Origin of the sequence: Mesorhizobium sp. WSM4983 (assembly GCF_029625765.1) — a bacterium.
Classification (GTDB): domain Bacteria; phylum Pseudomonadota; class Alphaproteobacteria; order Rhizobiales; family Rhizobiaceae; genus Mesorhizobium.
On the sequence record NZ_JARTVM010000003.1, the window covers coordinates 342,203 to 398,092 of the forward strand.

Consider the following 55,890-nt stretch of genomic DNA (forward strand, 5'->3'; position numbering starts at 1 on the left):
GGCCGGCATGCGCCGACATCGACAGCACGTTGACGATCGAGCCCGGCGCCCTGCGCTCCAGGAGATGCGCGACGAGGCCTTGCATCAGGAAAAAGGGGCCGCGCACATTAGTGTCGAAGATCTGGTCGAAAAGCTCTTCCGATGTCTCGACCAACGAGCCGCGGGCCGAAGTGGCGGCGGCGTTGACCAGCGCGTTCAAAGTGCCGAAATGCGCGAGCGCCGTTGCGACGGCGCGCTTGCAGTCGGCGACCTTGGCGACATCGGCGCTGATGAAGATGGCATCGACACCGTTCTTCTTGAGCGCTGCGACCGCCTTGTCACCTTTGTCCTGCGAGCGGCCGACCAGCGCCAGCGCGCGGCAACCCTCGTCGGCCAAGGCTTCCGCCACGGCGAAGCCGATGCCCTGCGCGCCGCCGGTGACGATGGCGCGCGTTTCTGAATTGCGACCGGCTAGACCGTTCATCGCTCTGGCTCCTGTAATCGAGTTTCAAACCTTCAGGCGACGCGGACGGTCTTGCCTGTCTTGGCAGACTCCAAGGCGGCATCAGCCAGCTTCAAGGCGACCAGCCCGTCCTTGCCGCTCGGCGCCGCCTTCTTGCCGGCAGTCGCGGCGGCGATGAAGGAAGCGATCTCGTTGGCGTAGGCGTCGATGTAGCGGGTCATGAAGAAATCGTGCAGCGGCGGGCGCGTGTAGCCCTTGTCGTTGGCGAGTTCGATCGACACCGGCCGCTGATTCTCGGCCGCAACCATGCCCTTCGAGCCGTGCGCCTCGATGCGCTGGTCGTAGCCATAGGTGGCGCGGCGCGAGTTGGAGATGACGGCCTGCTTGCCGGACGCGGTTTCCAGAATGACGCTGACGGAGTCGAAATCGCCCGCTTCGCCGATCTTCTTGTCGACCAGCACCGAGGCGTGCGCGCTGACGGCAACCGGCTCTTCGCCGAGCAGGAAGCGCGCCATGTCGAAATCATGGATGGTCATGTCGCGAAAAATGCCGCCGGATCGCGCGATGTAGTCGAGCGGCGGCGCGCCCGGATCGCGCGAGGTGATGGTGACCATCTCGACATCGCCGATGGCGCCGTCGTCGATCGCCTTGCGGACGGCGGCGAAATGCGGGTCGAAGCGGCGGTTGAAGCCGACCATCAGCGTAGCGCCGGCCTTGTCGACCACGGCCAGGCACTGCTCGACGCGCTTGACGTCGAGGTCGATCGGCTTCTCGCAGAAGATCGCCTTGCCGGCCCTGGCGAAGCGCTCGATGAGGTCGGCGTGAGTGTCGGTCGGCGTGCAGATGATGACGGCGTCGATGTCCTTGGCCTGCTCGATGGCGTCGATGCTGCGCACCTCGGCCCCATAGGCGGAGGCAAGCTCCGTCGCCGCTTTCTCCAAGGCGTCCGCCACGGCCACCAGCTTGGCCTGCGGGTTTGAGGCTACGGCGCGGGCATGCACCTTGCCGATACGGCCGGCGCCGAGAAGAGCGAAGCGGAGAGTCATGGAATGTCCTTTGAGGGTGGCTCTAAAACGTGTCCGCGCCGGCCGGCGCGGACGATTTGGTCTGGTCCCGTCGTGGCGCCTGGTCAGGCGGCCTGAAGCTCCGCCTGCCCGGTCTTGGCGCCGGTGATGTAAGCGACGATGTCGTTGCCGTCGGTGTCCTGCTTGCGCAAATTGGCGACGATGCGGCCGCGCCGGAAGACGACGATGCGGTCGACCAGGTCGAAGACCTGGCGCATGTTGTGGCTGATCAGGATCAGCGGCTCGCCGTTCTCCTTCAGCGTGCGGATGATGTTTTCGACCTGCGCCGTTTCCTGCACGCCAAGCGCTGCGGTCGGCTCGTCCATGATGATCAGCTTGGAGGCGAAGGTTGCGGTCCTGGCGATCGCCACGCATTGGCGCTGGCCGCCCGACATGTGGCGGATGGTGCTGGAAAGGTTCGGGATCTTCACCGCGGTGCGGATCAGCGCCGCCTCCGTCGCCCTGCGCATCGCCTTGCGGTCGAGAATCGAGAAGGGGCCGAGGTTGAAAAGCACCTTCTCCCGGCCGAGGAAGAGGTTCGACGGCACGTCGAGGTCGTCGGCCAGAGCCAGGTTCTGGAACACGGTCTCGATGCCGGCCTCGCGCGCCTCGATCGGGCCGGCGAAGTTCACTTCCTTGCCGTCGAACCAGATCTTGCCGTCGGTGCGCTGCTCGACGCCGGTGATCTGGCGCACGAAGGTCGACTTGCCGGCGCCGTTGTCGCCCATGATGGCGACATGCTCGCCCTTGCGCAGCTCGAAATTCGCCTCCTGCAGCGCGTGAACGCCGCCATAATGCTTGGTGAGGTTTTCGGTCTTCAGAACGATATCGGACATGGTCAAGCTCCTATCGCCCGGCGGCGCTGGCGCCATTGATCAAGAACGACTGCGCCGACAATGATCACGCCCTTGACCATCTCCTGGTAGTAGGCGTCGAGGCGCAGGAAGGTGAAGCCGGAAATGATAACGCCGAAGATCAGCGAGCCGATCACCGTGCCTATGATAGACCCGCGGCCGCCCGAGAGCGAGACGCCGCCGATGACCGCCATGGCGATGGCGTCGAGCTCGTACATCACGCCCATGCCGGCCTGGGCGGTGAGGTTCTTGGAGGAAAGCACCACCGCGGCGATCGAGGCGAGGATGCCGGCAATCACATAGACCAGCACCTTGTGGTTGGCGATCTTGATGCCGGACATGCGCGCGGCGTCCTCGTTGGAGCCAATGGCGTAACAATGCTTGCCGTATCGGGTGTAGCTCAGGACGAGCTGGAACAGGATCGCCAGTGAAATGAAGATGATGACCGGCATCAGCCCCTTGCCGATGGCCGCGAAGCTATCGGTCGGGAACGAGATCGGCTGGCCCTTCGACCACCATTTGGCGATGCCGCGCGCCGTGACCATCATGCCGAGCGTGGCGATGAACGGCGGAATGCGCGTGTAGGCGATTAGGGCGCCGTTGATCAGGCCGGCAATCAGCCCGCAGCCGATCGCGACCAGAAGCGGCACGATGACCGGCAGGTCGGTCCATCCGTAGTCAATGAACATCGCCTTCGGGTTGGGATTGCCGTTGACGGTCGCAACCTGCGCGAAACTCATGGCGATCATGGCGGTGGCGCCTACGATCGAGCCCGAGGACAGGTCGATGCCGCCGCAGATGATCACCTGCGTGACGCCGATGGCGATGATGCCGACGATCGACACCTGCAGGATGATGATCTGCAGCCGCTGCTCGTTGAAAATAGCATCGACGTTATCGCGGGTGTTGAAGAGGAAGCTGTCGCCGAGGAAGACGCGGCCGATCAGCTCGAATGCGCCGACCAGGATGACCAGCGCCAGAAACACGTTGAACTCGGCAGGCCAGGGGCGCTTCTTGGCGTCATAGCTCAGCCCGCCAATGCCATGCGATGTCTGTGACACGTCTTCTTCCTCCGAATGACCGCGCCCGCTCTCCCGCCCGGTCGGGCGGGAGAAGGAAGGGAGCGACGCTGCTCTGTCTGCAGCCGATTTCAGCCAACTCGATGCGTCGGAGCGCCGCTCCAGGGTTTGTCCTCACGCAAGTCCGTACGGAAAACTTCCTGGAATTGCGTTGGCGCGGCGTCAGTTCTTCTTCAGGAACTTGTCGATGTTCGCCGGCGTCACGAGCTGGAAGGGGATGTAGACCTTGCGCTCCACCTTCTCGCCCTTGGCGAGCTTCAGCGCCGCATCGAGCGCGCCCGCGCCTTGGCCAGCCGCATCCTGGAAGACCGTGACGTCGAGATCGCCCGCCTGCATCGCGGCCAGCGCGTCCTGGGTTGCGTCGACGCCGCCGACCACGACCGACTTCATGTCGATATTGGCGGCCTTCATCGCCTGGATGGCGCCGATGGCGCTTTCGTCATTGTTGGCGATGACGCCGTCGAACGGCTTGCCGGACGACAGCCAGTTGGTCATCAGGTTCTGCGCTTCGTCACGCTTCCAGTTCGAGGTCTGCTTGTCGATGATCTTGATGAAGTTGCAGTCGGGCGTGGCAATCACTTCATCGATATCCTTCGTGCGCTGCACCGCCGCCTGATTGGATAGCTCGCCCATGATCACATAGACATTGGCTTCCTTCTTGCCGGCTTCCTTGAACAGGCGGCAGATTTCCTTGGTCTCGAGCGTGCCGGACTCGGCCTCATTGGACGCGACGAAAGCCTGGTTGTCGGGCAGCTTGTCGACATTGACCGGCTCGCGGTTGACATAGACCAGCGGGATCTTGGCCGCGGCCGCCGCATCCGACATCGCCTGGGTGGCCGAAGTGTCGACCGGGTTGACGATGATCGCGTCGACGCCCGAAGCGGCGAAGTTCTTGATCTGGTCGAGCTGCTTGGCCACGTCGTTCTGCGCGTCCTCGACCTGCAGTTCGACGCCGTCCATGCCCTTGGCCTGGGCGATCATGCCGTTGCGCAGCACGGTCAGGAAATTGTCGTCGAAAAGAGCCATCGAGACGCCGATCTTGGCGGCGAAGGCGGACGAACACATCAGCGCCGAAAGCGCGACGCCCAAAAGCAGTTTCTTCATTTTAGTTTCTCCTCCACTTGGTGTCCGGCTGCACCGATTGAACCGGAATCCCCGATGTTACCGGGGAATCTCTCCCATGGCCCTTCCGGCGGCGTTTTCCTCGCATGATGAAACGCCTGGTCCTCTGTTTGAAACAGACGTTCCGGAACGAAAGAACCAAAATACCCAGTTGGTGAAATATTTATTCCATTTCGCTTACAGCCGTCAAGGGTGATTCGAAATGGACGTGCCGGTTTTTCGATGGAGGCAAGCGTGCAGCGCCCTCGCGGCCGGGCATGCAAACGTTCTGCGGCGGAATCCCCGGGCGATTTCACGTCGCGAAAGAATTCCATCAGCCTGATGGATCACATCATTCCGACGGGAGACGGCTTAGATGTTTTCCGGCAGATAGATGTCGAAGGGGAGAAAGGTCTGGCCGGGCGCATTGGCGGCGCCGGTCTCGATGGCATGCGCCATCAGGCCGACAAGCTCGCGGCAGAGCGCCGCCAGCGGGGTCGAGATCACCATGGTCAGGATGTTGTCGGCAAGTGCTGCGCGCGACTCCGCATTGATCTCGTTGCAGACGACCACCGGCATATGCGCCGGTCTCGCCGCCCTCAACGCCGCGACCGCGCCCTCCATGCCGCCGCCGGCGACGTAGCAGCCGGCAAGGTCGGGATGCCGAGCCAGAAGCTCGAGCATCGCATCATGCGTCACCTGGTTGGCCTCCAGGTTGACCAGCGTCTCCATCACCGTGAAATCCGGCGCATGCTCGCGAAAATAGGAGCGGAAGCCGATCTCGCGCAGCTCGTGACCATGAAAACGGTGGCTGCCGACGAAAAGGGCGACCTTGCCTGGCTTGCTGGCGGCCTTGGCGATCATCCAGGCCGCGGTGCGTCCGACCTTGCGGTTGTCGAGCCCGACATAGCCTTCACGGATGCCGGCGGCGAAGTCGGAGAGCAGCGAAAAGACCGGCTGCCCTCGCGCCTTCAGCGCCTCCACCGCCGCCGTCAGCGTCGGATGATCCGGACCGACCACGGCGATGGCCCTGGATTTCGCCGCCAGCTTGCGCATCTGGGCGGCGATCTCATCGGGCGCCAGCGAAGCGGCGAAGTCGATCGTCGCAGTGCCCCGGAAACGTTGCGATTGCGAGACCGCAAGCTCCAGCTCGCGCGCGAAATCGCCGTAGAAAACGTCATTGCCGCGCAGCAGCAGGAAGCCGAGACGATATTCGGGCAACTCCTGGCGCATGCGCTGCCTGATCAGGCCAGCGGCGTGATAGCCGATGTCGGTCGCCGCCTCGTAGACGCGACGCGCCGTCTCCTCGCGCACCGGCAGGCGATTGTTCAACACCCGGTCGACCGTGGCGACGCTGAAGCCTGAAACGCGCGCGAGATCGGTGATTGTCGGCCGCTTTGCCATGAGTGCTCCATCGCTTGCCCGACTCAGATTAGCCCAATCTGATAGAAAATGATAGAATCTATCTTTGTGACATTGAGGCTATCATGACTTGGCGCTATGGTGAAGTCGAAGCCAGCCATGGGCGAGGCGCGGCATTGCCGAGGGCCATTCGCCAGGTGCTGATGGAGGACCCCGCAATGACGGCAATCACGTCTCCGGCGCCGTCCGGACGCGACTACAGCCTGACCGGCCGCGACGCCAAGCGCGCGGTCGAGAACGGTCTTTCGGCGGCCCAGTGGTACCACACCGAGATCCCGCGCAAGCAGATGAAGGAGCTGATGCAGCGCTCCGACCAGCCCGCTATCCGAGACACCATCATCTGGCTCGGTGCGCTGTTCCTCAGTGGCGCGGGCGGCGCTTGGTTCTGGGGCAGCTGGTGGTGCGTGCCGTTCTTCTTTGTCTATGGCACGCTCTACGGTTCCTCGACCGACTCCCGCTGGCACGAATGCGGTCACGGCACGGCCTTCCGCACCCAATGGATGAACGATGCGGTCTACCAGCTCGCCTGCTTCATGATCATGCGCAATCCGGTGACCTGGCGCTGGAGCCATACACGCCACCACACCGACACCATCATCGTCGGCCGCGACCCGGAGATCGCCGTCATGCGACCGCCGGACCTTTTGCGCGTTGTGCTGAATTTTTTCGGCGTGCTCGATGCCTGGCATGCGATGACCGGCATGGTGCGCAATGCCGCCGGCGTCATCAGCGCCGCAGAACAGACCTTCATCCCGGAACAGGAGCAGCCCAAGGCCATCCGCATCGCCCGTATTTGGCTCGCCATCTATGTCGCGACCATCGCGCTGGCGCTCTATCTGCATTCATGGCTGCCGCTGATGCTCGTCGGCCTGCCCCGCCTCTACGGCGCCTGGCATCACGTCATGACCGGGCTGCTGCAGCATGGCGGGCTGGCCGACAATGTCATCGACCATCGGCTGAACAGCCGCACCGTCTACATGAACCCGATCAGCCGGTTCATCTATTGGAACATGAACTACCATGTGGAGCACCACATGTTCCCGATGGTGCCCTACCACGCGCTGCCCAAGCTGCATGAGCTGATCAAGCACGATTTGCCGGCGCCGACGCCGTCGATCCTGGCCGGCTACCGCGAGATGATCCCGGCCTTCCTGCGCCAGCTGCGCAACGAGGACTACTTCCTCAAGCGCGAGCTGCCGCCGACGGCAAAGCCCTACCGGGAAGAGCTGCACAACGACAATCCGGTAGCGGCCGCGGCCGAGTGACCGGATCCGACACAACCGACAACGAAGAATTTCGCCGGAGGACGACATGAGCGACTGGGTCGAGGCCTGCGCGGCCGGAGACATCGACGAGGAGGACGTAATGCGGTTCGATCATGCCGGCCGCACCTACGCCATCTATCGCAGCCCGGAGGACGAGTATTACGCGACCGACGGCCTGTGCTCGCATGAGAAAGTGCATCTGGCCGATGGGCTGGTGATGGACGACATCATCGAGTGTCCAAAACACAATGGCCGCTTCAACTACAAGACCGGCGACGCGCGCGGGGCGCCGGTCTGCGTCAATCTCAAGACCTATCCGGTCAAGGTCGACGCCGGCAAAGTCCTCATTCAGCTTGGGTGACGGCATGGCGGGAGGAATGGTCATCATCGGCGCCGGCGAGTGCGGCGGTCGTGCCGCGCTTACCCTGCGCGACCTTGGTCATGAAGGGCCGGTGACGCTGGTCGGCGACGAGCCGCATCTGCCCTATGAACGGCCGCCGCTGTCGAAGGAGGCGATGACCAGCGAGGCGCCCCTCATCAAGGCGATCGCCAGCGACGAGCTTTTGGCCGAACACTCGATCCGCCACATCCATTCCGTTCGGGCCGTCGCTATCGACCGCGCCGCGCATCTCGTGCGCCTCTCCGACGGCTCTTCGCTTGGCTATGGCAAGCTGCTGCTCGCGACCGGGTCCGTGCCGCGCAAGCTGCCGATGCCTGGTCTGGGCGGCCGCTGCGTTTATCTCAGGACCTTCAACGACGCGCTCGCGATCCGCGCCCATCTCAAGCCGGAGAACCGCGTCGCCATCATCGGCGGCGGTTTCATTGGCCTCGAGCTTGCCGCTTCGGCGCGCAAGCTAGGCGCAACGGTCACAGTGCTCGAGGCGCAGCCGCGCATCCTGATGCGCGGCGTGCCGGCCGAGATCGCGGAAATCATTCATAAGGCGCATCAGGCCGAAGGCGTGAAGGTGCTTACCGGCCAAGGCATCACGGCGATTGCCGATGACGGCACGCAAGTTCGCATCACGCTTGCCGACAGGCAGGACATCGTCGCCGATCTTGCCGTGATCGGCATCGGCGCGGTGCCGGTGACGGCGCTCGCTGCCGAAGCAGGACTTGCGATCGACAATGGTATCGCCGTCGATGAGAACCTTTGCACCGCGGATCCGGATGTTTTTGCCGCCGGCGACTGCTGCTCGTTCCCGCTCGCCGTCTATGGCGGCCGGCGCGTGCGGCTGGAAGCCTGGCGCAACGCGCAGGAGCAGGGCGCGCTCGCCGCGAAGAACATGCTGGGCGCCAACGAGGCGCATGCCGCGGTGCCGTGGTTCTGGTCGGATCAATATGGGCTCACGCTGCAGATCGCCGGGCTTTCGGACGAAGGCCGCTCGACCGTACGGCGCGACCTCTACGACGGCGCCTTCATTCTGTTCCACCTGGCCGAGGACGGCAGGCTGGTCGCCGCCAGCGGCATCGGGCCCGGCAATGCGGTGGCGCGCGACATACGGTTGGCCGAGATGCTGATCGCGAAGCGGGCGACGCCCGCGCCTGAGGCGCTCGGCTCGCAATCGGTCAAGCTGAAGTCGCTGCTGGCGGCATAGGCCCGAGTAATCGCTGGAAACGAGGGGATCCACGGACATGGCACGCAACAGACCGACCGTCGCCGATTTGCAATTGCTGAAGGGCAAGCGCCAGCTTTCGAAGCTGCGCGTTTTCTCGCTGGAGGAGGCCGAGGCCGCCGAGCGTGCCGGCATCGACATCATCTCGGTCCCCTATGATCTTATCTTCGATCCGCGTTTTCGCGACGCCGCACCCACTTGCTTTGCCATTCCCGGCGACGAACGCATCAAGCTGGGCGCAACCACCGACGAGATCCTGCGCATGGCGGTGAAGCTGCGCGCGGCCAGCGCCGACGCCATGTATTGCGCGGCCAGCCTGCAGACCATCCGCCGGCTGCGCGACGAGCATATTCCGGTCTGCGGTCACGTCGGGCTGATCCCGGCGCATGCGACCTGGACGGGCGGCTTCAAGGCGGTCGGCAAGACGGCCGAAAGTGCTGCCTTCGTCTGGAAGCAGGTCAAGGACCTTGAAGCCGCCGGCGCCTTCGCCGCCGAGATCGAAGTTGTGCCGGCCCCGGTTGCAAGCGCGATCTCGCGGCGTACATCGCTGATCATGATCTCGATGGGCGCCGGCGCCGGCTGCGATGCGCAATATCTGTTCTCCGAAGACGTGCTCGGCAGCAATCGCGGCCATTATCCGCGCCATGCCAAGCGCTACCGCGACTTCGCGGCGGAGTTCGACCGCCTGCAGAGCGAGCGCATCGCGGCCTTCCGCGAATATGCAGACGATATCCAGGCGGGCGCCTATCCAGAGCCGCGGCACATGGTCGAGGCGGATGCCGACGAAATGCGCAAGTTCGAGGCGTTTCTCGCCTCGGAAGGCTACTGAACCACCCGGCTCAGCCGGCTAGAACAGCGTCTTCAGCTCGTCCAGCTTGTCGTTGACCAGCCAGCCGTAATAATTCTCCTCGGGCAGCTTTTCCGGTTCCCCGGCGGCGCGACGCTTCTCGTTCTCCTCCTCCAACGCATAGGCGCGCTGCTCGGGGTTGCCGACATTGTAGAGCGTGGCGGTCAGGCCCGGATTGTGCGAGATGTCGAAGCCGGCGATGCTGTTGTAGGCGTCGATCGACTTCCTGATGGTCGCAGCGACGTAAGGCAGCGTGAGGTCGGGATCCATGATGGTCTTGTAGACCGTGTTCGGATCATTGACGTCGAGCTCGGGCAGGCCGGAGACCTTGTGCACGAGATCGCTCATCTGCAGCGCCGTCAGCGGGTTGAGCTGGCCGAGTCCGAAAGTCTGGCCGGCATAGTAGGGTTGGAAGAAAGTGGCTCCGAAGCGGTCGTTGGGGAAGCTGGTCCCGCCGACGGTCTTGCCGCGGAAGGAATGGTTCCACACCTGCTCGCGGCATTCCCAGAGATCGTAGCTGTCGGTTATGCCGGCGCATTTCTGGAATTGCGGCCGCTCAACGAAATCGCTGACGTCCTCCCCTTCATAAGCAAAGGTGAGCTTGCTCGACAGGTAGGACATTGCCTTGACGTAATAGGTCTGCAGCCGATCATAGGCGTCGACATTGTAGGTGTGCTCGCCGACGATGGCGCCGACGATGTGCATCGGATCGATGTCGTAGGCGGCCGCCACTTTCCTGATCTTGGCGCGCAGCTCGGCATCGTTCTGCAAGAGCGCGTAGACCTTGCGATACTTGGCCTGGAAGCTGGTGTTGGTGGCCTGAGTGCGCCGGCTGGAAGCGCCCGGAATATCCGGCTGCACGCTGTTGCGATTGCCCGGCGGCACCATGGTCGCCGCGTTCGCCGTTGCCATCGCCGCGGCCAATGCCAGCCCAACAAAAAGAAGTATGCGTTTCTTCATCCACCGCCGCCTTCAAGTCGGCGGCAAACTAGGTAAAGCGCGTGGGAGAGTCGAGACGAGGCAAGCTTCCGACGGGACGAAAGGTGGCCAGATGGTACCATCTGGCCACACATCGCCGGGCTTCGCCCGTTAGAGGATGAACCGTGACAGGTCGGTGTTGCGCGAGAGATCGCCGACATGCTTCTGCACGTAGTCGGCATCGATGGTGACCGCCGTGCCGTGGCGGTCCGGCGCGTCGTAGGAAATCTCGTCCAGCACCCGTTCCATCACCGTCTGCAGGCGTCTGGCGCCGATGTTCTCGACATTGGCGTTGAGGTCGACGGCAATGCCGGCGAGCGAATCGATGGCGTCGTCGGTGAAGGCCAACTCGACGCCTTCGGTCTTCATCAGCGCAATATACTGCTTGATGAGGCTGGCCTCTGTTTCGGTGAGGATGCGGACGAAATCCTGCTTCTCCAGGGCACGCAATTCGACCCGGATCGGCAAGCGGCCCTGCAGCTCCGGAAGCAGGTCCGAAGGCTTGGAGACGTGGAACGCGCCCGAGGCGATGAAAAGAATATGGTCCGTCTTGATCGGCCCGTATTTCGTCGCAACGGTGGTGCCTTCAACCAGCGGCAGCAGATCGCGCTGAACGCCTTCACGTGAGGGACCGCCCGAAATGTCGCTCCTGGCCGCGATCTTGTCGATCTCGTCGAGGAACACGATGCCGTCATTCTCCGTCGATTCCAGCGCCTGGCGAACCACCTCGTCCTGGTCGAGCAGCTTGTCGGACTCGTCATTGATCAGTAGCGCGTAGGATTCCTTCACCGTCGTCTTGCGGGTCTTGGTCTTCCTGCCGCCCATCGCCTTCGACAGCATGTCGTTGATGTTGAGCACGCCGATATTGGCGCCCGGCATGCCGGGGATCTCGAAGCCCGGCATACCGCCGGTGCCGGTGTCCGCCACCTCGATCTCGATCTCCTTGTCGTCGAGCTCACCGTCGCGCAGCCGCTTGCGGAAGCTGTCGCGCGTGGCCGGGCTCGCGGTCTTGCCGACCAAAGCTTCGAGCACGCGCTCTTCGGCATTGATGTGAGCGCGCGCCTTGACGTCCTCACGCATCTTCTCGCGCGTCAGCCCGATGGCGACCTCGACGAGATCGCGCACGATCTGCTCGACGTCGCGGCCGACATAGCCGACCTCGGTGAACTTGGTGGCCTCGACCTTGACGAAAGGCGCGCCGGCCAGCCGCGCCAGCCGGCGCGAGATCTCGGTCTTGCCGACGCCGGTCGGGCCGATCATCAGGATGTTCTTGGGCATCACCTCTTCGCGCATCTGGCCCTCCAGCTGCTGGCGGCGCCAGCGGTTGCGCAAGGCGATCGCCACGGCGCGCTTGGCGTCTTTCTGGCCGATGATGAAGCGGTCGAGTTCCGAAACGATTTCGCGGGGAGAAAAGGTGCTCATATTACTCAAATTCCACTTTGCCACTGCCTGATGGACTCGAACGGATGCAGCAGCATGATCACGTTGAGCGTCAGATTGTCCCGGATGATGTAGCCCGTGCCGAATTCGAAAATGAGCGCCAGAGCCACGATCACCCATATAGGGAGCTTTCGCGCCATCACAAATCCGAGCGCCATGAACAGCGTGTCGGACACCGAATTGATGATGCTGTCGCCGTAGTAGTTGAGGGAGATGGTGCCGGCGCGGTAGCGGTCGATGATGAAGGGGCTGTTCTCCAGGAGTTCCCAGCCGCCTTCGATGAGGACGGCGAAAGCCAGCCTCAGCCCGACGGGCGAGCGCGGGAACAGAGCCCAGGCCAGCGCATAGAACAGGAAGCCGTGGATGATGTGCGAGAAGGTGTACCAGTCGGCGATGTGCTGGGAATTCTCCGAGCTGTTCACCACACCGTGCCAGAGCTTGACGTAGCCGCAGGTGCAGATCGGCGGATGGCCCATGCCGTAGAGAATGCCGGCCTGGAAAACGACGAGAGCCAGCACCAGCAGCAGCCCCATGCGCCAGCTGTCTTCATAGGCCGACAGCGTCTTGTCTCCCCCGGATGCGGTCATTGTGATCAGTCCCCCTCTTGTTGGTCGAATTCGGCCGCATCGACGGCCATCAGCACGACGTCCCCATATTCCGAATGCCTGCGGCCGATCGGCCTGAAGCCGGCCTTTTCATAGGCGCGGATGGCGCGGCCATTGCCGGGATGCGGATCGATGACGACGCGCGGCGCGCCTTCCTCGAACAGTTCCGCGACGAACTGGCGGACGATGGCCGAGCCGTGGCCGATGCCGACCAGGTCCGGCGGCCCGATCGACAGATCGATACCCAGCGTGCCGAATGGCTGGTCGGCGTAAGGATGGTTGTCCTCGAGATGCGGATCGTAGCTCTGCAGATAGGCGATCGGCTTGCCGCCCAATTCGACGATCAGCGGCTCCACCGAAACCGACCCGATATGCTCGCGTATCTCGGCGATCTCCTTTTCCGGATCGCCCCACCATTCGGCGATATGCGGCTCGGCAAGCCAGCGGGCGATCATCGGCAGATCCTTTTGGGTGACCGGCCGAAAATCGTAGCTGTCTTCCTGTTCGACCATGATCTGTTCCAGAAGCCGATTCCCATTTTTCGGGATCATGGCCGGCCGCCTAGGCGGCATCGAGCGTTTCGACGACGAAGCTGCTGTTGGTGTAGACGCAGATATCGGCGGCGATCTGCATCGCCCTGCGGGCGATCTCCTCGGCGTCCTTGTCGGTGTCCATCAGCGCGCGGGCGGCGGCGAGCGCGTAGTTGCCGCCGGAGCCGATGGCCATGACGCCATGTTCTGGCTCGAGCACGTCACCGGTGCCGGTCAGCGCCAGCGAGACCGACTTGTCGGCGACCAGCATCATCGCTTCCAGGCGGCGCAGATAGCGGTCGGTGCGCCAGTCCTTGGCGAGCTCGACGCAGGCGCGGGTCAGTTGGTCAGGATATTGTTCGAGCTTGGCTTCGAGGCGTTCGAGGAGGGTGAAGGCGTCGGCGGTGGCGCCGGCAAAACCGGCAATGACACTGCCGCCCTTGCCGATGCGGCGCACCTTGCGGGCGTTGCCCTTCATGATGGTCTGGCCAAGACTGACCTGGCCGTCGCCGGCGATGACAACCTTGCTGCCCTTGCGCACGGTGACGATGGTCGTGGCGTGCATGGTCAGTTCATTCGACATTTCCTGCTCCGAGTCGCGCTATCCCTCAAAGGCGATTGGCGCGGTACGAGTGACTTTGATCGGCCATATGTATGCATAGGGCGAGTGATTGCAAACCGTCCGCGGCAAGGCCGATACAGTCCGGAATGGCAACTGGCAATCGCCGGATCATGCTGATAGAAGGCTCTCGTTTTCAAGCCCGCGCCTCTGAACAGGACAGACTGATGCCGCCCCGTTCCGCAGAAATCAGCCGCAAGACCAAGGAAACCGAGATTTCCGTATCGGTCCATGTCGACGGCACGGGTAAATCCGACATTTCGACGGGTGTCGGCTTCTTCGACCACATGCTCGATCAGCTGTCGCGCCATTCGCTGATCGACATGACGATCGAGGCCAAAGGCGATCTTCACATCGACGACCATCACACGGTCGAGGATACCGGCATTGCCATCGGCCAGGCGCTGAGCAAGGCTTTGGGGGAGCGGCGCGGCATCATGCGCTATGCCTCGATCGAGCTGGCTATGGACGAGACGCTGACCCGGGCGGCGATCGACGTTTCCGGCAGGCCGTTCCTGGTCTGGAACGTTTCCTTCTCGTCGCCGAAGATCGGCACATTCGACACCGAGCTGGTGCGCGAATTCTTCCAGGCGCTGGCGCAGAATGCCGGCATAACGCTGCATGTGACCAATCACTACGGCGCCAATAACCATCATATTGCGGAAACCTGCTTCAAGGCCGTGGCCAGGGCGCTGCGCGTGGCGCTGGAGCCTGACCCGCGCCAGCCCGATGCGGTGCCGTCCACCAAGGGATCCCTGAAAGGATAACCCTATGGCCATCTATGTCGTGATGGAGCCGCCTGCGGGGGGCAACGAGGAGGACGCCGCCCTGGTGCGCGACAGCTTCACCTGGCTCGGCTTCCTGTTCTCGCCGATCTGGCTCGCCTGGCACCGCCTCTGGATCGAGGCCCTGCTCACCTTCGCGGCCATGGCCGCGTTGTCCATGCTCGGCGAGAAACTAAGGCTTGAATGGGCTGGATCGGCGCTCTCGCTGCTGGTGTCGCTCTATATCGGCTTCGAAGGCCAAGCCCTGCGGATCGCGGCGCTCCGCCGCCGCGGCTGGCGGGAATGGGGCGTCGTCGAGGCCGGCAGGCTCGGCGATGCCGAGGTCCGTCACGCGCTCGAAGCCAGCGAGCGCACGCAGGAACAGGCGCCGATGCCGCACATCGTGCCCGACACCAACCTGGCGCGGCCGGCGCAGACGGGCATGGCGCTGGGGCTGACCCATACGCCGGGAAGGCCCTGACATGCGGGTAGCGATCATCGACTATGGGTCGGGCAATCTGCGCTCGGCCACCAAGGCCTTCGAGCGCGCCGCGCATGAGGCGGGCATCGCCGCGACCATCGATCTCACGGCCGACGCCGAGCGGGTGCGCAGCGCCGACCGCATCGTCCTGCCGGGCGTCGGCGCCTATGCAGACTGCGCGGCCGGCCTGCATGCCGTCACCGGCATGTGGGAAGCGGTGGAAGAGGCGGCGCTTCGCAAAGGGCGGCCGTTCCTCGGCATCTGCGTCGGCATGCAATTGATGTCGGAACGCGGGCTGGAAAAGACCGTCACTAAGGGTTTTGGCTGGATTGCCGGCAACGTCAAGGAAATCACGCCGAAGGATCCGGCACTGAAGATCCCGCAGATCGGCTGGAACACGATCGAGCTCGCGCGCAACCATCCGCTGTTTTCGGGCATCGAGACCGGTCCGAAAGGGCTGCACGCCTATTTCGTCCATTCCTACCACCTGGAGGCGAGGAACCCGGCCGAGGTGCTGGCGACGGCCGACTATGGCGGGCCGGTGACGGCGGCCGTTGCCCGCGACAACTTTGCCGGCACGCAGTTCCATCCCGAGAAAAGCCAGGCGCTCGGCCTGGCGCTGATCACCAATTTCCTGAATTGGAGGCCCTGAATGACCAAGAAGGGCTACTGGATCGCCATGATCGATGTCCGCGACCCGGACACCTACAAGAAATACATCGAGGCCAACGCGAAGGCCTTCGCCAAATTTGGCGCGAAGTTTGCTGTTCGGGCCGGCCGCCATACCGACCCGGAGGGGGCAACGGGAAACCGCCATGTCGTGGTGGAGTTCGATTCTTACGACAGGGCGCTCGCCTGCTATCAGTCGCCCGAGTACCAGGAAGCCTTGAAATTCCGGCTGGCGGCATCGACCGGCCACTTCGCCATCGTCGAGGGCGCCTGATCGTGATCCTGTTTCCGGCAATAGACCTCAAGGACGGCAAATGCGTGCGCCTGAAGCACGGCGACATGGCGACCGCCACCATCTACAACGATGACCCGGCGGCCCAGGCACGAGCCTTCGAAGAGCAAGGCTTCGAATGGCTGCACGTCGTCGACCTCAACGGCGCCTTCAAGGGCCAGAGCGTCAATTCCGCCGCGGTCGGCGCCATCCTCGAGGCGACGAAGAACCCGGTGCAGCTCGGCGGGGGCATCCGCACGCTGGCGCAGATCGAGGACTGGCTGGACCGCGGGCTGGCGCGAGTCATCCTCGGGACCGTGGCGGTGCGGGAGCCCGAACTGGTGAAGGAGGCATGCAGGACCTTTCCCGGCAAGGTAGCAGTCGGCATCGACGCCAAGGGCGGCAAGGTGGCCGTCGAGGGCTGGGCCGAAGCCTCGGAACTCGGCGTCATCGAATTGGCGAGGAAGTTCGAAGGTGCGGGCGTGGCCGCCATCATTTACACCGACATCGACCGCGACGGCGTGCTCTCCGGCATCAACTGGGATGCCACCATCGACCTTGCCGAGACGGTATCGATCCCGGTGATCGCTTCCGGCGGATTGGCCTCTATCGCCGACATCGTGCGCATGACCATGCCCGATGCGAAGCGCCTGGAGGGCGCGATCTCCGGCCGCGCGCTCTATGACGGGCGCATCGACCCGGCGGAGGCGCTCGCCATCCTGCGCGGCAATCACGCGGAGGCACGAGCGTGAACATCTCGATCATCCTGGCATCTTATGACAGCGGCCACTTTCACGGCCGCTGTGGCCAAGGCCCCGATGCGCTGATCTCCGGCGGGCTGGCCGAGGCGCTGAAGCTTGCCGGTCACGACGTCGAGGTGCGCGACATCGGCAAGGTCGTCGAGGACGAGCAGGAGCGCGAGATCGGCACGGGATTTGCCGTCTGCAACGTCGTTTCGGGCGAGGTCCGCATCGCGCTGGACAACGGCCGCTTCCCCATCGTTCTGGCCGGCAACTGCCTGACCAGCGCGGGCGCGGTGGCCGGCGAAGGCGCGGACGCCATCATCTGGGCCGACCAGCATGGCGACCTCAACACGCCGGAAACCTCCACCTCCGGCTTTCTCGACGGCATGGCGCTGGCAACGGCGCTCGGATTGTGCTGGCGGCGCATGGCGGCGCAGATTCCCGGCTTCAAGCCGATCGAGCCGGCCCGCTGTGTCCTGGTCAACGCACGCGACCTCGATACGGCCGAGAAAGGGCTTTTGGAGAAGCTGCCGATCATTCGCACCGAGTGTCCGGACTGGGCAGCCGCCGCGGCGAAGCTGAAGGCCACGGGTGCCGAGCGCATTCACATGCATGTCGACCTCGACGTGCATGATCCGGAAAAGCTGCAGGCCAATCGTTACGCAACGCCTGGCGGCCCGGCGCCGGAGCAGGTCCGCACCGCGATGTGCGGCCTTGCCGGCCCGCTCAGCATCGCCGGGCTTACCATTTCCGCCTACGATCCGGCGTTCGACCCGAAGGGCGAGGTGCCGCCGCAGGTCGGCGAGCTGGTGGTCGACCTTTTGTCGACCATGGAGGGGCGCTGATGCTGAAAGCCCGCGTCATTCCCTGTCTCGACGTCAAGAACGGCCGCGTGGTCAAGGGCGTCAATTTCGTCGACCTGGTCGATGCCGGCGATCCGGTCGAGGCGGCCAAGGCCTATGACGCGGCGGGCGCCGACGAGCTCTGCTTCCTCGACATCACCGCATCGTCCGACAATCGCGAGACGATCTTCGACGTGGTCGCCCGCACGGCCGAACAATGTTTCATGCCGCTCACCGTCGGCGGCGGCGTGCGCCAGGTGGCCGACATACGAAGGCTGCTTCTGGCCGGCGCCGACAAGGTATCGATCAACACGGCGGCGGTGAAGAACCCGGATTTCGTCGCGGAGGCTGCCGACAAGTTCGGCAACCAGTGCATCGTCGTCGCCATCGACGCCAAGAAAGTATCGGCTGCCGGCGAGGCCAACCGCTGGGAGATCTTCACGCATGGCGGGCGCGAGAAGACCGGCATCGACGCGGTCGAGTTCGCCAAGAAGATGGTCGATCGCGGCGCCGGCGAGATCCTGCTGACCTCGATGGACCGCGACGGCACCAAGGCCGGCTACGATATCGCGCTGACCCGCGCGATCGCCGATGCCGTGCGTGTGCCGGTCATCGCTTCGGGCGGCGTCGGCACGCTTGATCACATGGTGGAAGGCATCCGCGATGGCCATGCCGCCGCCGTGCTTGCCGCCTCGATCTTTCATTTCGGCACCTACACCATCGCCGAGGCCAAGGCGCATATGGCGGGCGCCGGCCTGCCGATGCGGCTGGACTCGACCGTTCATCGGACTTAAACCACTGCTATGGCTCAATTTTCACTCGCCGAGCTGGAAACGATAATTCATCAGCGCGCCCATTCCGGTGATCCGGAGTCATGGACGGCGAAATTGTTCGCCAAGGGCATGGACAAGGCGGCGCAGAAGCTCGGCGAGGAAGCGGTCGAGGCTGTGATCGCCGCCGTTCGCGGCGACCGGCAGGCCCTCGTTTCGGAAAGCGCCGATCTTCTATATCATTGGCTGGTCGTCCTCGCGATCGCGGGCATTCCGCTGGAGGACGTGCTGAAGGAGCTCGAGGGCCGCACCGGCCGCTCGGGCGTCGCTGAAAAGGTGTCCCGGCCCCGGGGCTGACCGCTAAAGACGGATAGAGCATGATGTCGTCCGAAAACCGCTCCACACTTTTCGGCATCATGCTCTAGGAGGGCAGGAGACTCGATGGACCAGCTTGCTCCGACCGAGAAATACTCCCCCTTTCGTTTCTTCTCGGCCGAGCAATGGTCGCAGTTCCGCGCCGACACGCCGCTCACGCTGACCGAGGACGAGATCGACCGGCTGCGTTCGCTCAATGACCCGGTCGACCTCGAAGAGGTCAAGCGCATCTACCTCTCGCTTTCCCGTCTGCTTTCGGCGCATGTCGAGGCGAGCCAGCTGCTGTTCAGGCAGCGCCAGGCCTTCTTCAACGCGCAGGACGTCGTCAAGACGCCGTTCATCATCGGCATCGCCGGCTCGGTCGCCGTCGGCAAATCGACCACCGCTCGCGTGCTTAAGGAATTGCTGGCGCGCTGGCCGTCGAGCCCGAAGGTCGATCTCATCACCACCGACGGCTTCCTCTTGCCGAACGAGATCCTGCGCCGCAACAATCTGATGGAGCGCAAGGGCTTTCCAGAAAGCTACGACGTCGGCGCCCTGCTCCGCTTCCTTTCCGGCATCAAGTCGGCGCAGCGCGATGTCCGGGCCCCGGTCTACTCGCACCTGACCTACGACGTCATTCCGGGCGAGTTCGTCACCATCGACAGGCCGGACATTTTGATCTTCGAAGGCATCAATGTTTTGCAGCCGGGCAAGCTGCCGAAGGACGGCAAGATCGTGCCGTTCCTGTCGGATTTCTTCGACTTCGCCATCTATATCGATGCCGACGAGAAGCTGATTCACCAGTGGTACACCCAGCGCTTCATGCGACTGCGCGAGACTGCCTTCCGCAACCCGGACTCCTTCTTCCACCGCTATTCGCAGCTGTCGGAGGATGCCGCCCGCGCCATCGCCGAGGGCCTGTGGAGCAACATCAACCTGAAGAATTTGCGCGAGAACATCCTGCCGACCAGGGCGCGCGCCGACCTCATCCTGCGCAAAGGCGCCAACCACCTGGTCGAAGAGGTGGCATTGCGGAAACTCTGATAGAATCCGGCGGACCGGCGCCTAAAGCGCATGGCCCTGGCGTCGATTCAGGCGACGCGCTTTCAAATTAGTCTTTGTTCTTAGTCGGCGGCAGCTTCGATAAGGAGCCTGGTCTCAGCAGACCGTAGCGGCGGCCACGGGACGGTTGACGGCTCCGATCGGCATGTTCGGCACGAGGCGACGGTCCGCGGGGATCAGCTTGCGAGCGACGATGTAAATCACAGACACGACGATGACGGCGACATAGCTGTCTATTGCATAGTGCCATGCCAGATAGACCGAGCTGACAGCAACAAAGGCCACGTAGAGCAAAGCGAAGGCGCCGAGGAGGCGGCTGTATTCGCGCACGAACAATGCATTGAGCATTGCAAGGCCGACGTGAACGCTGGGAAACGCCGAGATACCCGTGGCAAAACCGGTCTGCTTGGCCTCATACAGCGACCATAGATACTGCTGGTAGGCGGCCGCGGAGTTGCTTGACCCAGCCCCGCGGGCCAGGAATGCAAGCTGTTCACCAAATCGCGCCGTGTCTCCCGTGACCGCGCCGTAAAATGCCGGACCCGCCGAGAGGAACAGCGCCGCCAGGATGTTCCCGACCAGGATCCAGACTGCCATAAAGCAGGCGAGATAGCGCGTTCGGACCGATGCCACCATGGGCGATGTGGCGACGAAGAACAAGCCGACGAAATTCAGCAGAAACCAGAAGACGTTGTAGTTCCATTCTATTATGGCGCGCACCAGATCACTTTCGGCCACGGAGTAGAGCCAGCGCCACGGATCGGCGCCCAAATGGAGGAAAGCGTCGATGTCCGCGTGCAGGACATCGAATTGAAAACCGCCTTGCCAGGCCGACATTCCGTTTTTCACGGAAGTGAAATTGCCCTGAAAGATCATGAGCGCCATCAGAAGGCACAATCCCGATAGCGAATATGCCAACCGCCCGGTCGAAAACACTCTTTTCGCAACCAAACGTCGCCGGGAATTGAAGCGATGCATAATGAGAATTGCGTCGGCAAGGATTGCTATTGTGGGCAGTGCGAAGCCGTTGAGGGAGATCCAGGACCCGAAATATATCGAGAACGCGAGGCGGTCGGCCGCGCCAATCGCGTTCAGAAAGATCAGCCCGGCCAAAACATAAATGACGATGGCCAGATAGAGGCCCGAATCCCTCCGAACGAGTTGGGCTGCCTCCGTGACGATTGCCCACAGGCCGCGGAGGACCGAATAGCTTTGCGTCACTGCCGAGCCCCAAGCTGCAATAGCTGCCCGTCTTTATGAGGAAAACTTCTAGATTTCGTTAGCTTGCGGGCACCGTTACCCGCCGCAGCGTCAGATTGATACGGCCGCCACTCCTCAACAGCGCCGAGGTCGCTGGGTAGATGCGGTCAACGCCGTGGAAACAGAGGCGTCCCTCCCCGCCAAGCACGACGACATCGCCGCTCTTCAGCCTGAACGACTTGGTGCCGCCTTCGCGCGTGGTGTGACCGACCCGAAACAGGCAGTCGTCGCCGAGCGACACCGAAACGACGGGTGCTGCGAAATCCTGCTCGTCGCGGTCCTGGTGCAGACCCATCTTGGCCTCGCTCGAATAGAAATTGACGAGGCAGGCTTCCGGCGCGTGCGAATAGGCCGACACCTCGCACCACACTTTTATCAGGGCTTCGGGGATCGGCGGCCAGGGCTCGCCTGTCACCGGGTGCATCGGCTGGTAGCGATAGCCGCGCTCGCGGTCGGTCACCCAACCGAGCGTCCCGCAATTGGTCATGCGCACGCTCATTTCCTTGCCGGTGCGCGGCATGGCAGGCACGTAAAGCGGCGCCGCCTGCACGACGCGCCTGATCTCCTCGACCAGCGCTTCCTGCTCCGTGCGCGACAGATAGCCCGGCATATGGCGAACGCCCTTGGGCAGAACGAGCATGGGATTCGATCCGATCAGTCCGTCCGAGCATGCCACCGGCAGAACGGCTTCGCGACCCGAAAGCGGCCGTCGTCGGATCTCGGCCCCTAGTCGCTTTCGACCCGGCCGCGCAGCTTCTTCACCGTCGAGCGCCCGGCCTTGGTCTTGAGGCGCCGCTCGACGGCGCCCTTCGAAGGCTTCGTCTTCTTGCGCGGCGGCGGCGGCGGCTCGGCCGCCTTGGCGACCAGTGCCGTCAACCTGGCTCGCGCGTCGGCGCGATTCTGTTCCTGAGTGCGGAAGCGCCCGGCCCCGATGACGATGACGCCATCCTTGGTTGCGCGCTGGCCGGCGAGCTTGATGGCGCGCTCCCGCACCCGCTCCGACAGGCCCGGCGCATTGGCGGCGTCGAAGCGCAGCTGGACGGCGGTCGCCACCTTGTTGACGTTCTGGCCGCCCGGGCCGGAAGAGCGGATGAAATCCTCGTGCAGGTCGTCCGGATGGATGACCGCGTCACTGGCGATGATGATCCTGTCGTCGGCATTCATGCGCACAGTCATGGCGCGGCGGCGGGAAAAAGAAAAGGCCCGGCCAAAGCCGGGCCCTGGAGGAAGATGTTGGAGCGGCAGCTATTCCGCCGCCTCCTGCAGGCGCGGCGCGGCGCCGCGGATGGCCGCGTCGACATGTGTTTCGAATTTCTCGAAGTTGGCGGCGAACATGTTGACCAGCTTGGAGGCCTGCCGGTCATAGCCCGCCTTGTCGGCCCAGGTCGAGCGCGGATCGAGAATGGCGCCGTCGACGCCCGGCACCGCCACCGGGACCTCGAAGCCGAAATTGGCATCGGTGCGGAATTCGGCGGCATTGAGCGAGCCGTCGAGCGCCGCGCCGAGCAGGGCGCGCGTCACCTTGATCGGCATGCGACGGCCGGTACCATAGGCGCCGCCGGTCCAGCCGGTGTTGACCAGCCAGCAATCAACGCCATGGCCGGCGATCAGCTCGCGCAGCAGATTGCCGTATTCTGACGGATGGCGCGGCATGAAGGGCGCGCCGAAGCAGGTCGAGAAGGTCGCCTCGGGTTCAGTTATGCCCTTTTCGGTTCCGGCGACCTTGGCGGTATAGCCTGAAAGGAAGTGATACATCGCTTGCGCCGGCGTCAGCCGGGCGATCGGCGGCATGACGCCGAAGGCGTCGGCCGTCAGCATGATGATGTTCTTCGGATGGCCGGCGCGGCCGGTCCTCGAGGCATTGGGAATGTAGTCCAGCGGATAGGCGCAGCGCGTGTTCTCGGTGAGGCTGCCGTCGTCGAAGTCCGGCACGCGGGCGGCGTCGAGAATCACATTCTCCAGCACCGTCCCGAAGCGCTGCGTGGTGGCGAATATCTCGGGCTCCGCCTCGGCCGACAGCCTGATCGTCTTGGCGTAGCAGCCGCCTTCGAAGTTGAAGATGCCGTGCGGCCCCCAGCCGTGCTCGTCGTCGCCGATCAGCGTGCGCGATGGATCGGCCGACAGTGTCGTCTTGCCTGTGCCGGAAAGGCCGAAGAAGACGGCCGCGTCGCCGGCGGGTCCTTCGTTGGCCGAGCAATGCATCGGCATGACGCCTTTTTGCGGCAGCAGGTAGTTCAGCACGGTGAATACCGATTTCTTCATCTCGCCGGCATAGGACGTGCCGCCGATCAGCACGATCTTGCGGGTGAGGTCGACCGCGATAACCGTCGCCGCGCGGGTGCCGTGGCGGGCCGGGTCGGCGCGGAAGGACGGCAGGTCGATGATCGTCATCTGCGGCACGAAGCGGTCGAGCTCGGCGGCTTGCGGGCGGATCAGGAGATTGCGGATGAACAGCGAGTGCCAGGCGAATTCCGTCACGACGCGAACCGGCAGCTGGAACTCGGCGTCGGCGCCGCCGACGAGATCCTGCACATAGAGATCCTTGGCCGCAGCATGGGCGCGGAAATCGGCGAGGAGCGTCTCGAACTGCGCCGGCGAGATCGCCTTGTTGTTTTCCCACCAGACATGCGGGGCGGTGCTGTCGTCACGCACGACGAACTTGTCCTTCGGCGAGCGTCCGGTGTGCTGGCCGGTCTCGGCAACCAGCGCGCCCTGCGCCGTCAATTTCGCCTCGCCGCGGCGGATCGCTTCCTCATAGAGCTCGGCAGCGCCGAAATTATATCGCACCGTGCCCGTGGTCCTCAGGCCGATCGCGTCAATGGCGCAGTCGGGGTTGCGTTTGCCGGCTTCCGACATCAAATTTCCTCTCCGGATTTTGGCCGCGTCTGACCGGTCATTGCCGGAACGCGCAAGGGACTAGGTAGGGTGAGAACCAGAAAAGGCGAATGATATCAAATCATTAATCGATTTAAAAATTTTGAAAGTTGTTTAAATCGTTTATATGTGCAAAAAATCACAGAGGTTGCCCAAAGGATTGGCAGGCTTCGTTCGTCCAATCCGGTTATGGGTGCGATCGTGTGTAGCGGCAGGCCGCCCGTGACTTCGGACAAGGCCCGTGCCACATTTTGTACCCAATTTGTCCTGCAAAAGCCCTTTCTCGACGACAGAAGGGACAGCTCATGAGGGAGCCGCTTGAAATGGCAACAATCGCGCTTGTCGACGACGACCGAAATATTTTGACTTCGGTGTCGATCGCGCTCGAATCCGAGGGCTACCGCGTCGAAACCTACACCGACGGCGCGTCGGCACTCGAAGGCCTGGCGGCGCGGCCGCCCAACCTCGCCATCCTCGACATCAAGATGCCGCGCATGGACGGCATGGAGCTGTTGCGCCGGATGCGGCAAAAATCCGACTTGCCGGTGATCTTCCTGACCTCGAAGGACGACGAGATCGACGAATTGTTCGGCCTCAAGATGGGGGCCGACGACTTCATCCGCAAACCGTTCTCGCAGCGCTTGCTCGTCGAGCGGGTGCGCGCGGTGCTGCGCCGCACCAGCGCCCGCGAGGCGGCCGCCAAGGCGCCCAGCCAGCAGGCGCGCTCGCTCGAGCGCGGCCAACTGGTGATGGACCAGGAGCGGCACACCTGCACCTGGAAGGGCGAGCCGGTGACGCTGACGGTAACCGAGTTCCTGATCCTGCATTCGCTTGCGCAGCGCCCCGGCGTGGTAAAAAGCCGTGATGCGCTGATGGACTCGGCCTATGATGAGCAGGTCTATGTCGACGACCGCACCATCGACAGCCACATCAAGCGGCTGCGCAAGAAGTTCAAGGCCGTCGATGACGACTTCGAGATGATCGAAACCCTTTACGGAGTCGGGTACCGGTTTCGGGAAGCTTGATATAGTGAATAGTCAATGGTGAATGGTGGATGGTGCGAGCGGCCCACTGGGCTCTATCTAATCGCCCCATTTTTCCATTCGCCATGCACCATTCACCGGACAGGGACTGCTAGTTGATGGCAGTGGAAGCAGAGCGAGGCAGGCGGGCGGGCGCGGCGAAGCGCCCGTCGCGTATCGTGCCTGCATTCCTGTCGAAGATCACGGTGCCGATGCGCCGCTTCCTCGGCCACCACATCTTCTCCAGCCTGACGCGGCGCATCCTGTTTCTCAACCTGGCCGGCCTTGCCGTGCTGGTCACGGGCATCCTCTACCTCAACACCTTCCGCGACGGGCTGATCGACGCCCGCGTCGAAAGCCTGATGACGCAAGGCGAGATCATCGCTGGCGCCATCGCGGCCTCGGCGACGGTCGAGACCGACTCGATCAGCATCGATCCGGAAAAGCTGCTCGAGCTGCAGGCCGGCGAAAGCCTGGGGCCAGGCTCGGACCAGCTCGACAATCTCGACTTCCCGATCAATCCCGAGCGCGTGGCGCCGGTGCTGCGGCGGCTGATCTCGCCGACCCGCACGCGCGCCCGCATCTACGACCGCGACGCGAACCTGCTGCTCGATTCGCGGCATCTCTATTCGCGCGGCCAGATCCTGCGCTACGACCTCCCGCCTGTCGACGACGAGCAGCCCGGCCTTTTGGAGCGCGTCGAGAAATTCGTCTTCGACTTCTTCCGCAACAAGGACCTGCCCGTCTATCACGAACAGCCCGGCGGCAATGGCGCGGCCTTCCCCGAAGTGGTCAAGGCGCTGACCGGCAGTCCCTCGACCATCGTGCGGGTAAGCGAGCAGGGCGAACAGATCGTCTCGGTAGCGGTGCCGATCCAGCGCTTCCGCGCCGTGCTCGGGGTCTTGATGCTGTCCACCGAAGGCGGCGACATCGACAAGATCGTCGCGGCCGAACGCAAGGCGATCCTGCGCGTGTTCGGCATCGCGGCGCTCGTCACGGCCATCCTCTCGCTGCTGTTGGCCTCCACGATCGCCAATCCGCTGCGGCGGCTGTCGGCTGCTGCCGTACGGGTGCGGCGCGGCGTCAAGAACCGCGAGGAGATCCCTGACTTCTCCGACCGTCAGGACGAGATCGGCAATCTGTCGATCGCGGTGCGCGACATGACAAACGCGCTCTATGCGCGCATCGAGGCGATCGAAAGCTTCGCTGCCGATGTCTCGCACGAGCTCAAGAATCCGCTGACCTCGCTGCGCAGCGCGGTCGAAACGCTGCCTCTGGCCAAGAACGACACCTCACGCGAGCGTTTGATGGAAATCATCCAGCACGACGTGAAGCGGCTCGACCGGCTGATCACCGACATTTCCGATGCCTCGCGGCTCGATGCCGAATTGGCGCGCGAGGATGCCTCGACGGTCGACCTGAAGAAGTTCATCACCGATCTTGTCGCGGTCTCGCGCGAGACGACGCGCAACAAGAAGTCGGTCGAGATCGAGCTCAAGGTCGCCAAGCTGCCGCAGGGCGTCAAAGGCTATGTCGTCGTCGGCCATGATCTGAGGATCGGCCAGGTCATCACCAACCTGATCGAGAACGCGCGTTCCTTCGTTCCCGAGGAACACGGCCATATCACCATCTCGCTGGCGCGCGCCGGCAAGTTCAACATCGTCACCGTCGACGACAACGGTCCGGGCATCAGAGCCGAAAAGATCGATCGCATCTTCGAGCGCTTCTATACCGACCGGCCCGCCGGCGAGGCCTTCGGCCAGAACTCCGGCCTGGGCCTGTCGATCAGCCGCCAGATCGTCGAAGCGCATGGCGGCACGCTGACGGCGGAAAACATCCCCGGCACCAAGCCGGGCGAGATCAAGGGCGCGCGCTTCGTGGTGACCCTGCCGGCCGAAGGCTGATCTCCGTTCCCAGACAGAAACGATCATGTCCGATCCTGCCGTGAAGCCCGAAAATATCCACGCAACGGCGATCCTGATCGGCGATCGCGGCGTCCTCATCACCGGGCCGTCCGGCGCCGGCAAGACGACGCTGGCGCTGACGCTCATCGATCATTGCCGGGTGCGCGGGCTGTTTTCGCGACTGATCGGCGACGACAGGCTGCTTGCCGCCCCGCGTCACGGGCGGCTGGTCTGCCGGGCGCCGGCCACCATCGCCGGTCTCGCCGAAGTGCCCGGCTTCATTCCGAGCCCGCTGCCGTTCGAGCCGGGCGGCGTGATCGACCTGCACGTCCGGCTGGTGCCGAAAGAGGAAATGGTCCGCTTCCAGGAAGAAATCAGCGAGCCGGTCGCGGGCTGCCTGGTGCCGCGCATCGATCTTGCGGAGCGCAATGTTGTCACAGGCGTGCCGGCCGTGATGGCGCGGCTGTCGATAGCGCCTTTTTCATGATCCGGGTCCGGATTTTTTGCTGCAATGCGTCAAAATGGACCGGGCCGTCGCAATTTTGGGCTTGTCAACCGGCCGTGCGTCGACAAGATAGCGCTCCCGCCGCCTGGAATGGTTGGCGAACATAAAATACGCCAGTAAAGCGGCGATGACGGGAGCCACCAAAGAATGATCGGACTCGTGCTCGTGACGCACGGTCAACTCGCCACCGAGTTCCGGCATGCCGTCGAACACGTGGTGGGGCCACAGGACAATTTCGAAACGGTCGCGATCGGCGCCGACGACGACATGGAGAAACGCCGGGCCGACATCGTCGACGCGGTGGCACGCGTCGACACCGGGGCCGGCGTCATCGTGCTCACCGACATGTTCGGCGGCACGCCTTCCAACCTCGCCATCTCGGTGATGGAATCGGGCCGCACCGAGGTCATCGCCGGCATGAACCTGCCGATGCTGATCAAGCTCTCCTCGGTCCGCAAGGGCGACAACATGGCCGCCGCGCTCGACGAGGCGCAGGCCGCAGGGCGCAAGTACATCAACGTCGCCAGCCAGCTTCTGAGCAGCAAATGAACGCCCATGCGCCGGAAAAAGACGAGGTTGTGCGTGAGTTCCCGATCGTCAACCAGCGCGGCCTGCATGCCCGCGCCTCGGCCAAGTTCGTCCAGGTCGCCAGCGGCTTCGACGCAACCATCCATGTCGAGAAGGACGGCGTGAAGGTCGGCGGCACCTCGATCATGGGCCTGATGATGCTGGCGGCAAGCCCCGGCTACTCGATCCGCGTCACCGCCACCGGTCCGCAAGCCGGTCCGGCCATGGACGCGCTGGAGCAATTGGTCGCCTCGCGCTTCGGCGAGGAAATCTGAAGGCCGCCGATCGCTGCTCGCATTGTCTCGAAAGACATGCACGAATAAAGATTTCTTTATATCCCATTGTCGTTTGGCAGCCGATCTGCTAGTCAAGCCGGCAATCCGCGCCCTCCATGCGCCGTCCCGGCGCCGGCGCGCTTTTGAAGACAATCACACCGGAGCACTGCCATGACGGGTAGCAAGGACTATGTGGTCGCCGACATTTCGCTTGCCGGCTGGGGCCGCAAGGAGATCGAGATCGCCGAAACCGAGATGCCGGGCCTGATGGCCTGCCGCGAGGAATTCGGCGACAAGAAGCCGCTCAAGGGCGCGCGCATCACCGGCTCGCTGCATATGACGATCCAGACCGCGGTGCTGATCGAGACGCTGAGAGCGCTGGGCGCCGATATACGCTGGGCCTCCTGCAACATCTTCTCCACCCAGGATCACGCCGCCGCGGCGATCGCCGAGGCCGGCATTCCGGTCTTCGCCATCAAGGGCGAGTCGCTGGAGGACTACTGGGATTACACCGACCGGATCTTCCAGTGGGCCGACGGCGGCACGTCCAACATGATCCTCGACGACGGCGGCGACGCCACCATGTACATCCTGCTCGGCGCGCGCGCCGAGGCGGGTGAGGACGTGCTGTCCAGTCCTGGCAGCGAAGAGGAAGAGATCCTGTTCGCCCAGATCAAGAAGCGCATGAAGGCTTCGCCGGGCTTCTTCGCCAAGCAGAAGGAAGCGATCCGCGGCGTCACCGAGGAGACGACCACCGGCGTCAACCGCCTCTACCAGCTGCAGAAGAAAGGCCTGCTGCCCTTCCCGGCGATCAACGTCAACGACTCCGTCACCAAGTCGAAGTTCGACAATAAATACGGCTGCAAGGAATCGCTGGTCGACGGCATCCGCCGCGGCACCGACACGATGATGGCCGGCAAGGTCGCGGTCGTCTGCGGCTATGGCGACGTCGGCAAGGGCTCGTCGGCCTCGCTGCGCGGCGCCGGCGCTCGCGTCAAGGTGACCGAGGTCGACCCGATCTGCGCGCTGCAGGCGGCGATGGACGGCTACGAAGTGGTCACGCTGGAAGACGCAGCCCCCACCGCCGACATCGTCATCACCACCACCGGCAACAAGGACGTCGTCACGCTCGACCATATGCGGGCGATGAAGGACATGGTGATTGTCGGCAACATCGGCCACTTCGACAACGAGATCCAAGTGGCGTCTCTCCGCAACCTGAAATGGACCAACGTCAAGCCGCAGGTGGACATGATCACCTTCCCGGACGGCAAGCGGATGATTCTTCTGTCCGAAGGCCGCCTGCTCAACCTGGGCAACGCCACGGGCCATCCGAGCTTCGTCATGTCGGCTTCGTTCACCAACCAGGTGCTGGCTCAGATCGAGCTCTTCACCAAGCACGGCCAGTACCAGAACCAGGTCTATGTGCTGCCCAAGCACCTCGATGAGAAGGTGGCGCGACTGCATCTCGACAAGCTTGGCGCGCGCCTCACCGAGCTCTCTTCCGAGCAGGCGGCCTATATCGGCGTGACGCCGCAGGGCCCGTTCAAGCCTGAGCACTACCGCTATTAACGAAAACGAAAATATCTACAACATATTGAAGCCGGGTGTTGACTTTCCGCCCGGCTTCATTTTTTGCACCTGTGATTCTTCACGCCGATTCCGGCAGGCGTTATTGTTGTGATTCGCGGTCCGGGGACAGTTGGGCCGGGGACGCATTCAAGGCGGTCTTGCATTCAAGCGGCGAAGAGGACCAAGACATGCCGGAGGATAACCCGCCACGCGCGGGAAAGGCCGTTTCCGGCGGCCACGAGGATTCGATCACGACCGGCTCCGCCGCGGCGGGCGGAGCCCTTTCATGGCGCGCCGGCGCCCGTCTCGGCACGCTTCTTGCCGCCGCCACGTCTGCCGCCCCATTGCTTAGCATTGCGGCGCATGCCGATACCGGCGTGGCCGCGGCGGTCAGCACGGTCGAGGTGATGCAACTTGCGATGTTTGCCGGCGTCATGGGGGCAGCCCTTGTCTCGGCCATCTTCCTGATCCGCGAGCGGGCACGGACGGCGTCGCAAAATGTCCAGCTCAGGGCGCGAATCGCCGACGTCAACGCGGCCCTGCAGCGCTCCGAGGCGCTGCTCAATTTGCGCGACCAGCGCGTCGTCGTGTGGAGTTCCGAGATCAAGAAACCGGAGCTGATCGGCAGCCTGCCGCTCGAAAGCGGCGCACCGGACGAGCGGTCCGCCTTCCTCGCTTTCGGCCGCTGGCTGATGCCGCGCTCCGCCGCGGCGCTCGAGAACGCCATAGCGGCGCTGCGCGACCAAGCGAAAACTTTCGATCTCATCATCGAAACGCAAGCGGGCATGCCGCTGGAGGTGCATGGCCGCAAGAGCGCCGCGCATGTCTTGGTCCGCTTCATATCGCTGTCGGAAACGCTGCGCAGCCAGGCCCGGCTGAAGGTCGAGAACCAGCGGCTCAGCGCCGACTACGATACCATGCTCGGCCTGCTCGACGCGCTGAAGATGCCGACATGGCTGCGGGCAGCCGACGGGCGGCTGAAATGGGTCAACCGCGCCTATGCCGAGGCGGTCGAAGCGGAAAGCGCGGAGGCCGCCGTGCGCGAAGCCAAGGAGTTCCTCGGCGGACAGGCGCGCGAGCAGATTGCCGAACAGCACAAGTCGCGCCCCGTCTTCGAGCAGACATTGTCGACGGTCATCGAGGGTGATCGCCACATGTTTTCGGTCACCGACTTTGCGAGCGCCGACGGCTCGGCGGGGCTCGCCTGCGACATCAGCGCGATCGAGACGATCCGCGCCGAATATGAGCGCACCGTGCGCAGCCATGCCGACACGCTCGACCAGCTCAACACGGCGGTGGCGATCTTCGATACGGATGAAAACCTGCGCTTTTTCAACCAGGCATTCCAGAAACTGTGGGGCCTGGACGGCGGCTTCCTGCACAGTGCCCCCTCCAACGCGCTGCTGCTCGACCGGCTGCGCAGCGAAGGCAAGATCGCCGAACAGCCGGAATGGCGGCGCTGGAAGGAGAACCTGCTCGGCGCCTATCGCGCCGTCGAATCGCAGGAGCATTGGTGGCACCTGCCGGACGGCAAGACGATCCGCGTGGTGGCCAACCCACAGCCCAAGGGCGGCGTCACCTGGGTGTTCGAGAATCTGACCGAGAAGATGGACCTCGAAAGCCGCTACCAGACCGCCGTGCGTGTGCAGGGCGAGACGCTGGACAATCTGGCGGAGGGCGTGGCGGTGTTCGGCCCGGACGGACGGCTGCGCCTGTCCAACCCCGCCTTTATCGCGCTGTGGGGGCTGGCGCCGGATGCGATCAAGGCTAACGTGCATGTCTCGGCGATCCGCGACCTTTGCGATCAACGCGCGGCCGACAGTCCGTGGGGCGGCTTCGTCGCCGCCATCACCGGCTTCGACGACGAACGCCGCGACCGCTACGGCCAGGCGGAACTCGTCAACGGCACGGTGCTGAGCTATGCCGTGATCCACCTGCCCAACGGGCAAGTGATGATGACCTTTGTCGACGTCACCGACACCGTCAATGTCGAGCGGGCGCTGAAGGACAGGAACGAGGCGCTGGAGAAGTCAGACCAGTTGAAGAACGAGTTCGTGCAGCACGTCTCCTACGAACTGCGCTCGCCGCTGACCAACATCATCGGCTTCACCGAACTGCTGTCGCTGCCGACGACGGGACCGCTGACGCCGAAGCAGCGCGAATATGTCGAGCATGTCGGCTCGTCGTCCTCGGTCCTGCTCACCATCGTCAACGACATACTGGATCTCGCGACGGTCGATGCCGGCATCATGCAGCTCGACATTTCCGAGATGAGTATCGACAGGACGATCGCTGCGGCCGCCGAGCTGGTCGCGGACCGGCTGGAGGAGCATCAGATCAAGCTCAAGGTCGACGCTGCATCGGCGCCGAAGAGCTTCCACGGCGACGAGATCCGGGTCCGCCAGATCCTCTACAATCTCTTGAGCAATGCCGCAAATTATGCGCCAGCGGCGAGCACGATCACGCTCGCTTGCCGTCAAATGGCAGACGGCGTCGAATTCTCGGTGCATGACGACGGGCCGGGCATGCCGCCGGACGTGCTGGAATCGGTCTTCCGACGCTTCGAGCCGCGCGCCAATGGCGGCCGCCGACGCGGCGCCGGGTTGGGACTGTCGATCGTCAAGAGCTTCGTCGAATTGCACGGCGGAACGGTGCGTATAGAGACCGGAGCGGACAAGGGCACGACCGTGATCTGCACCTTCCCGGAGACGCCCTCCGGCGGCATCCGCGAAGCGGCCGAGTAACGCGCTTTGGCAGAAACGGTGTTGGAACGATTTCTCGCCGACGAGGTGGCGACCGCAAGGCTTGGCGAAGACCTTGCCATGGCGCTGCGGGCTGGCGACGCAATTGCGCTGAAAGGCGATCTCGGCGCCGGCAAGTCGACGCTCGCCCGCGCGCTCATCCGGGCGCTTGCCGACGACGCCGGCCTCGAAGTGCCGAGCCCGACCTTCACGCTGGTGCAGAGCTACGAGACGCGGATACCCGTGCACCATTTCGACCTCTACCGCCTGTCCTCGCCGGACGAGCTCGACGAGCTCGGCCTCGACGACGCGCTGGCGCAGGGCGCGGCACTGATCGAATGGCCGGACCGAGCCGGCGACCAGCTGCCGGCAAATGCGCTCCAGGTCGAGCTTATCGAGCAGGGCGCGGGCCGGTCGGCAAGGATCTCCGGACAGGGAGCCGCCTTCGAGCGCGCGGCGCGCTCGCTGGCGATGCGTGATTTCCTGGCCTCGGCCGGCTGGGGCGAAGCGAGCCGCCGTCATTTCGTCGGCGACGCGTCCGCCCGTTCCTACGAGATCGCCTCGCTTCCCGGCCGGGCGCCGGGGGTGCTGATGAACTCGCCGCGCCTGGTGCTCGGACCGCCGGTGCGCGACGGCAAGCCTTACGCCGTGATCGCTCACACCGCACAATCGGTCGCCGCCTTCGTCGCCATCGACCGGGCGCTTCTCGCCGCCGGCGTCAGCGTGCCGCTTATCCATGCGCAGGACCTCGACCAGGGCTTTCTGCTGCTCGAACATCTCGGCTCGGAAGGATTTTTGGGCGGCGACGGCCAGCCGATCGTCGAGCGCTATGAGGCAGCGGCGGAGCTGCTCGCCATGATGCATGGCAAGGCCTGGCCGGACCGCATGGAGGCCGCGCCGGGCGTATACCACGGCGTTCCGCCCTTTGACCGCGAGGCGATGCTGATCGAGGCCGACCTTCTGGTCGATTGGTATGTGCCGATGGTCACCGGCGAGCCGGCAAGCGATGCATTGCGGGCCGGCTATCATAACGCATGGAATGCGGTGCTCGACCGGCTCGAGGGCCAGGAATACACGCTGATGCTGCGCGACTTCCATTCGCCCAACATCATCTGGCGGGCAGAGCGTTCCGGCCTCGATCGGCTCGGCATCGTCGACGTGCAGGACGCACTGATCGGCCCGGCGGCTTACGACGTCGCCTCTTTGGCCATGGATGCGCGTGTCACCGTCTCGACCGAGATCGAGCGGCGGACGGTCGAAGCCTATGTCGCGGCGCGGCGTTCGGCCGGCGCCTTCGACGAAGCCGGCTTCGCCGAGGCCTATGCGATCATGGCGGCGCAGCGCAATTCGAAGATCCTGGGCATCTTCGTGCGGCTCGAAAAGCGCGACGGCAAGCCCTACTATCTGAAGCACCTGCCGCGCATTCGCGACTATCTGAGGCGGGCGCTGGCGCACCCGGCGCTTGCCGGCCTGAAGGAATTTTACATGGCCCACGGCCTGCTCGAGGAGCGCTCGCCATGAAGCCGAAGACCGCGATGGTGCTTGCGGCCGGTCTCGGCAAGCGCATGCGGCCGATCACCGACACGATGCCGAAGCCGCTGGTGAAGATCGCCGGCAAGGCCTTGCTCGACTGGGGGTTGGACAGCCTGGAAGCCGCCGGCGTCGCCAGCGCCGTCGTCAACGTTCACTACCTGCCGGAGCAGATCATCGCCCATGTCGCCGGCCGCCGGGCGCCGAAGATCGACATTTCCGACGAGCGCGCGGGCCTGCTGGACTCGGCCGGCGGCATCGTCAAGGCGCTGCCGTTCCTGGGGGGCGAGCCTTTCTACATCATCAATGCCGATACGTTCTGGATCGACAGCGGCGAGCCCAGCCTCGAGCGCCTCGCCCTTGCATGGGACGCCGCTAGAATGGATATTCTGCTGATGCTCACCGATCTCGACTCAGCGATCGGACACTGCGTCGGCACCGACTTCCTCGTGGCGCCGGACGGCGCGCTGCACCGGTCCAAAGGCGACCCTGCCGGCTTGATTTATGCCGGTGCCGCGATCATCCATCCGCGCATCTTCAAGGATGCGCCCGAAGGCCCGCATTCGATCAACGCCTATTTCGACAAGGCAATCGCCGCCGGCCGCCTGTTCGGCATGAAGATGAGAGGCCGCTGGATCACCGTCGGGACGCCGGAAGCCATTCCGGCGGCCGAAGCGGCGGTCACCGGCGCGCCCGCGACCGCATCGGCCCAAAAATCGGGTCCGATTTTTGGAAAGCACGATGCGTAGACTCAAAGAGTTAGATCGTCGTTTGTGCGCCCAAACGGGCGCACAAAGATCTAATGCGGTATGAGCGGCTCGCGCCGCGTCTTTTCCATCCCGTCCGGAGCGCCGTTCCTGCCGACGCTGGCGGAGGCGTTGCTCGAAGGCCGCCTGATCCCAACCTTCCGCTTCGACGGCGAGCCGCTGGCGCTGGCTGACGCGACTATCTATGTGCCGACGCGGCGCGCGGCGCGCGCCCTGCGCGGCGCCTTCGTCGACATGCTCGGCAGACGCTCGGCCATCTTGCCGACGGTGCGGCCGCTCGGCGAGTTCGACGAGGACGAGGCCGCCTTTGACGCCGAGGCGGCACCGGCAATAGACCTCGCACCGCCGATCGCCGCGCAGGAAAGGCTGCTGTTGCTGGCGCCGCTGGTGCGCGCCTGGAAGGAAAGCCTGCCGGCGCACGTCAGGGCGCGCTTCAACGAGGAGTTCGTTGTGCCGACCTCGGCCGCCGACGCCATTTGGCTTTCGCGCGACCTTGCCCGGCTGATGGACGAGATCGAGACCGAGGGAACGGATTGGGCGAAGCTCGCCACGCTGGTCACCGGCAACCTTGCGGGCTGGTGGCAGGTGACGCTCGATTTCCTCGGCATCGTCACCGACAACTGGCCGGAGTTGCTCAAAGAGCGTGACCGCTCTAATCCGGCCGCGCACCGCAGCGCGCTGATCCGGCTGGAAGCGGCGCGGCTGAAGCGCAGTCCGCCGACCGGACCGGTGATCGCCGCCGGTTCGACCGGCTCCATTCCAGCCACGGCCGAGTTGCTTGCCGTGATCGCCGGCTTGCCGAACGGCGCCGTCGTGCTGCCCGGGCTCGACCGTGAGCTCGACGACGCGTCCTTCGCGGCGATAACCGCGCCCGGCGCGCGGCCGGCAACACTTGGTCACCCACAATACGGCCTCGCCAAGCTGATCGGCAGCATTGGCATTGAGCGCCGCGATGTCGAGGAGATCGGCGCTGCATCACGACCGCTCGCATTACGCGCCGCCCTTGTCGGCGAGGCGCTGCGGCCGGCCGAGACCACCGAGCTTTGGACGGAGTCGCGGCCGCGTTTCTCGGTCAATGATGTCGAGCAGGCGCTGGCCGGCGTGACGCTGGTCGAGGCTGCAAATGAGCGCGACGAGGCGGCAGCGATTGCCATTGCGCTTAAGCGCGCAGTGGAAATGCCGGGCAAGCGCGCGGCACTCGTCACCGGCGACCGCGCCCTGGCGCGACGCGTCTCGGCCGAGCTGCTACGCTTCGGCGTCGTCGCTGACGATTCCGGCGGCACGCCGCTAGCCAACACGCCGGCCGCCAGCCTGCTCAGGCTGGCGCTAGGCGCAGCATTCCGGCCAGGCGATCCGGTGGGTCTATTGTCGCTGCTCAAGCATCCGCTGCTTGGCCTCGGTCTCGAACGCCAGAGCGTGCGCAAGGCTGCCGAGCTGATCGAGCTGGTGGCGCTGCGCGGCGGCACCGGCCGGCCGGACGTCGCTTCCCTCGACGCGCTTTTCGAGACGCGGCTCGCGGGCCTTGGCGGCGACAGCCGTCGGCCCTTCTGGTTCCAGCGCCTCACGGTACGCGGTATCGAAGAGGCGCGGGCAGTGCTCAATCGCCTCACCGATGCGCTATCCCCGCTCACTGCGATGCGCGGCGAGAAGGATGCCGATATCGCGACATTGACGCGGGCGAGCGTCGTGGCGTTAGAAGGTCTCGGCCGCGCGGCCGATGACAGCCTGACCAGCCTCTATGCCGGCGACGCCGGCGAGAAGCTCGCCGCGCTTCTGCGCGGGCTGGTTGCCGTGTCATCGCCGTTTATGATCGGTGCGGGCGAATGGCCCGACGTGATGGAGGCGCTGATCGCGCCGGAAACGGTCAAGCCGGCGCAAGGCACCGACCGCAACATCGCCATCTGGGGCGCGCTGGAAGCTCGCCTGCAAAGCGTCGACACGCTGGTCATCGGCGGCCTCAATGAAGGGGTCTGGCCGCGCAAGCCCGAGAGCGACCGGTTCATGTCGCGGCTGATGAAGACCGGCATCGATCTCGAGCCGCCGGAGCGGCGCATCGGCCTGGCCGCGCATGATTTCCAGATTGCTATGGGTACTGAAACGGTGGTGCTGACGCGCTCGGCCCGATCCGGCGACGCGCCCGCGGTGCCGTCGCGCTGGCTGCAGCGCATCGTCACCTTCATCGGCAAGGACCAGGCGACGGCAGTTCGCCGGCGCGGCGACGCGCTGCTTGCCTGGGCGCGCGCGCTCGATGCCGGCGACAGGAAGGATTTCGCGTCCCGCCCACAGCCGAAGCCGCCGCTGCACCTGCGGCCACAGCATTTCTCGGTCACCGAGATCGAGACGCTGCGCCGCGACCCCTATGCGATCTATGCCAGGCGGATTCTCGGCCTGATGCCGCTCGACCCGGTGATCCGCGACCCCGGTGCTGCCGAACGCGGCACGCTGTTCCACGAAATCCTGCATTTGTTTTCGCGAAGGGTGGAAGATCCGAGGGCGCCGGGCGCGCTGGCAGCCCTCATCGAGGCCGGTCGCGCGTGCTTTGCCGACGCGGCACTTCCGCCCGATATCGAGGCGGTGTGGTGGCCGCGCTTCGAAAAGCTCGCGGAAAACATCATCGAATGGGAGCATACCCGCGCCGACGCCGTCGCCCGGCGCTATGCCGAGGAACGCGCCGAAAAGACCGTTATCGGCCGCACCGGCATCACGCTTTCGGGCTATGCCGACCGGGTCGACCTTCTCGCCGGCGGCATGGCCGACATCCTCGACTACAAGACCGGTTCCTCGCCTTCGAAGGCGCAGGCGCATACGCTTCTGTCGCCGCAGCTGGCACTCGAGGGCGCGCTTCTTCGGCGGGGCGCCTTCAAGGAGCTCGGCATCTGCGAGCCCTCGCAGCTTGCCTTCGTGCGGCTGAAGCCGAACGGCGAGGTGTTCGAGGAATCGATCCTCGAATACAACCGCAAGCCGAAGACCGCCAACGAGCTTGCCGAGGAAGCGTGGGCGCGGCTGGAAAGGCTGCTGTTCCACTATGCTGACCCGACCACCGGCTATCTGTCACGCGCGCTGCCGTTCCGCGAAGGCGAGGCCGATGGCGACTACGACCATCTGGCGCGCGTGCTGGAATGGTCGGCCGGCGGCGCAACCGAGGACGAGGCGGAAGGATGAGATATCCGATCCCCTCCGACACCGCCGCCAGCCAGGCGCGCGCTTCCGATCCGCAAAATTCCGCCTGGGTCTCGGCCAATGCCGGCTCGGGCAAGACCCATGTGCTGGCGCAACGCGTCATCCGGCTTCTGCTCAACGGCACCGATCCGTCGAAGATCCTGTGCCTGACCTACACGCGCGCCGCCGCCGCCAACATGTCGAACCGCGTGTTCTCGACGCTGTCGGAATGGACGGCGCTTCCCGACGCCGAGCTCGCGACACGCATAGCCGCGCTCGACGGGCGGTCGGCCGATCGCGATACGATGCGGCGCGCGCGCCGATTGTTTGCCGAGGCGCTGGAAACGCCGGGCGGCCTGAAAATTCAGACCATCCACGCCTTCTGCGAATCGGTGCTGCATCAGTTCCCGCTGGAAGCCAACATCCCGGCGCATTTCGAGATGCTCGACCCGCAGATGGAGGCCTCGCTTTTCGCGGATGCGCGACGCGACATGATCTCGGGTGCCGGCACCGGTGTCGAAGGCCTGGCGGAAGCCTTTGCCACGGTGCTGGAGCGCGGCGGCGAGTTCGGGCTCGACATGCTGCTCTCCGAGATCGTGGGCAAGCGCGACGAACTGCGCGCCTTTATCGAAAAGCTGGGCAAGGACCGGGGGTTCCGGCTGCTGTTCGCCGAATTCGGCTTCAACCCCGGCCAGACGGCAGCCGGCATTGCCGCTTCGGTCTGGCCGCTGCCGGGCTTTGCGCCGAGCCAGTTCGCTGAATTCGGGCGCGCCGCCGAAGCCGCCGACGCGCGGCAGGTGCTGAACAACGTGCTGCCCTATGCGCAGACCGCTTTTGCCGAAGCCGATCCGATCAGGCGACTGCGACTGCTCGCCAAGGCATTTCTGCGCTCCGATGGCGACCCTTACGATCCACCGAAAATCTTCAAGAAAGCGCTGGTGGACAGGCTGCCCGACCTGCCCGAGCGCTATCTCGCGGCGGCCAAGGCGATCCTCGATGTATCGGACCGGCTGGGGCTGTTCCGCATGCTCGAAGGCACGGCCGCTGCGCTCACCGTCGCCGGCTGGCTGATCGCCCGCTACGAGCAGCTGAAGCGAAGCCGCGGTTTCCTCGACTTCAACGATTTGATCACCCGCACGGTCAGCCTGCTGTCGCGGCCCGATGCCGGGCCGTGGGTGCAGTTCAAGCTCGACCAGGGCATCGACCATATCCTGCTCGACGAGGCGCAGGACACCAGTCCCGACCAGTGGGAAGTGGTGAAGAAGCTGACGGAAGAATTCTTCGCCGGGTTCGGCCAGCGAGAGACGGTGCGGCGCACGGTGTTCGCCGTAGGCGACGAGAAACAGTCGATCTACTCCTTCCAAGGCGCGGCGCCCGATTCCTTTGCCGAAAGCCGGCTTTTGTTTGCCGGGCGGGTGCGCGACGCGGAGGCTTCGTTTGCCGACCTGAAGCTCACCTGGTCGTTCCGCTCGAGCGACGACGTGCTTGCCGCCGTCGACCGCGTCTTCGCCGAGCCAGGCGTGCGACGCGGCATCAGCCACGATCCCGATCCGCTCAGCCACAAGGCGATCCGCACCGATGCGCCGGGCTATGTCGAGGTGTGGCCCTCGATCGGCGCCGAAATGGTCGAAGAGCCCGACGACTGGACCTTGCCGGTCAACCACGCCAGCGCGCCCGCCGTGCGCGTGGCCGAACATGTGGCAACGACGATCCAGAACTGGCTGCGCAACGGCGAGGCCATCGAAGGCAAAGGCCGCAAGCTGACCGCCGGCGACATCCTGGTGCTGGTGCGCAAGCGCGATCGCTTCGTGCACGCGCTGTCGCGCAGCCTCAAGAACCGGCAGATCCCGGTTGCCGGCGCGGACAGGCTGAGCCTTCCCGGCCATATCGCCGTGCAGGACCTGATCGCGCTCGGCCATTTTTTGATTCAGCCGGAGGACGACTTGTCCCTGGCCGCCGTGCTGCGCAGCCCGATCTTCGAGGTTTCCGAGGAGACGTTGCTCACGCTCGCTGGCGAGCGGCCAAAGGGCCAGTCGCTGATCGCCTCGCTCCGGCAGCATGCCGGCGGAGACGAGGTCTTGGCCGCCGTTGTTAGCCGGCTCGATGGCTGGGCGACTGAGGTGGCGTTCAAGCCGGTGTTTGAATTCTATGCCGCCGCGCTTTCGCGTGACGGCCTGCGCCGCAAGATGACGGCCCGGCTCGGGCCGGAAGCCGGCGACATCCTCGACGAGTTCCTGAGTTTCTGCCTGGCTGAGGAACGTACCGGCCTGCCGGGGCTGGAATCCTTCCTCTCGATGCTGGAAAACAGCGGGCCGGAGATCAAGCGCGAGATGGACCAGACCCGCAACGAGGTGCGCGTCATGACCGTGCACGCCGCCAAGGGCCTGGAGGCGCCGGTCGTCTTCCTGGTCGACGGCGGCTCGGCGCCGTTCAGCGACCAGCACCTGCCGCGGCTGATGGCCTTCGAAAGCTCGGGCGCTGATTGGAAGGGCAAGGGCTATCTCTGGCGCTCGGCGAGTGACGTCGCCAACGGCGTTTCGAAAGCGGCCTCGGCGCGGGCGCGCGCGCTTGCCGACGACGAATACCGGCGGCTGCTCTATGTCGGCATGACGCGCGCCGAGGACCGGCTGATCGTCTGCGGCTATCACGGCAAGCGCGCGCCGAGCACCGGCACCTGGCATTCGATTGTCAGCCGGGCACTGCTGGGTGCGCCGGAAAGCGCTGAGCGGCGGCATCCGGCGACACCCGACGTGGCGGTGCATCGCTTCCATATGACCAAGCTGCCGCCGATGGCGCTCAATCAGGCTGAGGAGACGATACTGTTCGATCATGCCGCGCCGCTGCCGGACGGCCTGTTCCGGCCGCTCCCGCCCTATGAGGACTTGCCGCGGCCGCTCTCGCCTTCAGGCGCCTCGGCGCTGATCGACGAAGCGACGGAAAGCTTGCCCGACACGCGCTCGCCGGTGCTCGCTGCGGAAACCGAACCCGGCTTTGCGGTGATGCGCGGGCTGGCACTGCACAAATTGCTACAGATGCTGCCCGGCATCGCCGAGGACGAGAGGCGGAGCGCGGCCGAGCGCTATCTAGCGCGCGCCGGCGCCGACTGGCCGGCCGAAGAGCGCGACACGGCGCTGGAAGCCGTGCTTTCCATCCTGTCCGACAGAAGCTTCGGGGCGCTGTTCTCGCCGTCCTCGCGGGCGGAAGTCGCCGTCATGGGCGGCCTGGAGGTAAGGGGCAGGCTGCGCTCGATCTCCGGCAAGATCGATCGGCTGGCCGTCACCGGGGAAACGGTCTCGATCGTCGACTACAAGACCAACCGGCCGGCGCCGGCCAGCCTGGCCGAAGTGCCGCCGGCCTATGTCCTGCAGCTTGCGCTCTACCGCGCGCTGCTTCAGCCGCTCTATCCGGGCCGCACGGTGACGGCCGCGCTGCTGTTCACCGAGGCGCCGCGCCTGATCGAGCTGCCGGCAGCGGCCATGGACGGTGCCCTTGCCCGACTCACGGGAGCGTGACACAAGAACTGCTTGAACATCGCCACCACAGCCACCACATTTGGTGCAACCCGAGTTTTCGAAAGGATTTCAGCATGGCCACCGTCAAGGTCGACAAGGGCAATTTCCAGGCCGATGTGCTCAATGCCAAGGAGCCGGTTGTGGTGGATTTCTGGGCCGAGTGGTGCGGTCCGTGCAAGATGATCGCCCCGGCGTTGGAAGACATCGCCAAGGAGCTCGGCTCGAAGGTGAAGGTCGCCAAGCTCAACATCGACGAGAATCCCGAGTTGGCCGCCCAGTACGGCGTGCGCTCGATCCCGACGCTGATGATCTTCAAGGGCGGCGAAGTGGCCGACATGAAGGTGGGTGCGGCGCCGAAGACGGCGCTGTCGCACTGGATCAATGGCAGCCTCGCCTGAGCCAATCCGAATATCAGAAAGATCGAGCCCGGCCATCGCGCCGGGCTTTTTCCTTGGCGCCATCGCTGACGGCGCTCTGGCCCTGACGCTTCGGGCAGCCATCTCCTTTCCTTAAGAAAAGGAGAGTCCCATGACCGGAACAGCCAAGGCCACAGTTCACGTCGACAATGAGCGCGTGATCGTCACCGAATACCGCTTCGCCCCGGGCGCCAACACCGGCTGGCACCGCCATGGCCACGACTATGTCATCGTGCCGCTGATGGACGGCAAGGTGAAGCTGGTGACCAAGGACGGCGAATCCTTCGCGGAGATGAAGCAAGGCGCGCCCTATTTCCGCCGGGAAGGCGTCGAGCACGATGTCATCAACGCCAATGACGGCGAATACGCCTTTATCGAGATCGAGCTGAAATAACCTTCGAGGCAGGCGCCGCTACCAATCGGCGACGCGATCGCCGCCGATGAATTGCGCGCTTTTGTCCGTGTATTCGAACAGCTCGATCTTCACGCCGTTGGGGTCTTTGATCCAGGCCTGCCAGGTGCCGTCGCAAGCGAGCTTCTTCGCCGTGACCTCGACCTCTTGCGACCGGATATGGGTGATCGCGGCGTCCATGTCTTCCACCTCCAGGCAGAAGTGGTTGATCTGGTTCGCCTCGCTGTAGCGGGCTTCGGCCTTCTCGAACACCTCGACATGGCTGCGGCCGCCGCAATCGAGATAGAAACCGAAGATCTTGCCGTCGCGCAGGAAGTTGAACCGCGTGTCCATGCCGAGCACATCCCGGTAGAAGCCGCGCGTCGCCTCAAGGTCATGCGCGAAGATGCAGACGTGGGCCAGCTGGTTCACCTTGATCACGATTGCTCCTCGCGACTGCCTCGGCGCTATCAGGTCGGCGGCGTGCCGTTCTCGTCCAGCACGGCGCCGGCGAAATATAGCGAGCCGCCGATGAGGATGCGCGGCGCCGGACCGTCCCAGCTGTCGCGCAACAGCATAAGCGCATCGGCGACGGAGTTGACCGGCTCGGCCGACAGGCCGGCCTCGGTGGCGCGCAGCGCGAGCTCGTCATTGGGCACGCCGGCATCGCTCTTGCTCACCGGCACCGTGTAGACATGGCGGGCAAGCCCCTTGAAGGCGCTGAAATAGCCGGTCTGGTCCTTGGTGTTGATCATGCCGGCGATGAGGATCAGCGGGCGCGGGTTCTTTTCCTCCTGCTCGGCCAGCGCTTCGGCGATGACGACGCCGGCCCCCGGATTGTGGCCGCCGTCGAGCCAGATCTCGGCGCCCTTTGGGGCAAGCTCAACCAGCCTGCCCTGCGTCAGCTTTTGCATCCGGGCGGGCCACGCGGTGCTGGTCATCGCTTTTTCGGCAGCCCGATGGCTTATCTCGAAGCCGGCGGCCTTGACCGCGGCGATCGCCGCGGCGGCATTGGCGAACTGATGCCGACCGGGGAGGCGCGGCAGCGGCAGGTCCATCAGACCGTCCTCGTCCTGATAGACCATGCGGCCGTTCTCCTCGAAGGCCAGGAAATCCTGACCGTAGACAACGGTCGGGCAATCCAGCCGCTCGGCGGTCTCGATCAGCACCTCCAGCGCGGTCTCGCTTTCCTGCGCGCCGATCACCACCGGGCAGCCGCGCTTCATGATGCCGGCCTTTTCGGCCGCGATCAGCTCGACGCGGTCGCCGAGATAGGCTTCGTGATCCATCGACACCGGCATGATCACCGAAACGGCAGGCCGGGAAATGACATTTGTGGCATCGAAGCGGCCGCCGAGCCCGACCTCGATGATCGCCGCCTCGGCCGGATGCTCGGAAAACAGGATGAAGGTGACGGCGGTGAGGATCTCGAAAACGGTGATCTTCTGGCCTTGATTGGCCTTGGCGACGCGCGCGATGGCCTCGGCAAAGACATCGTCGTCGACCAGCTTGCCGCCGCCCTCGGCGGCCAGCCGGTAGCGCTCGTGCCAGTTTACCAGGTGCGGCGAGGTGTGCACGTGGACGAGATGACCGGCCGCCTCCAGCAGCGCCCGCGAGAAGGCGGCGCAGGAGCCCTTGCCGTTGGTGCCGGCGATGTGGATGACCGGCGGCAGCCGGTCCTGCGGGTTGCCGAGACGCTCGAGCAGGCGGGCGATGCGGTCCAGCGAAAGGTCGAAACCTTTCGGATGGAGCGTCATCAGATGTTCGATTTCACGAGCGGCGGCGAGCGTTGTCATGGCGGAATCCTAGAGCATTTGCGGCGAAAGAACAGGATCGCCTTCAATGCTTTTCGTTCGTGTGCAATTCCGGACGCAAAACCGCTGCGCACTCTTGCTGGAATTGCTCTGGCGCATGAGCCCGAAAACCGGGATCGGTTTTGGAAAGGGATCATGCGCAAACAGCTACTGCGCAGCGCAGCTGGCGCAATCGCGGTGGGCGGCAAACGATGTCGCGTCAGGCCTGCGGCCGGGATTCGGCGTTGACGACCGCCGGCGGCAGGATCTCAGGCTCCAATGGCGTCTCGGCCACTGGGGTCTTGAGGAGCATCTTCAACAGTCGTGCGATGGTCGGGCGCATCTCCAGCCGGGAGACCACCATGTCGACCATGCCGTGTTCCATCAGATATTCGGCGCGCTGGAAGCCATCGGGGAGCTTCTCGCGGATCGTCTGCTCGATGACGCGCGGCCCGGCGAAGCCGATCAGCGCGCCGGGCTCGGCGATGTGAACGTCGCCAAGCATGGCATAGGACGCGGTCACGCCGCCGGTGGTCGGGTTGGTCAGCACGACGATATAGGGCAGGCCGGCTTCCTTCAGCCGGTCGACGCCGACCGTGGTGCGCGGCAATTGCATCAGCGAGAGGATGCCTTCCTGCATGCGGGCGCCGCCCGAGGCGGCGAACAGGATCAGCGGCCGCCTGCGCTGCAAAGCGACCTCGAAGGCATGGACGATGGCTTCGCCCGCGGCCATGCCGAGCGAGCCGCCCATGAAGGCGAAATCCTGCACGGTAACCACCACCGGCAGGCCTTCGATGGTGCCGACTGCGTTAAGAATCGCGTCCTCGAGGCTTGTCTTGGCTTTCGCCTCTTTCAGCCGATCGGTGTAGCGCTTCTCATCGCGGAACTTCAGCGGATCCTGCATGACCTTGGGGTTTTCCAGGGTCTCGTATCTGCCGTCGTCGAAGAAGTATCTCAGCCGCTCCTTGGCCGAGATCTTCATATGGTGGCCGGAAGACGGGATGACGAACTGGTTGGATTCGAGGTCCTTGTGGAAGATCATCTCGCCGGTCTCGGGATCCTTGATCCAGAGATTTTCCGGCATGTCGGTGCGCCGGCCGAGCATCGAATTGATCTTCGGTCGAACGTAGTTGGTGATCCAGTTCATCGCTTCGGCTCCTGTCCCGACGAAGAGACGTCCAGCAATTCCAGGAAAAGTGTGTGGCGGTTTTCCGTCCGGAATTGCGTAAAAACAGATAGTCAGACTATTCGGCGGCAGCAAGGCGGGCCGAGCGGACGCCCTGGGCAAGCCCGCTGACCAGCGTGGCGACCGCTTCGGCCGGATCGGCGGTCTTCTCGCCCTTGGGCCCGAGCACATTGGCGACCGCGTTGACAATCGCCGTGCCGACGACGACGCCGTCGGCGGAGGCGCCGATGGTACGCGCCTGCTCGGCGGTCTTGACGCCGAAGCCGACGCAGACCGGCAGCGCGGTGTGACCCTTGATGCGTTTGACCGCCGCCGACACCTTGGCAGTGTCGGCCAAGGCCGAGCCGGTGATGCCCGTCATCGACACGTAGTAGACGAAGCCGGAGGTGTTCTCGAGCACCTTCGGCAGGCGCTTGTCGTCGGTGGTCGGCGTCGCCAGGCGGATGAAATTGATGCCCGCCTTCAGCGCCGGAACGCAGAGCTCCTCGTCCATTTCCGGCGGCAGGTCGACAACGATCAGGCCGTCGATGCCGCTCGCCTTGGCGTCAGCCAGGAAACGATCGACGCCGTAAATGTAGATCGGGTTGTAGTAGCCCATCAGCACGATCGGCGTTTCGTCGTCGCCGGCGCGGAATTCGGACGCCATCTTCAGCGTCTTGACCAGCGTCTGGCCGCCTTTCAGCGCCCTGAGACCCGCCGCCTGAATGGCCGGGCCGTCAGCCATCGGATCGGAGAACGGCATGCCGAGCTCGATGACATCGCTGCCGGCGCCGGGAAGCGCCTTCATGATAGCCAAAGATGTCTCGTAGTCGGGATCGCCGCCCATGAAATAGGTGACCAAAGCCGGACGGCCCTCGGATTTGAGCTTCGCCATGCGGCGGTCGATGCGGGTCGTCATTGTCAGATCTCCATGCCCAGCATCTTGGCCACCGTGTGCACGTCCTTGTCGCCGCGGCCGGACAGGTTGACGATGACGATCTGGTCCTTGTCCATTTTCGGCACGATCTTCATCGCATGCGCGATGGCGTGCGCCGATTCCAGCGCCGGGATGATGCCTTCGACCCGGGTCGTCAGTTGGAAGGCCTCCAGCGCCTCGTCGTCGAGGATCGGCTCATATTCGACGCGGCCCGAATCGCGCAGCCAGGCATGCTCGGGCCCGACGCCCGGATAATCGAGACCGGCCGAGATCGAATGGCCGTCGAGAATCTGGCCGTCCGCATTCTGCAAGAGATAGGTGCGATTGCCGTGCAGCACGCCCGGCGCGCCGGCATTCATCGAGGCGCAGTGCTCGACGCCGTCGAGGCCGCGACCGCCGGCCTCGATGCCGATGATGCGCACATCCTTGTCGTCGAGGAACGGGTGGAACAGGCCAATGGCGTTGGAGCCGCCGCCGACGGCGGCGATGATGACGTCGGGCAGCCGGCCTTCCTGCTCCAGCATCTGGGCGCGCGCTTCCGTGCCGATCACCGACTGGAAGTCGCGCACCAGCTCCGGATAGGGATGCGGGCCGGCGGCGGTGCCGATCAGGTAATAGGTGTCCTCGACATTGGTGACCCAGTCACGCAGCGCTTCGTTCATGGCGTCCTTCAGCGTGCCGTGGCCGGCGGTGACCGGGCGCACCTCGGCGCCGAGCAGCTTCATGCGAAAGACGTTCGGGCTCTGGCGGGCGACGTCGGTGGCACCCATGTAAACCACGCAAGGATAGCCGAAGCGCGCAGCGACCGTGGCGGAAGCGACGCCATGCTGGCCGGCACCGGTCTCGGCGATGATGCGCTTCTTGCCCATGCGCTTGGCGAGCAGGATCTGGCCGAGGCAATTGTTGATCTTGTGCGAGCCGGTGTGGTTCAGGTCCTCGCGCTTGAAATAGACCTTGGCGCCGCCCCCGAGGCCCTTCGCCGAGGAAACCTCCCGAAGATGCCTTGTCAGGCCTTCGGCGAAATAGAGCTTGGACGGTCTACCGGCATAATGGGTCGAAAGGTTCTCCAGCTCCGCCTTGAACTCCGGATCATTCTTGGCCTTGTTCCACTGCTCTTCGAGATCGAGGATCAGCGGCATCAGCGTCTCGGCGACGAAGCGGCCGCCGAAAATGCCGAACATGCCCTGCTCGTCGGGCCCGGTGCGGAAGGAATTGGGCATAGCCGGCCTGTTCATCGCCGATCTCCTGAGTCTTTGCTTCTGAGCACGTCCTTATCGGAAAACCGGTTCCCACTTTTCCGGGACATGCTCGGGTTTGAAAACTTCCTCAGGCGGCGCGGTCGTCGCGCGCGGCCCTGACGGCCCGGAAAAACTGCTCGATCAGCGCCGGTTCCTTGACGCCCGGAGCGCTCTCCACGCCGGAGGAGATGTCTATCCCGGGCGGATTGGCCAGTCTGAGGGCATCGCCGACATTGGCGGCGTTGAGTCCTCCGGAAAGCATGTAATCGAGGCCGGCGTCAAGGCCGGCAAGGATGCGCCAGTCGAAGGCGACGCCATTGCCGCCCGGCAATTGCGATCCCTTGGGCGGCTTGGCGTCGAACATCAAGCGGTCGGCAACGCCGACATAGGGCTTTATCCGCTCGAGATCCGCGGCTTCGCTGACCGACAGCACCTTCATCACCGGCAGGCCGTAGCGGGTCTTGAGCTCGGCCACCTGCACCGGCGTTTCGGAACCATGCAGTTGCAGCATATCCGGCTGCATCCTCGCGACAATATCGTCGAGAAAGTCATCATCCGCATCCACGGTGACGGCAACCGCCTTGGCCTTGCCGATGGCCGCCTGGCGCAGACGGCCAGCCTCGGCCGGATCGACGAAGCGCGGGCTTTTGGCAAAGAAGATGAAGCCGACATGGCTGGCCCCGCCGGCAAGCGCGGCAGCCATCGCGGTGTCGGTCTTCAATCCGCAGATCTTGATGTCGAGCGTCATGGCGCGGGATTGGCACGAAAAGCCGCAAGAGTCGAGAAAAAGCATGCCGTTGCCGGGCCGGCGGAAAGCGCTACCTTTTCGAATAGGGACACAGGCGGGAGCAGGAAGATCATGACCGACAAGACCGTCGCCGAACTCAGACAGAAGATCGCGCAGGCGCGCGAGGTGATCGCGCATCTGATGGACAAGTCCGCTTTCAACGGCGCCGAGGCGCACCGGGCGCTCGACTATTTCGGCAGCGACGCGTTCGACCGGAATTTTCTGCCGTGGCCGCATGCAAGTGAGGAAGGGCTGCGGCCGGAGGAACTCAACGCGGCGAATGACGATTGAGCCGCTGCGCTGGGCCGCCAGCTATACGGGTGCCAGGGCGACGCCTACTCAAACACGATCGCCTGCAGCGCGCCGCCGTTGCGCTTCAGCCAGTCCTTGCAGCGATCGGTGTCGGGGCAGAGCTTTTCGCACAGCTTCCAGAATTTCGGTCCGTGGTTCATCTCTTTCAGATGCGCGACCTCATGCGCCACCAGGTAATTGATGACCGGCGGCGGCGCCATCATGATGCGCCACGAGAAGGACAGATTGCCCTCCGAGGTGCATGACCCCCAGCGGCTGGAGGTATCCTTGTAGCGGATCGCCTTGGCGCGCTTGCCGATCGCCTCGGTGTGCTTGACCACCAGCTTCTCGATCTCGCGCTTGGCCTCGCGTTTCAGATAATCGGCGATGCGGCGCGGCAGGTGGACACGCTCGCCATGGATGATGAGCAGCGGGCCGCGCTCGTCGCGCGCGATGGTGACGGTGCCGCGTTTGGCCGGCTCATGGACGATGCGGTGCGGCACGCCGCGGATCGGGATCTTGATGCCGGGCCGCACCTGCGGGCGCATCGGCACCTTGGCTAGGCGCTGCTCCAGCCAGTCCTGATGGCGGTCGAGGAACTTCTCCACCTCGCCGCGGCGCAAGCCGGGCGGCACCGTTATGCGCAGCCCCTGGCCGCCGGAATCGATACGCAGCGTCAATCGCCGGGCCCTCGCGCTTTCGACGATTTTGAGCGGCAGGGTGCGGCCGGCGACGCAATGCTCGCGCTCCACGACGGGCTTGGGTTCTGGCTTGGTCAGATTGCGAAAGAAGCCGAGGGTCATGGCCGGACGATACGCGATTCGAGAAAAACGACCAGTAGAGTGAGGCTACATGGAGAACAAAAAAGAAACGGCGCCGCTCGCGCGACGCCGCATGTCGGCCGAGTCTTATGATTGAGGCTCAGTCGTCAAGGAGGTTCGACCCCTTGCCGCGCTTCGGCCCCGTCGCTCCGGTTGGACCACTCGTCGTGGTTGGCGCGGTCCGCTTGTTACGCTCGGCCATGAAGCGGTCGAACTCTTCCTGGTCCTTGGCACGGCGCAGCTCGCGGGCATACTCGTCGAACTCGTTCAGCATCTCGTCGAGCTTGCGGCGCTCCTCGGCGAGGCGCTCAAGTTCCTTCTCGCGCCAGTCGTCGAAAGCGACGTTGCCGGTGCGGGACGAGCCATGGCCCCAGCGGGCCGCCTTTTCCGAGCCACGGCGGCAGCCGGCGAAGATGCCGTCGGTGGCGCGGTTGACATCGCGCTTGAAGCCTTCGAGCCGGTCGCCCCAGATGATGTAGGCAAGCATGGCGAAGCCCAGCGGCCAGAACACCATGAAGCCGATCACCATCAGCGCGATGGTCGCCGGCGTCCAGGCCGGACGGATCAATGCACTTGTGTTCATTTTCTCCCAATCCTTCCGTTGGAGACAGCCAAACCGGCTGCGTGGAATCGAAATGGGAAGGCGAAATCGGCGATTCAAGGCAAGTCCGGCCAAAACCGGCGAAAGGCCTGAAATGATTATCGCTTTTTGAGTTTCTCGAGGAAAAGCACTGCCATTCCGGCGACCAGCCCCCAAAAAGCCGCGCCGACGCCGAACAAGGTGAGCCCTGAGGCCGTCACCGCAAAGGTGAGCGTGGCCGGCATGCGCTCGCCCGCATCATGGAGCGCGATCGAGAGCGCGTTGGCTAAAGGCGCCATCAGCGCCAGGCCGGCGACCAGCACGATCAGGCTCTGCGGCAGGACGGCGAAGATCGCCACCAGCGAAGCGCCGAAGATGGCGAAGACCAGATAGGCGAGCGCATAGAACGGCCCCGTCTTCCAGCGCTCGGCGGGATCCGGATGGACATCCGGGCCGGTGCAGATCGCCGCGGAGATCGCCGCCAGATTGGTCGTCGAGGCGCCGAACGGCGCCGAGAGCAGCGAGAACAGCCCGGTGACGCCGATCAGCGGGCCAGGTTCCGGGTGGTAGCCGGCGGCTTTCAGCACCGCGAGACCGGAGAGGTTCTGGGAGGCCATGGTGACGAGGTAGAGCGGCAAGGCCAGGCCAATGATCGCCGAAACGGTGAACTGCGGAGCGATCAGCGTCAGTGTCGACAATTCCGGCGCCGGCAGGCCGCCGACACGACCGGTGAAGAAGGCGGCAAGGCCGCCGCCGATCAGCACGACAAGGACCGAAACCGCCGGGTTGAACAGCCGGATGACGAAGAAGGCGGCGATCAGCGGCAGGATCAGCCACGGATCGGCGGGAATGGCCTTGACCGCGTTGATGGCGAAGGCGACCAGAATGCCGGCCAGCATGCCGGACGCCACCGAGGCCGGAATCTGCGCGATCAGCCGGGTCAGCGGCTTGAACAGACCGGTGGCGATCAACAGGATGCCGGTGACGATGAAAGCGCCGACGGCTTGCGCCATGGTGAAGCCGCTGGAGGCCGCGATCAGCGCCAGGCCCGGCGTCGACCAGGCGGTGATGACCGGCATTTTCGTGCGCCAGGACAGCCACAGGCATTCGATGGCCATGGCCAGGCAGATCGCCGTCACTCCGCTCGCGGTCTCGATCTGAGTGGCGCCGATCGCCTTGGCGGCGGCAATGACGATGGCTAAAGTGCCGCCAAAGCCGACGATCGCCGCAACGAAGGCGGATATCGGGATTGAAATGCGCATGCTCATGAAACCCGCTGGATCAGGTCGCCGACGGCGCGGTTGAGCATGTCGAGATCCTCCGGGCGGGAGAGGCGATGATCGCCGTCGGGGATAAGCGACAGCGTGACGTCATCGGCCGGCAGCAGTGCGGCGAGCTTCAGCGCATGGCCGGAAGGCACGTCGGGATCGGCGAGACCCTGCAGGATATGCACCGGGCAATGGGTGTCGATCGGCCCGGTCATCACCCGGTTCGCGCGGCCGTCCTCGATCAGCGCGCGCGTGTAGATATAGGGCTCGGCGGAATAGTCGGACGGTTCCTCGAAAAATCCCTTTTTCGAAAGGTCGCGCTTCTGCGCCCTGGTCAGCACCGGCTCGATCAGCTCGACGGTAAAGTCGGGCGCCGGCGCAAGCAGCACCAGGCCGGCGATGCGGTCGTCGCCGGCCTTGCGCAATTCCTGCACCATGCGCAGCGCAATCCACGCCCCCATCGAGGAGCCGACCAGGATCTGCTTGCCCTTGCTGAAGCGGCGAAAGACGGCGAGGCTCTCGGCCAGCCATTTCGAGATCGTGCCCTCGGCGAATTCGCCGCCCGATTCGCCGTGGCCGGAATAGTCGTGGCGCAGATAGGCGCGGCCTTCGCGGCTCGCCCAGGCCGACAGCGCCTCGGCCTTGGTGCCCAGCATGTCGGACTTGTAGCCGCCCAGCCAGACGATGCCCGGCGCTGAGCCCGGCCCCTGCCTGACAGCGATCTGCGTTCCGTTCACGTCGATGAAAACTGGTGCGCTGGCGTCCATGACCTCGTCCTTCCGGCCGGTCTTTTGGCACATCCGGCGGTTCGCGGAAAAGTGCTCGCACCTTTTCTTTGCTTGGTGCAGGCAATGGCAAGCTTTGAGGTGATTTCCTGGCGAGGCTGTGCTATTGACTCCGGCCGCGCGCTCACCACATAGGCGCGTCCAAGCGATTGAACTCAAAGAAACCCTGAACGAAACGGCCGAGGAGACCACGACCATTCGCAGACCTTTCAAAGCAGCGGCCCCGACCAAGGACGGTCCGCGCTCCAACCGAGACATCCGGGTGCCCCGGGTCCAGCTCATCGACGCAGAAGGCCACAACCGTGGCGAAGTTTCCATCAACGACGCGCTGCTGCTGGCCGAAGAGGCCGGGCTGGATCTCGTCGAGATATCGCCCAATGCGCAGCCGCCTGTCGTCAAGATCCTCGATCTCGGCAAGCTGAAATACGCCAACCAGAAGAAGGCGGCCGAGGCGCGCAAGAACCAGAAGGTCATCGAGATCAAGGAGATCAAGATGCGCCCGAACATCGACAGCCATGACTACGAGACCAAGATGAAGGCCGTGCGGCGCTTCTTCGAGGACGGCGACAAGGTCAAGCTGACGCTGCGTTTCCGCGGCCGCGAAATGGCGCATATGGAACTCGGCATGCAGCTCCTGAACAAGGTGCGCGAGGAAGTCGCGCCGATCGCCAAGGTCGAGGCCGAGCCGAAGCTCGAAGGCCGACAGATGATGATGGTGCTGGCGCCCCGCTGACGGTGCGCCTCACGTTTCCTTTCCGTCCTGGAGCCATTCCGGCGCGATCGCCGCAAACTGTCGCGCCGATCACGGTTTCGCGAAGGAGAATTGACCGGCCGGCGCTGCTTGGTGCTCCAAAATCCGCCTGAATTGCCGCGCAGGGCGACCCGACGATCGGCGGGGCGCCTGTTTTTCTATCCGATCGCCGGCTTCTCGATGGATCGAGCTCCTCGATCGCGAGCAAATCGACGATCGGATTTTCCCGATCGCGACCAAATCGACGATCGGGTTTTCCCGATCGCGAGCAAAACACGACGATCGGATTGGCCATGGTCGATGAAACAAAGATCCCGACCGACAACCAGATAGAAGGGTTGGGCGGCTACCAGTATATGCGCCGCATCGTGCTGGCGGTGCTCATCGTGGTGCTGTTTGCGGCACTCCTGTTCGGCCAGTCGACGTTCCCTCCCGAGACGCCCGTGCACGAGACGATCGAGATGTTCGGCGTGCTCCTGATCTTCCTGGGCATCGTCGGGCGCTTGTGGTCGACGCTCTACATCGGCGGCCGCAAATCCTCCGAAGTGGTCACCGGCGGGCCCTATTCGATCACCCGCAACCCGCTCTATCTGTTCTCGACCGTGGCGGCAGCCGGCGTTGGCGCGCAGATCGGCTCGTTTTCCGGCATCATCCTCTTCGCGGTCCTTTGCGCCGGCGCGTTCCACATCGTCATCCTGCGCGAGGAGCGCTATCTCAAGGAAGTCCTCGGCGCTCCCTACAAAGCCTATCTGGCGCGCGTGCCGCGCTTCTTTCCCAACCTTTCGCTCTACCAGGAAGGCGACACCGGCAGCTTCAAGCCGCGCCTGCTGCTCAACACGCTGCTCGACGGGCTGGTGTTCCTGGTGGCGCTGCCGGCCTTCGAGCTGATCGACGGCATGCAGCAGTCGGGGATGCTGCCAGTGTGGTTCACACTGCCGTAAGAGTTGACGGACCGAAGCACTATCGATGTGTCGGGCTAACTTCCGGACATGTTAATAGTCTGGCTACACGAATGGTGTAGCGATGATCGCAGCCGAGGGGTGCACTGTGTCGAGCGTCAGGTCGGCACCACCACATTTGCGAATGTCTTCCACACGGAGCAAAGCTTGAGAGTGAGGACTGCCGTTGCCGCCATCGGCGGGTTCATTCTCCTGGCTTTGGCTTGGGTGGCGGCGACCGCCAACCGCGAACATGCGGCAGGGCAATGGTCCTTTACCAAGGATGCCTATGTCGATCGAGGCACCTACTTCCGCCTGAAGGTGGACTTTGCCTATAAGGGCGAGCAGCAGCACTATGACATCGTTGTCGGCTGCAACGTCCTCAACATTCACTACAAGGACAATTCCTCGACCTATGAAGTCGGCCTGATCCCTACTGTTTGGGGCCAGCGGATGGGCGACGGCAAGGCGGTGGTGGTACGCGCGCCCGATGCATGCCGCGGCGACACGACGGAAAATGGCGGCGTGCCCGCGGATTTCCTTCCGGTAATGGTCGTCTATGACAATGCCGATACCGTGGCGTTCGGTGTCGGCTACATGACGGACGACGCCTATCGGAGCCCGAAATCGGTGCTGCGGTTCGACAAAGCGACGGTCGAGCGCGCGACGCGCGCCGAGTTCGATACCTTCCGGGCCAATGGCCCACAGAACATCATTACGCGCAGTCAGTATCATTCGGCACAAAATGACTACCAACTCGGACTGCTCGGCCTCACGAGAACCTATCCGGCATTCGGGCGGAGTTGCTCCGCCTTTTCCCGCTGGAAGCTGGCCGAGCCGGAGCGGGAGATCGTGCGCAAGTACCGGCCAGCAAACGGTGCCCGATACTGGACTATCTCTCAGAATCTCTTGGACACGACCACCCAAGCCTCCCTTACGAACGAAATTCGCGAAGCGCGGAAAAAGGCAAAAAAACAGACCCGCGACGATGGGCTGACCCTAGGGGTAAATGGAGGCTTCTGGCAGCCGGACTTCGGCGCACTGCGCCTCGACGGGACACAATTGGTGGGGCTGAAAGCCAGCAGCAAAGATAGCAGCACCACAAGGGCTGCTGCATTCTATCCGGCGGACACTTCGATGAGGCAGGACAAATGGCCTGTGGAACAGGCCTCGAGGATAGCGGCTTATGAGGTCCTGCGGTCAGTGAACTCCACAAATATCAATATTGATGACGGGCGGAACCGTGGCTTCGCCTATTGCTACAGCGGCGAACCGCCGCCCCGAAACTCACTGGCACTGAGGGAGAAGGTGTAGGGCTTGCCGGCGACCACCACCGTCGATGGGAAAGAACTGGTATCGGGTGCTCCGGAGCACTGGGGCTATGGATTTGACCACGCCAATTTCGTCTTCGATAGCGATGAATATGTATTGGAACGCGTTCTCTTCAATCTCGAGTCCACAAGAGGTGATGTGTAATCGATGAGTGCTGCGCAAGCCGCCTCTGGTCTTCGGGGGCTAGGGGGGTGTTGCGCACCGGCCGTCTTTGATCTATAGGACCGCGGTTCCAGAAAACCGCCCGGCAGGGCATGCCGTGGCGGTTTCATTTGCTTTTCGGGCTCTGGTCGGCCCGAAGCGAGAAAAGAAGCGCGATGGTGCGCCACATTACGGAGTAGCAAAATGCCCAAGATGAAGACCAAATCGGCCGCCAAGAAGCGGTTCAAGATTACCGCCACCGGCAAGGTGCTGTCGGCTGCCGCCGGCAAGCGCCACGGCATGATCAAGCGTTCCAACAAGTTCATTCGCGATGCCCGCGGCACGATGGTTCTGGCTGAACCGGACGGCAAGAAGGTCATCAAGAATTTTCTGCCGAACGGCCTTTAAGCATTCGGTCCGGAACAGCGTTTTAAGGAGATCATGACATGGCACGCGTAAAGAGAGGCGTCACCGCCCACGCCAAGCACAAGAAGGTCCTGAAAGCCGCCAAGGGCTTCTACGGCCGTCGCAAGAACACCATCCGCATCGCCAAGCAGGCGGTGGAAAAGTCGCTGCAGTACGCCTATCGCGACCGCAAGAACCGCAAGCGCTCGTTCCGCGCGCTGTGGATCCAGCGCATCAATGCAGCGGTGCACGAGCACGGCCTGACCTATGGCCGCTTCATCGACGGCCTCAACAAGGCCGGCATCGAGATCGACCGCAAGGTTCTTTCGGACATGGCCATCCACG

58 protein-coding genes (2 of these 58 only partly in view) are annotated in these 55,890 nt (G+C 64.2%); 33 read left to right on the top strand and 25 right to left on the bottom strand.

Going from position 1 to position 55,890, the window contains the following annotated elements:
* The 6 genes from P9254_RS12520 to P9254_RS12545 all read right to left on the bottom strand — a co-directional run.
* Window positions 1–463 carry the 5' portion of an SDR family oxidoreductase gene (locus P9254_RS12520; protein WP_095825527.1) on the bottom strand. It extends 332 nt beyond the left edge of the window, so the window shows 463 of its 795 coding nt (coding positions 1–463); the start codon lies at window positions 461–463; its stop codon lies off the left edge, out of view.
* Window positions 464–495: 32 nt separating this feature from the next.
* Window positions 496–1,488 (bottom strand): inositol 2-dehydrogenase, encoded by a 993-nt coding sequence (gene iolG / locus P9254_RS12525; protein ID WP_278054989.1) that lies wholly within the window; start codon window positions 1,486–1,488, stop codon window positions 496–498.
* Window positions 1,489–1,571: 83 nt separating this feature from the next.
* Window positions 1,572–2,342 carry an ATP-binding cassette domain-containing protein gene (locus tag P9254_RS12530; RefSeq protein ID WP_067003269.1) on the bottom strand — a complete coding sequence of 257 codons (771 nt, stop codon included), beginning with the start codon at window positions 2,340–2,342 and terminating at the stop codon, window positions 1,572–1,574.
* Between the two features lie 2 nt (window positions 2,343–2,344).
* The gene (locus P9254_RS12535; RefSeq protein WP_067323903.1) at window positions 2,345–3,421 is read right to left on the bottom strand and encodes an ABC transporter permease; all 1,077 of its coding nucleotides are present in this window, start codon (window positions 3,419–3,421) and stop codon (window positions 2,345–2,347) included.
* Window positions 3,422–3,601: 180 nt separating this feature from the next.
* Window positions 3,602–4,543, bottom strand: coding sequence for a sugar ABC transporter substrate-binding protein (locus tag P9254_RS12540; RefSeq protein WP_067323901.1), 942 nt, complete (start codon window positions 4,541–4,543; stop codon window positions 3,602–3,604).
* A gap of 369 nt (window positions 4,544–4,912) precedes the next feature.
* Window positions 4,913–5,944, bottom strand: coding sequence for a LacI family DNA-binding transcriptional regulator (locus P9254_RS12545; RefSeq protein WP_127241363.1), 1,032 nt, complete (start codon window positions 5,942–5,944; stop codon window positions 4,913–4,915).
* A gap of 176 nt (window positions 5,945–6,120) precedes the next feature.
* On the opposite strand from P9254_RS12545, the gene P9254_RS12550 reads away from it, so the two are divergent.
* From P9254_RS12550 to P9254_RS12565, 4 genes are read left to right on the top strand one after another with little or no spacing between them, the layout of a single operon-like run.
* Window positions 6,121–7,227 carry a fatty acid desaturase family protein gene (locus P9254_RS12550; protein WP_278055212.1) on the top strand — a complete coding sequence of 369 codons (1,107 nt, stop codon included), beginning with the start codon at window positions 6,121–6,123 and terminating at the stop codon, window positions 7,225–7,227.
* Window positions 7,228–7,273: 46 nt separating this feature from the next.
* Entirely contained in the window at window positions 7,274–7,588 is a 315-nt protein-coding gene (locus P9254_RS12555) for a MocE family 2Fe-2S type ferredoxin (RefSeq protein ID WP_067002880.1), read from the top strand.
* 16 nt (window positions 7,589–7,604) lie between these two features.
* Window positions 7,605–8,822 carry an NAD(P)/FAD-dependent oxidoreductase gene (locus P9254_RS12560; protein ID WP_245322441.1) on the top strand — a complete coding sequence of 406 codons (1,218 nt, stop codon included), beginning with the start codon at window positions 7,605–7,607 and terminating at the stop codon, window positions 8,820–8,822.
* A 37-nt stretch (window positions 8,823–8,859) separates the two neighbouring features.
* Window positions 8,860–9,669: a 3-methyl-2-oxobutanoate hydroxymethyltransferase gene (locus tag P9254_RS12565; protein WP_067323895.1), complete on the top strand. Its 810-nt coding sequence runs from the start codon at window positions 8,860–8,862 to the stop codon at window positions 9,667–9,669.
* Between the two features lie 18 nt (window positions 9,670–9,687).
* On the opposite strand, the gene P9254_RS12570 is transcribed toward P9254_RS12565, so the two are convergent.
* The 5 genes from P9254_RS12570 to hslV form a co-directional block, all read right to left on the bottom strand.
* A complete protein-coding gene (locus P9254_RS12570) occupies window positions 9,688–10,647 on the bottom strand; it encodes a DUF1402 family protein (protein WP_067323893.1) in 960 nt (319 codons plus the stop codon).
* A gap of 129 nt (window positions 10,648–10,776) precedes the next feature.
* Window positions 10,777–12,087 (bottom strand): ATP-dependent protease ATPase subunit HslU, encoded by a 1,311-nt coding sequence (hslU, locus tag P9254_RS12575; RefSeq protein WP_067323891.1) that lies wholly within the window; start codon window positions 12,085–12,087, stop codon window positions 10,777–10,779.
* A 5-nt stretch (window positions 12,088–12,092) separates the two neighbouring features.
* Entirely contained in the window at window positions 12,093–12,692 is a 600-nt protein-coding gene (locus tag P9254_RS12580) for a DUF2585 domain-containing protein (protein ID WP_067002893.1), read from the bottom strand.
* 5 nt (window positions 12,693–12,697) lie between these two features.
* Window positions 12,698–13,222, bottom strand: a complete 525-nt coding sequence (locus tag P9254_RS12585) for a GNAT family N-acetyltransferase (protein WP_278054995.1) — start codon at window positions 13,220–13,222, stop codon at window positions 12,698–12,700.
* A 49-nt stretch (window positions 13,223–13,271) separates the two neighbouring features.
* Window positions 13,272–13,823 carry an ATP-dependent protease subunit HslV gene (gene hslV, locus P9254_RS12590; protein WP_067002895.1) on the bottom strand — a complete coding sequence of 184 codons (552 nt, stop codon included), beginning with the start codon at window positions 13,821–13,823 and terminating at the stop codon, window positions 13,272–13,274.
* 203 nt (window positions 13,824–14,026) lie between these two features.
* On the opposite strand from hslV, the gene hisB reads away from it, so the two are divergent.
* The 9 genes from hisB (at window position 14,027) to coaA (ending at window position 19,800) form a co-directional block, all read left to right on the top strand.
* The gene (hisB, locus tag P9254_RS12595; RefSeq protein ID WP_095825521.1) at window positions 14,027–14,626 is read left to right on the top strand and encodes an imidazoleglycerol-phosphate dehydratase HisB; all 600 of its coding nucleotides are present in this window, start codon (window positions 14,027–14,029) and stop codon (window positions 14,624–14,626) included.
* A gap of 4 nt (window positions 14,627–14,630) precedes the next feature.
* The gene (locus P9254_RS12600) at window positions 14,631–15,104 is read left to right on the top strand and encodes a DUF2628 domain-containing protein (protein ID WP_127216636.1); all 474 of its coding nucleotides are present in this window, start codon (window positions 14,631–14,633) and stop codon (window positions 15,102–15,104) included.
* A gap of 1 nt (window position 15,105) precedes the next feature.
* Entirely contained in the window at window positions 15,106–15,756 is a 651-nt protein-coding gene (gene hisH / locus P9254_RS12605; protein WP_127216637.1) for an imidazole glycerol phosphate synthase subunit HisH, read from the top strand.
* Entirely contained in the window at window positions 15,757–16,047 is a 291-nt protein-coding gene (locus P9254_RS12610) for a DUF1330 domain-containing protein (RefSeq protein WP_278054998.1), read from the top strand.
* A gap of 2 nt (window positions 16,048–16,049) precedes the next feature.
* Complete coding sequence (gene hisA, locus P9254_RS12615) at window positions 16,050–16,796, top strand: 1-(5-phosphoribosyl)-5-[(5-phosphoribosylamino)methylideneamino]imidazole-4-carboxamide isomerase (RefSeq protein WP_278055000.1); 747 nt, start codon at window positions 16,050–16,052, stop codon at window positions 16,794–16,796.
* Window positions 16,793–17,632 carry an arginase family protein gene (locus P9254_RS12620; protein WP_127216639.1) on the top strand — a complete coding sequence of 280 codons (840 nt, stop codon included), beginning with the start codon at window positions 16,793–16,795 and terminating at the stop codon, window positions 17,630–17,632. Before hisA ends, P9254_RS12620 begins: the two co-directional genes overlap by 4 nt.
* On the top strand, window positions 17,629–18,423 hold the full coding sequence (gene hisF, locus P9254_RS12625; RefSeq protein WP_278055214.1) for an imidazole glycerol phosphate synthase subunit HisF: 795 nt from the start codon (window positions 17,629–17,631) through the stop codon (window positions 18,421–18,423). Before P9254_RS12620 ends, hisF begins: the two co-directional genes overlap by 4 nt.
* Window positions 18,424–18,432: 9 nt before the next feature.
* Window positions 18,433–18,756 carry a phosphoribosyl-ATP diphosphatase gene (locus P9254_RS12630; protein ID WP_278055001.1) on the top strand — a complete coding sequence of 108 codons (324 nt, stop codon included), beginning with the start codon at window positions 18,433–18,435 and terminating at the stop codon, window positions 18,754–18,756.
* An 84-nt stretch (window positions 18,757–18,840) separates the two neighbouring features.
* Complete coding sequence (coaA, locus tag P9254_RS12635) at window positions 18,841–19,800, top strand: type I pantothenate kinase (RefSeq protein ID WP_067002907.1); 960 nt, start codon at window positions 18,841–18,843, stop codon at window positions 19,798–19,800.
* 114 nt (window positions 19,801–19,914) lie between these two features.
* On the opposite strand, the gene P9254_RS12640 is transcribed toward coaA, so the two are convergent.
* The 4 genes from P9254_RS12640 to P9254_RS12655 form a co-directional block, all read right to left on the bottom strand.
* On the bottom strand, window positions 19,915–21,039 hold the full coding sequence (locus P9254_RS12640) for a phosphatase PAP2 family protein (RefSeq protein ID WP_067323875.1): 1,125 nt from the start codon (window positions 21,037–21,039) through the stop codon (window positions 19,915–19,917).
* A 58-nt stretch (window positions 21,040–21,097) separates the two neighbouring features.
* Window positions 21,098–21,718, bottom strand: a complete 621-nt coding sequence (locus tag P9254_RS12645; protein ID WP_067324667.1) for an alpha-ketoglutarate-dependent dioxygenase AlkB family protein — start codon at window positions 21,716–21,718, stop codon at window positions 21,098–21,100.
* 86 nt (window positions 21,719–21,804) lie between these two features.
* Entirely contained in the window at window positions 21,805–22,242 is a 438-nt protein-coding gene (arfB, locus tag P9254_RS12650; protein ID WP_278055004.1) for an alternative ribosome rescue aminoacyl-tRNA hydrolase ArfB, read from the bottom strand.
* A gap of 81 nt (window positions 22,243–22,323) precedes the next feature.
* On the bottom strand, window positions 22,324–23,934 hold the full coding sequence (locus P9254_RS12655; RefSeq protein WP_278055005.1) for a phosphoenolpyruvate carboxykinase: 1,611 nt from the start codon (window positions 23,932–23,934) through the stop codon (window positions 22,324–22,326).
* Between the two features lie 341 nt (window positions 23,935–24,275).
* On the opposite strand from P9254_RS12655, the gene P9254_RS12660 reads away from it, so the two are divergent.
* The 13 genes from P9254_RS12660 to P9254_RS12720 all read left to right on the top strand — a co-directional run bounded on the left by P9254_RS12660 (window position 24,276) and on the right by P9254_RS12720 (window position 42,316).
* Window positions 24,276–24,977 (top strand): response regulator transcription factor, encoded by a 702-nt coding sequence (locus tag P9254_RS12660; RefSeq protein ID WP_006201274.1) that lies wholly within the window; start codon window positions 24,276–24,278, stop codon window positions 24,975–24,977.
* A gap of 116 nt (window positions 24,978–25,093) precedes the next feature.
* Window positions 25,094–26,878: a sensor histidine kinase gene (locus tag P9254_RS12665; RefSeq protein ID WP_127239631.1), complete on the top strand. Its 1,785-nt coding sequence runs from the start codon at window positions 25,094–25,096 to the stop codon at window positions 26,876–26,878.
* A gap of 25 nt (window positions 26,879–26,903) precedes the next feature.
* On the top strand, window positions 26,904–27,365 hold the full coding sequence (locus tag P9254_RS12670; RefSeq protein WP_278055006.1) for an HPr kinase/phosphorylase: 462 nt from the start codon (window positions 26,904–26,906) through the stop codon (window positions 27,363–27,365).
* Window positions 27,366–27,530: 165 nt separating this feature from the next.
* Window positions 27,531–27,932: a PTS sugar transporter subunit IIA gene (locus P9254_RS12675; protein WP_067002921.1), complete on the top strand. Its 402-nt coding sequence runs from the start codon at window positions 27,531–27,533 to the stop codon at window positions 27,930–27,932.
* A complete protein-coding gene (locus tag P9254_RS12680; protein ID WP_067323867.1) occupies window positions 27,929–28,225 on the top strand; it encodes an HPr family phosphocarrier protein in 297 nt (98 codons plus the stop codon). Before P9254_RS12675 ends, P9254_RS12680 begins: the two co-directional genes overlap by 4 nt.
* A 171-nt stretch (window positions 28,226–28,396) precedes the next feature.
* The gene (gene ahcY / locus P9254_RS12685; protein ID WP_127239634.1) at window positions 28,397–29,797 is read left to right on the top strand and encodes an adenosylhomocysteinase; all 1,401 of its coding nucleotides are present in this window, start codon (window positions 28,397–28,399) and stop codon (window positions 29,795–29,797) included.
* Between the two features lie 188 nt (window positions 29,798–29,985).
* A complete protein-coding gene (locus P9254_RS12690) occupies window positions 29,986–32,541 on the top strand; it encodes a sensor histidine kinase (protein WP_278055007.1) in 2,556 nt (851 codons plus the stop codon).
* Between the two features lie 6 nt (window positions 32,542–32,547).
* On the top strand, window positions 32,548–34,059 hold the full coding sequence (gene tsaE, locus P9254_RS12695) for a tRNA (adenosine(37)-N6)-threonylcarbamoyltransferase complex ATPase subunit type 1 TsaE (RefSeq protein ID WP_278055008.1): 1,512 nt from the start codon (window positions 32,548–32,550) through the stop codon (window positions 34,057–34,059).
* Window positions 34,056–34,817 carry a nucleotidyltransferase family protein gene (locus P9254_RS12700; protein ID WP_278055010.1) on the top strand — a complete coding sequence of 254 codons (762 nt, stop codon included), beginning with the start codon at window positions 34,056–34,058 and terminating at the stop codon, window positions 34,815–34,817. The genes tsaE and P9254_RS12700 overlap by 4 nt, the downstream gene beginning before the upstream one ends.
* Window positions 34,818–34,877: 60 nt before the next feature.
* Window positions 34,878–37,997, top strand: a complete 3,120-nt coding sequence (addB, locus tag P9254_RS12705; RefSeq protein WP_278055011.1) for a double-strand break repair protein AddB — start codon at window positions 34,878–34,880, stop codon at window positions 37,995–37,997.
* A complete protein-coding gene (addA, locus tag P9254_RS12710; RefSeq protein WP_278055012.1) occupies window positions 37,994–41,506 on the top strand; it encodes a double-strand break repair helicase AddA in 3,513 nt (1,170 codons plus the stop codon). Before addB ends, addA begins: the two co-directional genes overlap by 4 nt.
* Window positions 41,507–41,580: 74 nt before the next feature.
* Entirely contained in the window at window positions 41,581–41,904 is a 324-nt protein-coding gene (trxA, locus tag P9254_RS12715; protein WP_041000044.1) for a thioredoxin, read from the top strand.
* Window positions 41,905–42,034: 130 nt separating this feature from the next.
* Window positions 42,035–42,316 (top strand): cupin domain-containing protein, encoded by a 282-nt coding sequence (locus tag P9254_RS12720; RefSeq protein WP_067002933.1) that lies wholly within the window; start codon window positions 42,035–42,037, stop codon window positions 42,314–42,316.
* 18 nt (window positions 42,317–42,334) lie between these two features.
* Here P9254_RS12720 and P9254_RS12725 read toward each other — a convergent pair whose 3' ends face one another.
* The 6 genes from P9254_RS12725 to P9254_RS12750 all read right to left on the bottom strand — a co-directional run bounded on the left by P9254_RS12725 (window position 42,335) and on the right by P9254_RS12750 (window position 48,194).
* On the bottom strand, window positions 42,335–42,754 hold the full coding sequence (locus tag P9254_RS12725; protein WP_095827279.1) for a VOC family protein: 420 nt from the start codon (window positions 42,752–42,754) through the stop codon (window positions 42,335–42,337).
* Window positions 42,755–42,783: 29 nt separating this feature from the next.
* Window positions 42,784–44,109 (bottom strand): bifunctional folylpolyglutamate synthase/dihydrofolate synthase, encoded by a 1,326-nt coding sequence (locus P9254_RS12730; protein ID WP_095831872.1) that lies wholly within the window; start codon window positions 44,107–44,109, stop codon window positions 42,784–42,786.
* 217 nt (window positions 44,110–44,326) lie between these two features.
* Window positions 44,327–45,253, bottom strand: coding sequence for an acetyl-CoA carboxylase, carboxyltransferase subunit beta (accD, locus tag P9254_RS12735; RefSeq protein WP_278055014.1), 927 nt, complete (start codon window positions 45,251–45,253; stop codon window positions 44,327–44,329).
* Window positions 45,254–45,350: 97 nt separating this feature from the next.
* A complete protein-coding gene (trpA, locus tag P9254_RS12740) occupies window positions 45,351–46,190 on the bottom strand; it encodes a tryptophan synthase subunit alpha (protein ID WP_067002941.1) in 840 nt (279 codons plus the stop codon).
* Window positions 46,191–46,192: 2 nt separating this feature from the next.
* Window positions 46,193–47,443, bottom strand: a complete 1,251-nt coding sequence (trpB, locus tag P9254_RS12745; RefSeq protein WP_095831871.1) for a tryptophan synthase subunit beta — start codon at window positions 47,441–47,443, stop codon at window positions 46,193–46,195.
* A gap of 91 nt (window positions 47,444–47,534) precedes the next feature.
* A complete protein-coding gene (locus P9254_RS12750) occupies window positions 47,535–48,194 on the bottom strand; it encodes a phosphoribosylanthranilate isomerase (RefSeq protein ID WP_278055016.1) in 660 nt (219 codons plus the stop codon).
* A 111-nt stretch (window positions 48,195–48,305) separates the two neighbouring features.
* Between P9254_RS12750 and P9254_RS12755 the strand changes: the two genes are divergently transcribed.
* Window positions 48,306–48,524, top strand: a complete 219-nt coding sequence (locus P9254_RS12755) for a hypothetical protein (protein ID WP_067002948.1) — start codon at window positions 48,306–48,308, stop codon at window positions 48,522–48,524.
* A 44-nt stretch (window positions 48,525–48,568) separates the two neighbouring features.
* On the opposite strand, the gene P9254_RS12760 is transcribed toward P9254_RS12755, so the two are convergent.
* The 4 genes from P9254_RS12760 to P9254_RS12775 form a co-directional block, all read right to left on the bottom strand.
* Window positions 48,569–49,327 carry a M48 family metallopeptidase gene (locus tag P9254_RS12760; RefSeq protein ID WP_067002950.1) on the bottom strand — a complete coding sequence of 253 codons (759 nt, stop codon included), beginning with the start codon at window positions 49,325–49,327 and terminating at the stop codon, window positions 48,569–48,571.
* 118 nt (window positions 49,328–49,445) lie between these two features.
* A complete protein-coding gene (locus tag P9254_RS12765; RefSeq protein ID WP_067002952.1) occupies window positions 49,446–49,928 on the bottom strand; it encodes a DUF2852 domain-containing protein in 483 nt (160 codons plus the stop codon).
* A 116-nt stretch (window positions 49,929–50,044) separates the two neighbouring features.
* Window positions 50,045–51,187, bottom strand: a complete 1,143-nt coding sequence (locus P9254_RS12770; RefSeq protein ID WP_127247489.1) for a benzoate/H(+) symporter BenE family transporter — start codon at window positions 51,185–51,187, stop codon at window positions 50,045–50,047.
* A gap of 2 nt (window positions 51,188–51,189) precedes the next feature.
* Entirely contained in the window at window positions 51,190–51,960 is a 771-nt protein-coding gene (locus P9254_RS12775) for an alpha/beta hydrolase (protein WP_278055019.1), read from the bottom strand.
* Window positions 51,961–52,174: 214 nt separating this feature from the next.
* Between P9254_RS12775 and infC the strand changes: the two genes are divergently transcribed.
* From infC to rplT, 6 genes are all read left to right on the top strand, one after another.
* Window positions 52,175–52,711, top strand: a complete 537-nt coding sequence (infC, locus tag P9254_RS12780; protein ID WP_067003282.1) for a translation initiation factor IF-3 — start codon at window positions 52,175–52,177, stop codon at window positions 52,709–52,711.
* Between the two features lie 311 nt (window positions 52,712–53,022).
* Window positions 53,023–53,670 (top strand): methyltransferase family protein, encoded by a 648-nt coding sequence (locus tag P9254_RS12785; RefSeq protein ID WP_278055021.1) that lies wholly within the window; start codon window positions 53,023–53,025, stop codon window positions 53,668–53,670.
* 171 nt (window positions 53,671–53,841) lie between these two features.
* Complete coding sequence (locus P9254_RS12790) at window positions 53,842–54,981, top strand: hypothetical protein (protein ID WP_278055023.1); 1,140 nt, start codon at window positions 53,842–53,844, stop codon at window positions 54,979–54,981.
* Window positions 54,982–54,984: 3 nt separating this feature from the next.
* Entirely contained in the window at window positions 54,985–55,143 is a 159-nt protein-coding gene (locus P9254_RS12795) for a hypothetical protein (RefSeq protein ID WP_278055025.1), read from the top strand.
* 201 nt (window positions 55,144–55,344) lie between these two features.
* Complete coding sequence (gene rpmI / locus P9254_RS12800; protein WP_027166935.1) at window positions 55,345–55,548, top strand: 50S ribosomal protein L35; 204 nt, start codon at window positions 55,345–55,347, stop codon at window positions 55,546–55,548.
* Between the two features lie 38 nt (window positions 55,549–55,586).
* On the top strand, window positions 55,587–55,890 hold the 5' portion of the coding sequence (gene rplT, locus P9254_RS12805) for a 50S ribosomal protein L20 (protein WP_040968947.1). 98 nt of this gene lie beyond the right edge of the window; 304 of the gene's 402 nt are visible here — the first part of the coding sequence; its start codon is at window positions 55,587–55,589; the stop codon falls past the right edge of the window.

Excerpts from the sequence above, each read along its gene's own strand:
- P9254_RS12655 (WP_278055005.1), bottom strand. The coding sequence starts at position 23,934 with ATGTCGGAAGCCGGCAAACGCAACCCCGACTGCGCCATTGACGCGATC.
- P9254_RS12755 (WP_067002948.1), top strand. The coding sequence starts at position 48,306 with ATGACCGACAAGACCGTCGCCGAACTCAGACAGAAGATCGCGCAGGCG.
- P9254_RS12530 (WP_067003269.1), bottom strand. The coding sequence starts at position 2,342 with ATGTCCGATATCGTTCTGAAGACCGAAAACCTCACCAAGCATTATGGC.
- trpB (WP_095831871.1), bottom strand. The coding sequence starts at position 47,443 with ATGAACAGGCCGGCTATGCCCAATTCCTTCCGCACCGGGCCCGACGAG.
- P9254_RS12660 (WP_006201274.1), top strand. The coding sequence starts at position 24,276 with ATGGCAACAATCGCGCTTGTCGACGACGACCGAAATATTTTGACTTCG.
- P9254_RS12765 (WP_067002952.1), bottom strand. The coding sequence starts at position 49,928 with ATGAACACAAGTGCATTGATCCGTCCGGCCTGGACGCCGGCGACCATC.
- P9254_RS12540 (WP_067323901.1), bottom strand. The coding sequence starts at position 4,543 with ATGAAGAAACTGCTTTTGGGCGTCGCGCTTTCGGCGCTGATGTGTTCG.
- P9254_RS12580 (WP_067002893.1), bottom strand. The coding sequence starts at position 12,692 with ATGACCGCATCCGGGGGAGACAAGACGCTGTCGGCCTATGAAGACAGC.
- P9254_RS12585 (WP_278054995.1), bottom strand. The coding sequence starts at position 13,222 with ATGGTCGAACAGGAAGACAGCTACGATTTTCGGCCGGTCACCCAAAAG.
- ahcY (WP_127239634.1), top strand. The coding sequence starts at position 28,397 with ATGACGGGTAGCAAGGACTATGTGGTCGCCGACATTTCGCTTGCCGGC.
- hslV (WP_067002895.1), bottom strand. The coding sequence starts at position 13,823 with ATGTCGAATGAACTGACCATGCACGCCACGACCATCGTCACCGTGCGC.
- P9254_RS12565 (WP_067323895.1), top strand. The coding sequence starts at position 8,860 with ATGGCACGCAACAGACCGACCGTCGCCGATTTGCAATTGCTGAAGGGC.
- iolG (WP_278054989.1), bottom strand. The coding sequence starts at position 1,488 with ATGACTCTCCGCTTCGCTCTTCTCGGCGCCGGCCGTATCGGCAAGGTG.
- P9254_RS12675 (WP_067002921.1), top strand. The coding sequence starts at position 27,531 with ATGATCGGACTCGTGCTCGTGACGCACGGTCAACTCGCCACCGAGTTC.
- hisH (WP_127216637.1), top strand. The coding sequence starts at position 15,106 with ATGCGGGTAGCGATCATCGACTATGGGTCGGGCAATCTGCGCTCGGCC.
- rpmI (WP_027166935.1), top strand. The coding sequence starts at position 55,345 with ATGCCCAAGATGAAGACCAAATCGGCCGCCAAGAAGCGGTTCAAGATT.
- P9254_RS12785 (WP_278055021.1), top strand. The coding sequence starts at position 53,023 with ATGGTCGATGAAACAAAGATCCCGACCGACAACCAGATAGAAGGGTTG.
- arfB (WP_278055004.1), bottom strand. The coding sequence starts at position 22,242 with ATGAATGCCGACGACAGGATCATCATCGCCAGTGACGCGGTCATCCAT.
- addA (WP_278055012.1), top strand. The coding sequence starts at position 37,994 with ATGAGATATCCGATCCCCTCCGACACCGCCGCCAGCCAGGCGCGCGCT.
- P9254_RS12600 (WP_127216636.1), top strand. The coding sequence starts at position 14,631 with ATGGCCATCTATGTCGTGATGGAGCCGCCTGCGGGGGGCAACGAGGAG.
- P9254_RS12665 (WP_127239631.1), top strand. The coding sequence starts at position 25,094 with ATGGCAGTGGAAGCAGAGCGAGGCAGGCGGGCGGGCGCGGCGAAGCGC.
- addB (WP_278055011.1), top strand. The coding sequence starts at position 34,878 with ATGAGCGGCTCGCGCCGCGTCTTTTCCATCCCGTCCGGAGCGCCGTTC.
- hslU (WP_067323891.1), bottom strand. The coding sequence starts at position 12,087 with ATGAGCACCTTTTCTCCCCGCGAAATCGTTTCGGAACTCGACCGCTTC.
- P9254_RS12760 (WP_067002950.1), bottom strand. The coding sequence starts at position 49,327 with ATGACCCTCGGCTTCTTTCGCAATCTGACCAAGCCAGAACCCAAGCCC.
- P9254_RS12560 (WP_245322441.1), top strand. The coding sequence starts at position 7,605 with ATGGTCATCATCGGCGCCGGCGAGTGCGGCGGTCGTGCCGCGCTTACC.
- P9254_RS12750 (WP_278055016.1), bottom strand. The coding sequence starts at position 48,194 with ATGACGCTCGACATCAAGATCTGCGGATTGAAGACCGACACCGCGATG.
- P9254_RS12680 (WP_067323867.1), top strand. The coding sequence starts at position 27,929 with ATGAACGCCCATGCGCCGGAAAAAGACGAGGTTGTGCGTGAGTTCCCG.
- P9254_RS12545 (WP_127241363.1), bottom strand. The coding sequence starts at position 5,944 with ATGGCAAAGCGGCCGACAATCACCGATCTCGCGCGCGTTTCAGGCTTC.
- P9254_RS12630 (WP_278055001.1), top strand. The coding sequence starts at position 18,433 with ATGGCTCAATTTTCACTCGCCGAGCTGGAAACGATAATTCATCAGCGC.
- accD (WP_278055014.1), bottom strand. The coding sequence starts at position 45,253 with ATGAACTGGATCACCAACTACGTTCGACCGAAGATCAATTCGATGCTC.
- P9254_RS12570 (WP_067323893.1), bottom strand. The coding sequence starts at position 10,647 with ATGAAGAAACGCATACTTCTTTTTGTTGGGCTGGCATTGGCCGCGGCG.
- coaA (WP_067002907.1), top strand. The coding sequence starts at position 18,841 with ATGGACCAGCTTGCTCCGACCGAGAAATACTCCCCCTTTCGTTTCTTC.
- P9254_RS12670 (WP_278055006.1), top strand. The coding sequence starts at position 26,904 with ATGTCCGATCCTGCCGTGAAGCCCGAAAATATCCACGCAACGGCGATC.
- P9254_RS12720 (WP_067002933.1), top strand. The coding sequence starts at position 42,035 with ATGACCGGAACAGCCAAGGCCACAGTTCACGTCGACAATGAGCGCGTG.
- P9254_RS12555 (WP_067002880.1), top strand. The coding sequence starts at position 7,274 with ATGAGCGACTGGGTCGAGGCCTGCGCGGCCGGAGACATCGACGAGGAG.
- trxA (WP_041000044.1), top strand. The coding sequence starts at position 41,581 with ATGGCCACCGTCAAGGTCGACAAGGGCAATTTCCAGGCCGATGTGCTC.
- P9254_RS12690 (WP_278055007.1), top strand. The coding sequence starts at position 29,986 with ATGCCGGAGGATAACCCGCCACGCGCGGGAAAGGCCGTTTCCGGCGGC.
- P9254_RS12610 (WP_278054998.1), top strand. The coding sequence starts at position 15,757 with ATGACCAAGAAGGGCTACTGGATCGCCATGATCGATGTCCGCGACCCG.
- hisB (WP_095825521.1), top strand. The coding sequence starts at position 14,027 with ATGCCGCCCCGTTCCGCAGAAATCAGCCGCAAGACCAAGGAAACCGAG.
- P9254_RS12730 (WP_095831872.1), bottom strand. The coding sequence starts at position 44,109 with ATGACAACGCTCGCCGCCGCTCGTGAAATCGAACATCTGATGACGCTC.
- P9254_RS12700 (WP_278055010.1), top strand. The coding sequence starts at position 34,056 with ATGAAGCCGAAGACCGCGATGGTGCTTGCGGCCGGTCTCGGCAAGCGC.
- P9254_RS12770 (WP_127247489.1), bottom strand. The coding sequence starts at position 51,187 with ATGCGCATTTCAATCCCGATATCCGCCTTCGTTGCGGCGATCGTCGGC.
- trpA (WP_067002941.1), bottom strand. The coding sequence starts at position 46,190 with ATGACGACCCGCATCGACCGCCGCATGGCGAAGCTCAAATCCGAGGGC.
- P9254_RS12550 (WP_278055212.1), top strand. The coding sequence starts at position 6,121 with ATGACGGCAATCACGTCTCCGGCGCCGTCCGGACGCGACTACAGCCTG.
- P9254_RS12645 (WP_067324667.1), bottom strand. The coding sequence starts at position 21,718 with ATGCTCGTTCTGCCCAAGGGCGTTCGCCATATGCCGGGCTATCTGTCG.
- P9254_RS12775 (WP_278055019.1), bottom strand. The coding sequence starts at position 51,960 with ATGGACGCCAGCGCACCAGTTTTCATCGACGTGAACGGAACGCAGATC.